The organism is Dyella monticola, from assembly GCF_003363155.1.
GTDB lineage: Bacteria > Pseudomonadota > Gammaproteobacteria > Xanthomonadales > Rhodanobacteraceae > Dyella_B > Dyella_B monticola.
This window is the reverse complement of sequence record NZ_QRBE01000007.1, coordinates 173015-230685: the sequence shown is the minus strand read 5'-3', so window position 1 is coordinate 230685 and position 57671 is coordinate 173015. Positions and strand designations below refer to the sequence as shown.

The 57671-nt window shown below is 58.6% G+C and carries 41 protein-coding genes and 2 tRNA genes (2 of these 43 running past the window's edge); 20 read left to right on the top strand and 23 right to left on the bottom strand.

Annotation, left to right across the window (positions count from 1 at the left end):
* The 7 genes from DWU98_RS13250 to tssJ (DWU98_RS13220) all read left to right on the top strand — a co-directional run.
* Positions 1 to 474 carry the end of a hypothetical protein gene (locus tag DWU98_RS13250; RefSeq protein ID WP_115496029.1) on the top strand. The gene continues 747 nt to the left of window position 1, outside the view, so the window shows 474 of its 1221 coding nt (coding positions 748–1221); its start codon lies beyond the left edge, outside the window; it ends in the stop codon at positions 472 to 474.
* Positions 475 to 593: 119 nt separating this feature from the next.
* A complete protein-coding gene (locus DWU98_RS13245; RefSeq protein ID WP_158545058.1) occupies positions 594 to 3887 on the top strand; it encodes an ImcF-related family protein in 3294 nt (1097 codons plus the stop codon).
* The gene (tssJ, locus tag DWU98_RS13240) at positions 3884 to 4402 is read left to right on the top strand and encodes a type VI secretion system lipoprotein TssJ (protein ID WP_115496027.1); all 519 of its coding nucleotides are present in this window, start codon (positions 3884 to 3886) and stop codon (positions 4400 to 4402) included. Before DWU98_RS13245 ends, tssJ (DWU98_RS13240) begins: the two co-directional genes overlap by 4 nt.
* Before the next feature lie 8 nt (positions 4403 to 4410).
* Complete coding sequence (gene tssA, locus DWU98_RS13235) at positions 4411 to 5865, top strand: type VI secretion system protein TssA (RefSeq protein WP_230474841.1); 1455 nt, start codon at positions 4411 to 4413, stop codon at positions 5863 to 5865.
* Positions 5866 to 6139: 274 nt separating this feature from the next.
* Positions 6140 to 7960 carry a type VI secretion system baseplate subunit TssF gene (tssF, locus tag DWU98_RS13230; protein WP_115496026.1) on the top strand — a complete coding sequence of 607 codons (1821 nt, stop codon included), beginning with the start codon at positions 6140 to 6142 and terminating at the stop codon, positions 7958 to 7960.
* A gap of 29 nt (positions 7961 to 7989) precedes the next feature.
* Positions 7990 to 8988 (top strand): type VI secretion system baseplate subunit TssG, encoded by a 999-nt coding sequence (gene tssG / locus DWU98_RS13225; protein ID WP_329955403.1) that lies wholly within the window; start codon positions 7990 to 7992, stop codon positions 8986 to 8988.
* Between the two features lie 24 nt (positions 8989 to 9012).
* On the top strand, positions 9013 to 9516 hold the full coding sequence (gene tssJ / locus DWU98_RS13220; protein WP_115496025.1) for a type VI secretion system lipoprotein TssJ: 504 nt from the start codon (positions 9013 to 9015) through the stop codon (positions 9514 to 9516).
* 188 nt (positions 9517 to 9704) lie between these two features.
* On the opposite strand, the gene DWU98_RS13215 is transcribed toward tssJ (DWU98_RS13220), so the two are convergent.
* Positions 9705 to 11654: an SUMF1/EgtB/PvdO family nonheme iron enzyme gene (locus DWU98_RS13215; protein ID WP_115496024.1), complete on the bottom strand. Its 1950-nt coding sequence runs from the start codon at positions 11652 to 11654 to the stop codon at positions 9705 to 9707.
* Positions 11655 to 11759: 105 nt separating this feature from the next.
* Here DWU98_RS13215 and rnd point away from each other — a divergent pair, with 105 nt between their 5' ends.
* From rnd to DWU98_RS13200, 3 genes are all read left to right on the top strand, one after another.
* Positions 11760 to 12875: a ribonuclease D gene (rnd, locus tag DWU98_RS13210; RefSeq protein WP_115496023.1), complete on the top strand. Its 1116-nt coding sequence runs from the start codon at positions 11760 to 11762 to the stop codon at positions 12873 to 12875.
* Positions 12876 to 12980: 105 nt separating this feature from the next.
* Positions 12981 to 13056, top strand: a tRNA-Ala gene (locus DWU98_RS13205).
* 501 nt (positions 13057 to 13557) lie between these two features.
* Positions 13558 to 14001 carry a hypothetical protein gene (locus DWU98_RS13200; RefSeq protein ID WP_230474840.1) on the top strand — a complete coding sequence of 148 codons (444 nt, stop codon included), beginning with the start codon at positions 13558 to 13560 and terminating at the stop codon, positions 13999 to 14001.
* A gap of 24 nt (positions 14002 to 14025) precedes the next feature.
* On the opposite strand, the gene DWU98_RS13195 is transcribed toward DWU98_RS13200, so the two are convergent.
* Entirely contained in the window at positions 14026 to 15627 is a 1602-nt protein-coding gene (locus tag DWU98_RS13195; protein ID WP_115496022.1) for an MASE1 domain-containing protein, read from the bottom strand.
* 382 nt (positions 15628 to 16009) lie between these two features.
* Between DWU98_RS13195 and recC the strand changes: the two genes are divergently transcribed.
* Genes recC through recD form a run of 3 tightly spaced genes read left to right on the top strand, consistent with a single transcriptional unit; the run spans position 16010 to position 25132 of the window.
* The gene (gene recC, locus DWU98_RS13190) at positions 16010 to 19495 is read left to right on the top strand and encodes an exodeoxyribonuclease V subunit gamma (protein WP_230474839.1); all 3486 of its coding nucleotides are present in this window, start codon (positions 16010 to 16012) and stop codon (positions 19493 to 19495) included.
* On the top strand, positions 19492 to 23148 hold the full coding sequence (gene recB / locus DWU98_RS13185; RefSeq protein WP_115496020.1) for an exodeoxyribonuclease V subunit beta: 3657 nt from the start codon (positions 19492 to 19494) through the stop codon (positions 23146 to 23148). The genes recC and recB overlap by 4 nt, the downstream gene beginning before the upstream one ends.
* Complete coding sequence (gene recD, locus DWU98_RS13180; protein ID WP_115496019.1) at positions 23138 to 25132, top strand: exodeoxyribonuclease V subunit alpha; 1995 nt, start codon at positions 23138 to 23140, stop codon at positions 25130 to 25132. Before recB ends, recD begins: the two co-directional genes overlap by 11 nt.
* Before the next feature lie 9 nt (positions 25133 to 25141).
* On the opposite strand, the gene DWU98_RS13175 is transcribed toward recD, so the two are convergent.
* The 5 genes from DWU98_RS13175 to pilV form a co-directional block, all read right to left on the bottom strand.
* Complete coding sequence (locus tag DWU98_RS13175) at positions 25142 to 25561, bottom strand: type IV pilin protein (RefSeq protein ID WP_158545057.1); 420 nt, start codon at positions 25559 to 25561, stop codon at positions 25142 to 25144.
* A gap of 13 nt (positions 25562 to 25574) precedes the next feature.
* Complete coding sequence (locus DWU98_RS13170; protein ID WP_158545056.1) at positions 25575 to 27617, bottom strand: pilus assembly protein; 2043 nt, start codon at positions 27615 to 27617, stop codon at positions 25575 to 25577.
* A 163-nt stretch (positions 27618 to 27780) separates the two neighbouring features.
* Positions 27781 to 28422 (bottom strand): pilus assembly PilX family protein, encoded by a 642-nt coding sequence (locus tag DWU98_RS13165; protein WP_115496017.1) that lies wholly within the window; start codon positions 28420 to 28422, stop codon positions 27781 to 27783.
* A 26-nt stretch (positions 28423 to 28448) separates the two neighbouring features.
* The gene (locus DWU98_RS13160) at positions 28449 to 29807 is read right to left on the bottom strand and encodes a PilW family protein (protein ID WP_268990241.1); all 1359 of its coding nucleotides are present in this window, start codon (positions 29805 to 29807) and stop codon (positions 28449 to 28451) included.
* The gene (gene pilV, locus DWU98_RS13155; RefSeq protein WP_115496016.1) at positions 29804 to 30316 is read right to left on the bottom strand and encodes a type IV pilus modification protein PilV; all 513 of its coding nucleotides are present in this window, start codon (positions 30314 to 30316) and stop codon (positions 29804 to 29806) included. Before pilV ends, DWU98_RS13160 begins: the two co-directional genes overlap by 4 nt.
* 145 nt (positions 30317 to 30461) lie before the next feature.
* Between pilV and DWU98_RS13150 the strand changes: the two genes are divergently transcribed.
* The 5 genes from DWU98_RS13150 (at position 30462) to DWU98_RS13130 (ending at position 36274) form a co-directional block, all read left to right on the top strand.
* Positions 30462 to 30537, top strand: a tRNA-Thr gene (locus DWU98_RS13150).
* A gap of 162 nt (positions 30538 to 30699) precedes the next feature.
* On the top strand, positions 30700 to 31917 hold the full coding sequence (locus DWU98_RS13145; protein WP_115496052.1) for a tyrosine-type recombinase/integrase: 1218 nt from the start codon (positions 30700 to 30702) through the stop codon (positions 31915 to 31917).
* A gap of 906 nt (positions 31918 to 32823) precedes the next feature.
* Positions 32824 to 33198: a DUF2513 domain-containing protein gene (locus DWU98_RS13140; protein ID WP_115496015.1), complete on the top strand. Its 375-nt coding sequence runs from the start codon at positions 32824 to 32826 to the stop codon at positions 33196 to 33198.
* Between the two features lie 5 nt (positions 33199 to 33203).
* Positions 33204 to 34175, top strand: coding sequence for a hypothetical protein (locus tag DWU98_RS13135; protein ID WP_115496014.1), 972 nt, complete (start codon positions 33204 to 33206; stop codon positions 34173 to 34175).
* A gap of 668 nt (positions 34176 to 34843) precedes the next feature.
* Positions 34844 to 36274, top strand: a complete 1431-nt coding sequence (locus DWU98_RS13130; RefSeq protein WP_115496013.1) for a hypothetical protein — start codon at positions 34844 to 34846, stop codon at positions 36272 to 36274.
* Positions 36275 to 36344: 70 nt separating this feature from the next.
* Here DWU98_RS13130 and DWU98_RS13125 read toward each other — a convergent pair whose 3' ends face one another.
* The 3 genes from DWU98_RS13125 to DWU98_RS13110 form a co-directional block, all read right to left on the bottom strand.
* Positions 36345 to 37757, bottom strand: a complete 1413-nt coding sequence (locus tag DWU98_RS13125) for a hypothetical protein (protein WP_147293320.1) — start codon at positions 37755 to 37757, stop codon at positions 36345 to 36347.
* On the bottom strand, positions 37745 to 38503 hold the full coding sequence (locus DWU98_RS13120) for a hypothetical protein (RefSeq protein ID WP_147293319.1): 759 nt from the start codon (positions 38501 to 38503) through the stop codon (positions 37745 to 37747). Before DWU98_RS13120 ends, DWU98_RS13125 begins: the two co-directional genes overlap by 13 nt.
* Positions 38504 to 38867: 364 nt before the next feature.
* Positions 38868 to 42065, bottom strand: coding sequence for a sensor histidine kinase (locus tag DWU98_RS13110; protein ID WP_158545054.1), 3198 nt, complete (start codon positions 42063 to 42065; stop codon positions 38868 to 38870).
* A gap of 170 nt (positions 42066 to 42235) precedes the next feature.
* Here DWU98_RS13110 and DWU98_RS13105 point away from each other — a divergent pair, with 170 nt between their 5' ends.
* On the top strand, positions 42236 to 44551 hold the full coding sequence (locus DWU98_RS13105) for a CoA transferase (protein WP_115496010.1): 2316 nt from the start codon (positions 42236 to 42238) through the stop codon (positions 44549 to 44551).
* Here the strand turns inward: DWU98_RS13105 and DWU98_RS13100 are convergent.
* Entirely contained in the window at positions 44548 to 45528 is a 981-nt protein-coding gene (locus DWU98_RS13100) for an AraC family transcriptional regulator (RefSeq protein WP_115496009.1), read from the bottom strand. The genes DWU98_RS13105 and DWU98_RS13100 overlap by 4 nt on opposite strands.
* A gap of 57 nt (positions 45529 to 45585) precedes the next feature.
* Between DWU98_RS13100 and DWU98_RS13095 the strand changes: the two genes are divergently transcribed.
* Positions 45586 to 46365: an alpha/beta hydrolase gene (locus DWU98_RS13095; RefSeq protein ID WP_115496008.1), complete on the top strand. Its 780-nt coding sequence runs from the start codon at positions 45586 to 45588 to the stop codon at positions 46363 to 46365.
* Positions 46366 to 46449: 84 nt separating this feature from the next.
* On the opposite strand, the gene DWU98_RS13090 is transcribed toward DWU98_RS13095, so the two are convergent.
* The 12 genes from DWU98_RS13090 to DWU98_RS13035 all read right to left on the bottom strand — a co-directional run.
* Complete coding sequence (locus DWU98_RS13090; protein ID WP_158545053.1) at positions 46450 to 47448, bottom strand: HlyD family secretion protein; 999 nt, start codon at positions 47446 to 47448, stop codon at positions 46450 to 46452.
* Between the two features lie 104 nt (positions 47449 to 47552).
* Complete coding sequence (locus tag DWU98_RS13085; RefSeq protein WP_115496006.1) at positions 47553 to 49157, bottom strand: MFS transporter; 1605 nt, start codon at positions 49155 to 49157, stop codon at positions 47553 to 47555.
* Positions 49158 to 49161: 4 nt separating this feature from the next.
* Positions 49162 to 49791 carry a hydrolase gene (locus tag DWU98_RS13080; RefSeq protein ID WP_115496005.1) on the bottom strand — a complete coding sequence of 210 codons (630 nt, stop codon included), beginning with the start codon at positions 49789 to 49791 and terminating at the stop codon, positions 49162 to 49164.
* Positions 49792 to 49852: 61 nt separating this feature from the next.
* Positions 49853 to 51271 (bottom strand): efflux transporter outer membrane subunit, encoded by a 1419-nt coding sequence (locus DWU98_RS13075; protein WP_115496050.1) that lies wholly within the window; start codon positions 51269 to 51271, stop codon positions 49853 to 49855.
* A 33-nt stretch (positions 51272 to 51304) separates the two neighbouring features.
* A complete protein-coding gene (locus tag DWU98_RS13070) occupies positions 51305 to 52708 on the bottom strand; it encodes an alginate export family protein (RefSeq protein WP_115496004.1) in 1404 nt (467 codons plus the stop codon).
* An 8-nt stretch (positions 52709 to 52716) separates the two neighbouring features.
* Entirely contained in the window at positions 52717 to 53211 is a 495-nt protein-coding gene (locus DWU98_RS13065) for an ester cyclase (RefSeq protein WP_158545052.1), read from the bottom strand.
* 67 nt (positions 53212 to 53278) lie between these two features.
* On the bottom strand, positions 53279 to 54199 hold the full coding sequence (locus DWU98_RS13060; RefSeq protein WP_115496002.1) for a glyoxalase: 921 nt from the start codon (positions 54197 to 54199) through the stop codon (positions 53279 to 53281).
* A 64-nt stretch (positions 54200 to 54263) separates the two neighbouring features.
* Positions 54264 to 54713 (bottom strand): DoxX family protein, encoded by a 450-nt coding sequence (locus tag DWU98_RS13055; RefSeq protein WP_115496001.1) that lies wholly within the window; start codon positions 54711 to 54713, stop codon positions 54264 to 54266.
* Between the two features lie 2 nt (positions 54714 to 54715).
* Complete coding sequence (locus DWU98_RS13050) at positions 54716 to 56590, bottom strand: amidohydrolase (RefSeq protein ID WP_115496000.1); 1875 nt, start codon at positions 56588 to 56590, stop codon at positions 54716 to 54718.
* Positions 56587 to 56865, bottom strand: coding sequence for a XapX domain-containing protein (locus DWU98_RS13045; protein ID WP_115495999.1), 279 nt, complete (start codon positions 56863 to 56865; stop codon positions 56587 to 56589). Before DWU98_RS13045 ends, DWU98_RS13050 begins: the two co-directional genes overlap by 4 nt.
* A 59-nt stretch (positions 56866 to 56924) precedes the next feature.
* Positions 56925 to 57578 (bottom strand): hydrolase, encoded by a 654-nt coding sequence (locus tag DWU98_RS13040; RefSeq protein ID WP_115495998.1) that lies wholly within the window; start codon positions 57576 to 57578, stop codon positions 56925 to 56927.
* Positions 57579 to 57626: 48 nt separating this feature from the next.
* Positions 57627 to 57671 carry the end of an alpha/beta fold hydrolase gene (locus DWU98_RS13035; protein ID WP_230474845.1) on the bottom strand. Its footprint extends 795 nt past the window's final position, so only the last 45 of its 840 coding nucleotides appear in the window; its start codon lies beyond the right edge, outside the window — the gene reads right to left on this strand; it ends in the stop codon at positions 57627 to 57629.

Genomic DNA, 57671 nt, shown 5'->3' with positions numbered 1-57671 from the left:
GTGCAATTGCACGAAAAGGCCGAGGCCGACAGCGCCGAGGCGGCCGTCGCTTTGTTGTTAGGGTGGGCACCTTTCACGGCGCGCGAGGGACTTACCCCGCAAGCGCTGCTCCATCGCCCAGTCGAAGACACCAGGAACAGCACGCACGAGACGCTTTCACAAGCGCTGCTGTGGGGCAACACGGATGCAACGAAGGTCGAAAGTCTTTGGCACGCGGGACTGGGAGAGGCGAAGCGATCGGCACTGACGCAAGCATCCTCCGATATGTCGCTTGCCGTTTCGCCTGCCGAAACGCTCGGCGGCACACACGATATCGACGTGGCCATGGGTCAGGCCGGCGTCGCTTCCGCGTGGCTGGCCCTCGCGCTCGCCGTCGAGCACGCATCGCATACTCAAACGCCGCAACTTGTAGCAAGTAGGCAGAACACACTTTGTGCGGCCGTCGTTCAGCCCGCCGCTGCATCACAGGAATAAAGGCCACACGGATGAGCACTCGAAGGCTTTCAGGATATTGGATCGTCGTACTTAGCATAACGGCGAGCTTAGCCATCGCTGCATGGTATCAAGGCACCGCACTGCACGTTTCTCGCGCCGTGCGCGTACTTGTCGTGCTGCTGATCGGCACGATCACCCTATCGTGTCGCGGCCCAGTGACGGCAGCATGGCGTCGGGCCGCGCGCTATGCCTCTCACCGCGACAGCGATCGCCACACCCGCGATGCAGCGGCACGAATCGGTGCATCGACAACATCCACCCGTATGGCTATCGCGCGGCAGGGGCACAACGAACTGGCTACGGCCTTGAAGGTTCGGCACGGTCGCCGTTGGCGCTATCGCCAGCCCTGGTTGCTGCTGACGGGCGAGGACACAACCATCACTTCGCTACTGCCGTCTCTCGCCGAAAACGGATACCTCATTACCGACGACGTCGTCGTGCTGCGCGAACCCCGCCCAATCGAAGAGCCCCCCGATGCGAGCTGGTTGCAGCAACTGGCGAGGTTGCGCCGTCGGCGACCGGTGGATGGCGTGGTGCTGGTGGTTCCGGTCGGTGCTGTGGGATCAGCGCGGGACGCTTCGCGCGATGCGCCCGCTTTCAGTGCAACACTGCAACGTATCGCCAGCACCTTGCATTGGTCCGCGCCAATCTACGTACTGCACGTCGGGGGTGTCCATCACGATCAATCGCCGGTGGTGGGGTGCGAGTGGGCGCATGTGGGGGACGCGGAGGTCGCGCAGGCGGATCTGTGGGCACTTCGCAATCAGTTGGCCGAGCAAGGCGTATGGGACATTGCGGACCATCCAGACGACATCGGCTATACCGCTGCCATCTCCCGGCTCCTTGATGTACGAAGCGCACCGCTAGCGAACTGGTTGGCCGCGCTCGCGGCACGCCGCCTGCTCTTGCGCGGCGCGTTCTTTGCGCCAGGTCAACCGAAAAAAGGTGAACGTCAACCGCTCCAACAGCTACCGATCTGGCCGCATCTTGGTGCCCTCGCACGGCGCGACCGTGGCCGCCGTGTGGGCTTTCATCCCATCACAGTCGTCTCGACGATGATCCTGGCGCTGATCGGTCTTTGGACGTGCGGCATGCTGATCTCGGGGTGGACCAATGCGAACGCGCTGCGTCAGTCACAGGTGGCGGTGCAGGCGTTGGATACCGGCCACGATGCCGCACGCATCCGCGCCTTGCTAGCCCTGCAGCAGCGCATCAGCCTTTACGAAGAACGCGCGCGGCACCACACACCGCTGTTCACGCGCTTTGGCCTCAACCACGATGGCGTCACGCTCGACATTCTGTGGCAACGTTATGCCCCGGCCGCGCGTTCCCTGTTGACGACACCTGCGCGGCTCGCCCTGGAAGCCTCGCTCAAAAACCTCGGACAAATGCGCGCCGATGCTCTGCAAAGCCACGACGCGCAACGACATGGGTACGATCAGCTCAAAACCTATCTGATGCTGGCAGACCCACAGCGCGTGGACGCACCGTTTCTGGCGACGCATATGACCGACGCGTTTCCGATGGTCACATCCATGCCGCCAGGCGAATGGCAAGATACTTCGCAGCGCCTGGCTGTCTTCTTTGCGAACCATCTGGCCACACACCCCGATTGGCGCATAACGCCCTCGGTGGCATTGATCACCACGGCGCGCGGTACGTTGATCAATCAGATTGGCCTGGCGAATGCCGATGACACGCTTTATCGCGCGGTCATGGACGGTGTACACGGTAAATATGCCGACGTCTCGCTGCCGGTGTTGTTAAACGGCACCGATGCGCAAGACTTGTTCTCTACCGCGGCGAGTGTACCGGGCCACTACACGCGCGCCGCGTGGGACGGCATGATCGCCGAGGCCATCGACAAGGCTGCGAGCGAGCGGCATGTGCAAAGCGATTGGGTGCTCACCGACGGCAATGCAGTCGCCGTTCCAGAAAGTGATCCGTCACGCGTCGACGATATCAAACGACGCCTTACCGCGCGCTACTTCGCCGAATACGCCGCGGCATGGCAGCACATGCTCAATAGCATTCAGTGGCAACCGGCGCCCAATCTCAACGCCGCTATCGATCAGCTCACACGCCTGACCGATGCGCAAACCTCGCCGCTCATCGCCTTGATGAAGTCGGTGCAAAGCCAGGCGCAAGCCGGCCGCCGGACGAAAGCTATTGGCGATGAACTGGTACACCGCGCGCAAAGCCTGATCGGCCGCAAGGATGAGGAACTCGCTAGCTCCTTCGCGAATCCGCTCGACGCTGCCTTCGGCCCGCTGCTCGCCTTGATGGGCGACAGCGGCGGCGCCACAGCACATGATGCGAATAGCACCGACAACACCGCCAGCTTGAATGGCGTGAGCCTGCAAAGTTACCTGACGTCCGCCACCACCATGCGTCTGAAACTGCAGCAGATCGGCAACAGCCCCGATGCGCAGACCATGGCGCGTGCCCTCGCGCAGGCCGTCTTTCAAGGCAAACTGTCGGACCTTGCCCAGGTGCGCGAGCAAGCAGCCCTGACCGCCGCGAGCCTCGGTTCGGCATGGTCGGGTTTTGGCGACGCCTTGTTTGCGCGGCCGCTCGATGGCGCATGGCAAACGATTCTGCAACCGGCCGCCGCCAGCTTGAACGAGCTGTGGCGCGCCAGCTTGGCGATGCCGTTCAACAGCGCTTTCGATGGGCGCTATCCATTTTACGACACGAACGCCGATGCGTCCTTCGCGGAATTGGGCCGGTACGTCAAACCTTCGACAGGATTGATCGCGCGCTTCCTTACCGTGGAGCTGGCAGGCGTACTCACGCAACAAGGTGATCAATGGGTACCCAATGGGCTTGCCCCGCAAACGCTGGCGTTCGACCCGACGTTCCTGGCGGCGATGCAGCAGATGTCGGTGCTTGGCGCACGTCTGTATGCGCAAGGTGACGCCGGCTACCACTTCGAAGTCATGCCGCAACCCACTCCAAACGTAACGCGCTCGCAGCTTACCGTCGACAAGCAACAGGTCGTGTATTTCAACCAGCAGGAAACTTGGTCGCCCATCGCCTGGCCCGGTGATGGGCTGAATGGCCACACAGCACTAACGTGGCAAACGCTGGATGCGGGCGTGCGGCAAGCATTCGATGAGACGGGCGATTGGGCGTTCCTGCGCCTGCTTGCCAAGGCCAAGGTGAAGCCGCTCGATAGCACACGCTATGAACTCACCTGGGTGCAGCCGGACGCCGAGCCGCTGCGCTATGTGCTACGCACGCACGTCGGTGATGGGCCGCTCGATCTATTGAAGCTACGCGGCTTCAAATTGCCCGAGCGTATTTTCATTTCCCAGGAACCTTCGAGCGTTGCGCGCAACAACGCCGGGCCATCTACCCTACCGCTGCCAATGGAACTGACAGCACCATGAGTACCTCGTTTGTTTTCAGGTCGCGCTGCGTAGCCTTCCCCATCGTTGCTACGTTGCTGACGGGATGCGGGGCGTGGCAAACCGTCAAGGACACCTCATCCCATACCGCGCAGGCGATTTTTATCGCCAAGGTCAAGCAGATGAACCTGGTTGTCGAAGGTCGCGCAGGACTCAACCATGATGAACGCGGCGCTTCCTTGCCGGTTGCCATACGCGTGTATCAATTGAAGGATGACAAAGCCTTCAACGCCGCGACGTATACGCAATTGCTGAGCCCCGCCGATTCTGTACTCAAATCCGATGTTGTGAATCAAACGGATATCGTGCTCGGCCCGAAGATGACCGTCACACTGAACAAACCCATGGCCGATGACGCTCACTATGTCTGCATCGTCGGGTTTTTCCGCGATCCGTCTGGTACAGGTTGGAAACAGGTCATTCCCAAATCGCAATGGAAGCACACCGATCCGGTGAGGATCAGTGTGATCGGCAACCGGATACAGATGGAGCACTAAGAAAGCCCATGCTGACGAATCTACTCAAATCGTTGTTTGGCAAAGGCGAGCCATCCGATCTCGCCCGTTCCGCGCTCGTCCAGTGGGAAGCATGGCTGCAACCCATCGATGCCGATTCGCCTGTCGGTGCCGATCCGGTTTACGACGATGATTTCCAAATCATCCGCGACGAAGTGACCAAGCTCACCGACGTCAACGAAGAGCTCATCGTTACTACCGCGGAGAAGCTTCTCAAGCATGCGGCCAAAGATGCGCGTGTTGCCGCCTATTACGTTTACGGTCGCATGCGTTGCGATGGCGCCAGGGGCGTGACAGAAGGCTTTGAGTTGCTCGCAGCGCTCGTCGACCGCTTCGGCGACACATTGCTGCCCGCACGCCTGGAAAGTCGCAAAGCCGCCATCGAGTGGCTGGCCGGGAGCACCTTTGCCAATCGGCTGGATCAGGTGCACGGCCTGACCGGCACGCTGTTGGAACGCACACTTTCGGCGATTGCGCTCATGACAGAACGCATCACGCAATGGTCCGAAACCGGTCGTCCGGACCTGGGCCCACTGTTCCGTCGTTTCGAAAGCCGCATCGAACTGCCCTTGCCTGCCGATGCGATGCCGACATCGGGCATCGCATCCACCGTACCAAAACCTTCCCACGCAGAAGCTGTTGCTTCGTCGCACGACCTCATCGAACGCGCTCGCCATATGGCGCAATTTCTGCGCGAGCAACCAGACGGGTACTTTGCCGCATGGCGCCTGATGCGCTGCATTCGTTGGGATACGCTGGCTGAGTTACCACCCCACGAAGCGAGCGGAAAAACCCGCCTGCCCGCGCCACGCACCGAACTGCGCTCCAACCTCAAGCGCCTTTTGCTGCAAAAGCATTGGCCGGAGTTGCTCGAACGCGTGGAGACCGCCTTTGTTGAAGGCGCCAACCACTTCTGGCTGGATCTGCAGTATTACGCCTTCGTTGCACAGGAACATGCCGGCGCTGAATACGCCGCCATTCGTGAAATAGCGGCTATGGATTGCGCCACGCTGCTGCAACGCCTGCCTGGGCTGGAACAGCTTTCCTATACGGACGGCTCGGCGTTTGCAGACAGCACCACACTTGAATGGATCGCCCGGCACACTGTGCCTTTCAACGCGCGCCATTCGCACGACACACTATCCAATATAGCTACGGAGGGCGATCATCACTGGGCCGACCTTGAAACCCAGGCATTGTCGATGGCTACACAGCAAGGCCTCGACGACGCCTTTGCATGGCTGCAAAGGCTTCCCGACCACGACACCGAACGGCAGCGCTTTCTTCGCCAGTTCGTCATGGCGCGCGTAGCCGAACGCCTCGACCGCGTGGACATTGCCATCCATCTTCTGAACATGCTCGACGCCACAGCGCAACAACATCACCTTGCGCATTGGGACCCGTCACTCGTGTTCGACGTCAAACAGCAGCTGATGCGCGCTTAAGGCACGCATGAACCGCAAGGATGTTGACAAAGCGTCACTAGCTCACCGTATCGACATCCTTCTGGGTGAACTCACCGGCATCGACCCAGCGCGCGCGGTGATGCTCAAGTAGTTTACCGATTATCTTTTTATCTCGACTCGGCCAATCACCTCATGCTTGTCGCGCCGCCGAAGACACGAGCCCAGCGGCTTCAAGAATGAACGACACCCGGTTCCGGCTGTCGCCTGGATAACGGTGCGGCCAGAAGAGATGCTTTAAAACAGACATTCCATCATGACAAGCCCTACCAAAGACAACGAAATCCTGCGCTATTACGAGGCGGAAATGCGCTACCTGCGCGAAGCCGGCAAAGAATTTTCCAAGGCGTTCCCGGACCGGGCCCATGCACTGGGCCTCGATCATCTGGGCGATCGCGATCCTCATGTCGAGCGTCTATTCGAAGGCTTTGCATTCCTGATGGGTCGCTTGCGCCACAAGCTCGATGATGAGCTGCCGGAACTGACCGAAGGCCTCGTCAGCATGTTGTGGCCACACTACCTGCGCATGGTGCCCTCCTTGTCGATTCTGGAGGTGCTGCCTGATGGCGGAACGCTGCAGCGCCATGAACGATTGGAATCGGGTCTTGAAGTGGTTTCCGACCCGATACGGGTCAGTACGACACCCGACGATGATGCCAAGATCGAGTGCGTCTATCGCACCACACAACCGGTCGATCTTTATCCTTTGCGTCTGACCGAAGCCCAGGCTTCCACGCGCGACGATGGGCGTTCTGTGCTGCGTTTCCGTTTTACGTTCGAACAACAAGCGCAACGCCCCCAACTCAGCGTGCCACGTCTGCGCCTGTATTTGCATGCAGACCGGCCCGTGGCGCTCACGTTGTACGCGGCGCTGACGGCCGACCCGCTGACCTTGCAGATTCGCATACCGGGTTATCCCGAAGATCGACCCGGTGCACCGCAAACGATGCCGAATTTGCGCCTGGAGGCCGCCGGCTTTGCGGCAGAGGAGCGGCTATGGCCCAAGGCAGACAATGCGTTCGGAGGCTATCAGCTGCTGCTGGAATACTTCACTTTCCCGGAGAAATTCATGTTCGTGGATCTTTTGGGTCTGGACATGCAGGCGATCCCGGAAGCTGCGCCCTACTTCGACATGGAAGTGGTACTACACAAACCCTACCCCGAGGATATGCGCTTTGCCGCCGACAACGTGCGGCTGCATTGCACGCCGATCATCAATCTGTTCGAACTGGAAGCCGATCCCATCACCACCAGGCAGTTCGATACCGATTTTCGCGTCTATGCGAACGAACGCCAGGGTGCACACGTGGATGTCTATGCAGTCGATGCGGTACAGGGCTTCGAGGTGGGCACCGGTCAGCGGTTCGAATACGCACCCTTCGCCGCGTTTCGCCATCGTGGCGGCATGTTGCGTCATGAAATGCCAGAGCGGTATTTCCACACACGCATGCGACGTGGCCCTTCCGGGCGCTTCGATACCTGGATCGTGCTCGGCGGTCACGCATGGGAGCAGCAAGCCACGTTACCGCGCGAAACGCTGTCGCTTTCGGTGACCGGCACAAACGGCCTATTGCCGCGCAAGGGATTGCGCGAGGCCACCATCACACGCATGCGCGGCGGCTTTACCAACGTGCGGGCGGTACGCAATCTGGTCGCGCCAACATTACCGGTCTATCCACCGACGGGCGATCGTTTTCATTGGCGTGTTCTGTCGCACCTGGCCCCCAATTATCTCTCACTGTTGGATGCACAGCTGTTGCGCGGCGCCTTGGCCTTATACGACTGGACCGAAGGCGAGCTCAATCGCCGCCGCATCAATGCCATCACCCAGGTACAGCACAGGGCCGTGCAAAAGCTGGTTAAGGGTGGATTGCTGCGCGGCGTGGAAATTGAGATCACGCTCGACAGCCATACGTTTGCTGGAGACGGTGACGTCGAACTCTTTGGTGGCATGCTAAATCGCTTTCTTGGGCTGCATGCAAACCTCAACCTGTTCACGCGTCTTGTCATTGTCGCTCAACCGATGGGGCATCGACTTGTCTGGCCAGACACCAAGAGCGAAGGGACGCCGCTGTGAACGCGCCGGACGAGCTTCGGGCATCCGACATGCCTTTGCTGTGGCCAGAGCTGCGTGCGCACGCCACACAGATGCATTTTTTTCGGTTTTGTGAGCTTCTTGAACGCAGCGCACCTCATTGCCCGACACTTGGTTCGACTGATTCACTGGCAGACGAGCCGATTCGCTTTCGCTCGCAGCTTCGCCTGGGATTTCCGGGGCGTGAAATCGAGGCGGTAGAAAATGATCCCGATGATCCGACCGCTCCTCCCACGGTGCGCACCGCGTTTCTTGGTCTGTATGGCGTGGATGCACGCATGCCATCTTATTTTGTCGACGAGATCGCGCAGCGGCGCGAAGGTGCCGAACCGCTGGCGGCGTTTCTGGATATCTTTCACCATCGCATTGTCACGCAGTACTTCCGCATCTGGCGCAAATACCATTATCCGGCAGGGTTCGAGCGCGATGGACGCGACCCCATCTCGACCTGCCTGTTGAGCTTGGCGGGCCTGGGTCTGGGCATGGCACAGATCGGCCAGCAGGTGGACCCGCGCAAGTTGCTGTCGATGCTGGGCCTGGTCAACCAGAAGACGCGTACGGCCGAAGGTTTGGCCGGCGTGCTACAGCACGCCGTGCCGAATGCGACGATCACCGTGAAAGAGTTTCATCCGATATGGGTAACGATCGATACCGCTGAACCCATGCCCCTCGGCGAACAGTGTGTGCTTGGCGGAGGCTTTTTTGATCGGAGCAACTGCGTAAACGTCGTTATCGCGCTTACGTCGTCTGATTCAGTGGCTGCTTTGATGCCTGGCATGTCCGCACATAAGGACATCATGGCGTTGCTGCGCTTTTATCTTGGTTACGAAGCACAAGCCATCATGGAGGCGGAGGTACCGCCTGCACTGATGCCTCCGCCCATACTGGAGCCCAATGCTGTAAATCTTGGTTACACGAGCATGCTGCCCTACGCTGAAGCAGCATGCGCGTCCCATGCCCCAATCCGGATACAGCTCGGAACATGGAACATTCCATCCCGTTTGTCCTGATGCAGCTAGACATAAGGATCATGCATGCGAAGTCTGCAACCTGCTCAATACGCCCTCCTCACACTCGCCACGCTTGGCATCACCGCTTGCGGTGCAGTCCAGACCATTCGCGATGGCACCGCAAGCACTGCGAAACGGGTATTCACCAGCCAGGTGCCAGTGATGGATCTGGATATTGTCAATCGCGCCGCCGATGAAAACCGCCCAGCGGTCGTGCGGGTTTATCAATTGAAAACATCAGAACGCTTCCAAGCACTTACCGATGCGCAATGGCTGACGCATGATGTGACAGCACTGAAACCCGACCTTCTCGCCACCCATAATCTGGTGCTGCCTGAGGGAGGCAGTGAAAGCGTTCATTCGCCTATGGATGAGCGAACGCTATACGTGGGTGTGGTTGCGCTGAGGCACGCGGATGAGGCAAGGCCCATGAAACTTCTTATTCCAAGGAAGCAGTGGGCAAACGTCCGAACCGTCGACGTTGAGATCGACGATAGCGCTGTGCATCTACATGCTCGTCAATCGTAGGTATCTGCTAGCCGTCGCGTGATTCGCTTTGCTCATCCTTCCGAAGCCGTCCTTTCGACAATCTCTTCGCTCCGCGCTCCGCCAGGCTTTCGCCCGAATGACGAATCTGTGGCGTGAACCCTACGGAAGCGCGAAGAGGAATGGGTAAATCCGCGCTTACTCACAGCGCGCACCCCATTCACGCGTCCTCAAAGCTCCCGCAAAATGCGAAAGCCCACACGCCCACTGCGGATACTGGCATCCGCACCTTGCCGATAAGCCGAATTGGCCTGCTCCGGCGAACTGCCCCACGAACCGCCACGCACCACGCGCGTGATGCAGCCAGGGTTGATCCACGCAGTACCATCTACCGGTGCGCGCACGTAGTTGTCGTGCCAGCAATCGGACATCCATTCGGATACGTTGCCATCCATGTCGTACAGGCCGAATGCGTTGGGCGCAAACGTCATGACCGGCGAAGGCCCCCAATAGCCATCCCCGTAATTGTAAAACGCGTGGCTCCAACGGCGGCCGCTGGGGGAGCGATCGAGCGAGCCGGTGAGGTTTTCCACCTTGCTCTTGGGTGTACCGTCTCCCCACCAATAGCGGCTCGTGCTGCCTGCGCGCAGCGCGTATTCGAATTCCGATTCACTGGGCAGGCGATACTTTTTGCCGGTGCGCTGGCTGAGCCATTGCACATAGGCGTTGGCGTCGTTCCAGGAAATGTTCACGACCGGCAGATTGTCCGTGGCGGGATGGCCGGCGTAATCATCCGCCCAGGTTGCGTTGGAGACGTCGCGCATGACACCCGTGCGTTCGTCGTAGACACTCGCACCGCCTTGCGTGACGGATTCGGGTTTGTAGCCACTCGCACGGACGAATTCACGGAACTGGCCCACGGTAATGTCGGTTTGCGACAGCGCAAAGCCCTTGCTGATGGTCACTTCGTGCTGCGGTGTTTGCGCGTCGGTGTGGCCCTGTTCGTTGTCGGGTGCGCCCATCATGAAGTTGCCGGTGGGGACCACCACCATCGTCGGCGACTGACCATTCATATCCACAAAACGGTCGGAGAACACCTGCCCGGGTTTGAAGCTTGCGTAAAGGCGTGCATTGGTCAGGCGCTGCTCGAATTCATCCAGGCCCGTGAGTTGCGGGCTTATCGATTGCGCTTGCCCCGCCAATTGTTTGGCGAGCGCGATGTTGCCTGCATCCAGGGCCGAACGTGCTTGCGCCAGAATGCCGGCGGCACGCTGTTGGCGGATCGCATCGATCTGACCGCTCACATCCTTCAATTGCGGGGAATCGGGCTGGATGGGTGTGGCCTCGGCAATCGCTTGCTGTGCACCGGTAAAATCGTTCTGCGCCACGGCGGCAAGTGCTCGGTCAAGCATGACGCGCTGCACCTGCAAGATGCCCTGTGCTGCCACGGCATTCTGCGGATCGAGCTGCTGCACCTGGCGATACAAGTCCAGCGCGTCGTTGCCTGCAGGCTTGTCTGCCTTGCCCTGCTGCAGCAACGAAGCGGCTTGCGCCAACATGGGCCGCACTTGCAGCAGCGTCTTCATGTTGGCTTCGAGCGGCGCAACGTCGGCGGCGGTGTTGGGCAACGCCTTGAGGCTGTCCAGCAAGGTGCCGGCGGATTCCGAATCGCCCACGGCGATGTCTTGCGTGATCTGCGCAATCAGATGCGTGCGCACCTGGTCCAGGCCTTGCGCGGCAGCACGGCTATCGGGTTTGAGTTTAAGCGCCTGTTGATACAACGCCGCTGCACTGCGCTGATCACCGACGACGCGCCCAGCCTGGAACGCCTTGTCCGCCCGCTCCACCAGATCTCTTACCTCGGGTGGATCGGCACTCATCTGCTCGGGCAGCGCCGCCGGTTTACGCGTAAGACGCGCCGCGATCACGGCGGTGGGCGCAAGCGTCAACGGCGGCCCGGCGTTGAGCTCATCCTGTTCGGAGGGCACCGCAGTCGGGGTGCGCACCGGTGCCGATGGCGCCGCGCGCCCCGCGCCAGGCGCGACGGGGTTGGCCACCTCTTCGGGGCTCACGTGAAAAAGCTCGGGAAAAAAATGGTAAGTGAGCCCAAAAGCGAGCACGAGCACGCCGAGCGCCCCACCCAATGCGCGCTGGCGTTGTACGGTTTCCTTGCTCGGCATGGTGGGCGTTCCGTGGCTGGCCTGCTATGGTTCGCTGCTTACCATATGGCACCACCGATGACGGAGCAATCGCGAATCGCAGCTTCGTACCCTGAAGGAACGCACATGCCCCTGCCCTCACCGCCACCCAAGGCGGACTGGATCGAACAACGCAGCGAATTTGAACAGTGGCTGTCCCCGCTGTCCTCCCATGCCGTGGTTGGACTCGACACCGAATTCATGCGTCGCAATACGTTCTATCCCCAGCTCGCGTTACTGCAATTGGGTGTGGACGCGCGCTATGCGTTGGTCGATCCGCTTGCGTTTGAGATCGGCCCTGCGCTTAAGCCGCTGGAAAGTGCCAACGTCATCACCGTCATGCACAGCGCCAGCGAGGACCTTGAGACCCTTTCGCCATGGCTGCCAGAAGGCCCGCGGGTGCTGTTCGACACGCAGATCGCTGCGGCTTTCGTGGGGATGGGCTTAGGGCTGAGCTATCGCGCGCTGGTGGCGGAATTGGTGGGTGTGGAGTTGGACAAGGGCGAAACGCGCTCAGATTGGCTACAGCGCCCGCTCACAGCGTCGCAATGCGAATACGCCACGCTCGATGTGGTCCATCTCCAAACCATCCATCAGCAACTGGCCGACCGCCTCGCGCAACGGGGCCGCACTGGCTGGCATGCGGAAGATTGCGAACGACTCAAGCGCAAAAGCTGCCCGCGCGAAGGCGACCCGCAACCGCAACTCGCCTACCGCGCCGCCGCCGAGTGGCCGGCCGCGCAGCAAGCGCTCCTGCGCCGCATGCTGCTATGGCGTGACACCACCGCCCGCCATCTCGACAAGCCACGCCCATGGTTGCTGGACGATGCGCTGGCGCTGAGCTTCGCCCAGCAGCCACCCAAAGATCTCGCCGAACTGGAACGGCGCAGCGCTGGTCAGCGGGCGCTGCGCTCGCCGCAACGTGTCGAACTGTTCGAACTGTTGCAACCTGCAGGAGGCACCGAAGAAATCGCCGACACCCTTCCCATTCCTCCCTACCCCCAAGGCAAGGCCAAGCAAGCACTCGCCGCCATGAAGCAAACCGTGGACACGCTGGCCGCTCAACTCGACCTGCCTCCAGGCCTGCTCTGCTCGCGTCGCGTATTGGAGGAATTCGTGGTCACCGCCCAATGGCCGGACTCCCTGGAGGGCTGGCGTCGCGAGGTGCTCCACGATGTCCTGGCCGGCCTTCTGCCGGCCTGAAAATACGGGCCAAGCGCGATCCGCCGTGGCTCGCCGTTCCATGGTGGGCGGCCGGCCAGGGCTTGGCTCGCCGCCGCCTCCGCTGCTACCATGTGCAGCTCGCGTGGGGCGGTAGCTCAGCTGGGAGAGCGCTGCGTTCGCAATGCAGAGGTCGGGAGTTCGATCCTCCTCCGCTCCACCATTCATTCCAGACGAACAGCGCTTCATGCCTCGCGGCGTAAGCGCTGTTTTGCTTTGGGTGAACCGACGGCGGCGCATCGTTGCGGCGAGCTCTTTGGCAAACGTTTCGCGCCATCTCGACTCGCGGGACCTCGCGGTTAACCGCAACACGAAACCCGTCATTCCTGCCAATACGGCAATGACAACAAAGAACGAATCAGGCAAGTCGGTGCTTTCGTCTTGCACGCGGAAAACCGACGTCGTTGCGCGCAAAGGACATAAGTCCGACTTTTTCGCACCCACCCGACCGCAAACTCTCGCGAAGGCGCTTTTACCCTTCCCAGCTCCTGGGGAGGCCGTGCACGTGGCCTCAAGGAAGGGCATTCACAGCCCCATCACGTACCCCTGTGGCTTGCTGAATAGCGTTCTTGTCCCCCACGCGGCGTCACCTTTCCAGCGCGGGGGCGGAGCTAGATTCCGGTGTACCTCAATCTCACTCATCATTAGAGCAAGGGGAACAATCATGCAAAAGTTGACTCGCGCCGCGCTCGGCATACTTCTGGCCGTAGGTTTACCCGTGCTGGCGACTGCCAGCGAACCCTCTGCAACAGGTCTTGGCCAAGCATGGCCGAATGCCGCGGATGTAAGCGCAAGCCCGAACTGGCATGTCTACGTATTTGTTTTGAACGGCGTCAAGTACATCCAGGTCAACGATCTCAATGGCAACGTCATCGGTGCTGTGGGCACGGCTGGCGGGCAATTCATTACGTTGCCGATTGGGAGGTTCGCTCAGTACGTTTCGACGCAGCCAACGCAGAGCAGCCGGGCGATCACGGTCTATCGCGACAATGCCACTGTGATAAGTGTTACGCCCACGAGCAACGGCATTGCGGCGCTGAATGCTGCCAGCACCAGCGATGATCCCTGCCAGGATCCGGAGCAATGCGGGAGTGGCGGCTCTCCTTGAGCGCGCCCCGGCCGACCGGCGTCGCTAGCCGCCGCCGGTCACGGGCTCCAGCAACAACGCGCTGATACGTCGGCCTTGCGCCGACGTATGCATTTTGGCCCGCCCTTCAAACGTGGCGGCACGATCTTGAATGGCGCGCAAACCCAGGCCGCTACTCGTCCGTGCAACGCCCGCCAAAAGCTCATCCCAATGGATATGCACCAGGCGAATCGGATCGGCGGCAAGACACACTCTGACCATGACACCACGGCGCCCATCGTGTTCGATGTATCGAATCTGGACACGAACGCCGCTCACGTCCCTTTTTGAACACGCATCCGTGATGGCTTCGCAGACGATGCGATAAATGGTCATGCGCAGCGCATTCGATAAGTGACTCAGCTGACCACGGACATCGCACGAATAAAGCAGCCCCGCATCGTTCAGCAGCCGCACCATCGCACCGTCGCGCAATGCGGTTGGCAACCCCCTTCCGGGTGCCGAAACGGGGTACAGGCTGTCCGCGAGCCGATGCAACTGCTCTTGCGCGGCCAACGCATGGCGCTGATAGCCACGGTCATCCACCGCCGGCTGCAAATGCCGCAGGCGACCTAACATCATCGTAAAACCCACCTGGATGGTTTCCCGCACTTGCTCCAGTGTTTGCGATGCCATGCGCAACTGCATTTCGCCGATGTAAACATTACGCTGCGCGAGCGCAAGCGCCATACGCACGTCGACCTGTTCCTGTTCGGCGCGGCGATCGAGCGCCGCAATGCGCGCACCCATCAGCAACATACTGGATATGGCAAAGGCGACGAGAATCTCCGCTTGAATCGTATGATGATCGTAGAGCGCCGGCATCAAGATCTTGATGGCACAGCTCGCAACCATGCCTCCCACTGCCGCGCCTTGCCAACCGTGACGAAACGCCAGCCACACGACCGGCAGGAACATGGCAATTTGCGCCAACTGCCGTGTTTCCGATGGAGCCGGAGCCAACATGCCAAGCCCGAGGAGAAACACCAGCACGGGTAAGCCGACGCAGGCACTTTCGAAAACCAGGCGACTACCGGCAATCCTGTCACGGATGCGGCGCCAGCCGCCTTCCTCGGATAGCTGCTGATGGATGACCAGAACCAGTGGCGTAACCGTAAGGACACCCAGGTAGTCACCGATGAAGCAGCGTGCGGCTAACGCGCCATAGTTCACCACGTAGTCCGCCGGCAAATGCATGATCCGGACCATCAGAACATCCCTGAGGGTGCCAATGAAACTCATCAACAGCGCGCAGCCAAGCAGCGCAGCAATGTTGACGACCGCCTTGCTGACGGGAGGCCATTGCTCACGGGCCCAATAGATGAGCGGCAACAGGAAGACACTGGGCGGTACGAGGTTGACCGCTGCCCACGGCGCGCCCCAATCGTCGAGGCACTCAAAACTGAGATAGATGAAATAACCCGACTCACCCACCAGCAGTGCAGGCCAATAACGGTACGGGGCGAGCAAGAAGACAGCGAGCCGCAAACCGTCAAGAATCATCCAATGCGACACCGACAGTACTCGAAACACCACCACGGCCAGCCCATACCCCAAGGCAATGGCGACATGGCGAAACCACGGTCTCTCCCAAAGTGCCTTCCCCATCGATCACCCCATATTATTCGAACGGCGCCCCACCCCGCATTGGACGTCCAAACGGCGCGATCATTGGATTGCAGGCGTGAAACCACAGTGAAGCGCGAGCCCTTCCTGGCGTGGAATCTTCGCCGTTGCGCACATCGCGCAGTCTGCGAGTGAATTTTTGCGATGCAGATCACAGGGATCGAAATCAGATTAAAGGTACGGCCTCACCCGCCGGCCCGTGCACGCCAGGGCAGCCGATCGGCGATTACGGCTAAAATCCCCGTCGCAAGCCGCGCGACCGGCATCAGGCAATCTGGCATCAAACACCTGCTCTTCGGGACGCCCTGAGTGATCGGAGCATCCCCAGGCACCAGTACATAACAACAAGGAAGCGCAGCCCGCCGTGAGTGCATCCAAGCATCAGCCTCACTTTCAACCCATCGAGCCCGGCCTGATGGTGATCCACGGCAATCGCCAGGAAGACTTGCGCGACCTGCTGGTGGCCTGGTTGCAACGTACCCCGCTGCAACCGTTGGAAAACGAAGTGATGCTGGTGCAAAGCAACGGCATCGCCCAATGGTTGAAGCTTGCCCTCGCCAGGCCCGTTCACGCCGACGGGCTGGGCATCTGCGCGGCGGTCGACATGCAATTGCCGGGCCGATTCCTGTGGACGGCCTATCGCGCCGTGCTAGGCGAGGACGCTGTACCCGCCACCTCCCCGTTCGACAAATCGCGCCTGGTATGGCGATTGCTGCGCCTGCTGCCGCAGCATATGGATGAGCCCGCTTTCGCCCCGTTGCGCGTGGTGCTCGGTGAAAGCGGCGATTGGCGGCGCCTGTACCGGCTCGCCATGCAGGTCGCCGACCTGTTCGATCAGTACCAGGTATTTCGCGCCGATTGGCTGCACGACTGGGAACATCGCAACGACGTGCTCCGCGACAGTGGGCGCAACCGCGTTATGGACCTGCCGCATGCTCAGCGCTGGCAACCCATACTGTGGCGACTCCTGCTTGATGATGTGCCCCCGGCACAACGGGACAGTCACCGTGCGGGCGTGCATCGGCGCTTCATGCAGCAGATGCCATCGGCAGACCTCGGCAGCACGCTGCCGCGCCGCATCGTCGTTTTCGGCGTCACCTCGCTGCCGCAACAAGTGCTGGAGGCGCTCGCGGCCATGGCGCGCGTCTGCCAGATCCTGTTGCTGGTGACCAATCCATGCCGGCATTACTGGGCGGACATCATCGAAGATCGTGAACTGCTGCTCACCGAACATCGCAGGCACCCGAACAAACCTGGATTGCCTTCGCAACCGCGGTACGAGGATTTGCATCTGCATGCGCATCCGTTATTAGCGGCCTGGGGAAAACAGGGTCGCGATTTCCTGCGCCAGCTCGATGCGTTTGACCAACCCGAGCGCTATCGCCAGCAGTTCAGTTCCATCAAGCGCAGCATCGATGTGTTCCAACCGTGTGGCAGCGACAGCCTCCTGCATCAGGTGCAGCAGGCTGTGCTCGATCTGGAACCGATACCCATCGACCGCACGCTGCGCAAACCGCTGCCGGATACAACCTCCCTGCATTGCCATGTGGCGCACAGCCCCCAGCGCGAGGTGGAAATTCTGCACGACCAGTTGCTCGCGCTGTTTGAGCACGCCGCGCGCGAAGGTCGCCCGCTGGCCCCACGCGACGTGATGGTGATGGTGCCGGACATCCGCACTTACGCCCCGCACGTGCAAGCCGTGTTTGGGCGCATCGCCAGCGATGATCCCCGCTACCTGCCCTACAGCGTGGCCGATCAGCCTGGGCGTGGCGCCTCGCCGCTGCTCACGGCGCTGGAACGTCTGCTTAGCTTGGAAGAATCGCGCTTTACCGCTAGCGACGTATTGGACTTGCTGGATGTACCATCGCTGCGTCGCCGCTTTGGCGTCGCCGAAGACAGCCTGCCCCTGCTGCGACGATGGATCGCAGAATCCGGCATCCGTTGGGGCTTGGACGGACAACAGAAGCAGGCACTCGGCGTACCGCCCGACGAAAAGAACAGCTGGCGCTTCGGCCTGCGTCGCATGCTGCTCGGGTACGCGACGGGTGACGGCCCTTCGCTGGGCACGATCGCGCCTTACGCAGAGATCGGCGGTCTCGATGCCGAGCTGTTGGGGCCGCTGAGTCAGCTGCTCGATATGCTCGGGCACTATTGGCGCGTGTTCGCCTCGCCCGCCACGCCGGTGCAATGGGGCGATCGCCTTCGCCGCCTGCTGCGCGATGGGTTCGACACCCGTAACGACGAAGCAGACGCCCTGCGCATCGATCGCCTGGACAGCGCGCTCGACACCTGGCTGGACGCCTGTCACGAGGCACGTTTCGCTCAACCGATACCCCTTTCCATCGTGCGCGAAGACTGGCTGCAAACCATCGACCAGAACCACTTGTCGCAACGCTTCATGGGCGGCGCAGTAAACTTTGGAACGCTGATGCCGATGCGCGCGATTCCTTTTCGCGTGGTGTGCCTGCTTGGCATGAACGATGAGGATTACCCGCGTCGCGTTTCTCCGCCCGATTTTGATCTGATGGCGGTGGCGGGCCACTACCGGCCTGGGGATCGTTCGCGACGGGATGATGACCGTTACATGTTCCTCGAGGCACTGCTTTCTGCGCGCGACGTGCTGCATATCAGCTGGGTCGGTCATAGCGTACGCGATAACAGTGAATTGCCTCCCTCGGTGCTGGTCGGCCAATTGCGTGATTATCTCGCTGCCGGATGGCATGGGCCGGATGCCGATGATGATGCTTCGTCACATAAGCACCTGCTGGACGCCATCACGACCGTGCATCCCTTGCAGCCGTTCAGTTCGCGCTACATCGATGGCGATCCGGCATCCGGGCTTTTTACTTATGCATCGGAATGGGCCCATGCGCATCGTCCTGCCGCTACGACAGATGCGACGCCGCTACGACCCTGGCAAGCGGAGCCTGTATTGGATATCGGCGCGTTGCAGCGTTTTCTCGCCCGGCCGGTTACCTGCTTTTACGCCGAACGACTGAAAGTCCGTTTCGAGGGTATCGACAGTGGCCTGGAGGATGAGGAGCCTTTCGCACTGAACAACCTCGAGCATTACACCGCTACGCAGGCATTGCTGGAAAGCGCGCTAAAAGCAGAACATGCAAGCACCCAGGCCGCTCTCGCCGATGCGGCCGCGCACCTTGAGCAACAAGGCCTGCTGCCCGCCGGCGGTTTCGGCGCGTTGGCGGTGGATGATATCGGCGATGATGCACAGCACATCCTGCGACGCTGGCGCGCTGCTACAGCGCGCTGGCCGCTTCCTGTGGCTGCGCGCGAGCTACACCACGTTCATCACGGCCTCAAGCTCGAAGGATGGCTCGATGACCTGCGAACGGGCGGTGACGGTACGCTCGTACGGTTGCTTCCCATGCCGGGCAAAGTGCGACAGAGCGGTGCGATCCAGTACCACAGGCTGGTGCAAGCGTGGGTGCTTCAACTGATGGCAAACGCGCAGGGCATTGCGTTCAGCAGCCGCTTCTTTGCACCGGATGACGCCGTCACTGTGCAGGCCGTCGATCGCGACGAAGCGACCGCACTTCTAAACGCGCTGCTGGATGCGTGGAAAGCCGGGATGCAGGCACCGCTCCCGATCGCCTGCCGTACCGCTTATGCATGGTTGCTTGCAGGCGAAAAGAAGACACCCTTCGAGGTGGCGCGCCTATGCTATGAAGGCAGTGATGCACCCGATGCACCACCGGGTGAGATGCGTCGCGAACCGTGCCTCGCGCGCACCTGGCGCAGCTTTTCCGCACTGCATGCCGATGGCTTCGAGCACTGGCTTTCGCTTTATCGTCCTTTGCTCGACGCAACCATGCCAGAAGCAGACGCATGATGACGACGGCCGCGCTCGACCCGCTATCCCTGCCACTGCACGATATTCGCTTGATCGAGGCAAGCGCCGGAACCGGCAAGACCTGGACGCTGGCCGCGCTGTATCTGCGGCTGGTGCTTGGGCATGGGGGGCAACCCGCGCAACTGCCGCGTCAGATTCTCGTGGTCACGTTCACCCGCGCCGCCACCGCAGAGCTGCGCGAGCGCATTCGCGATCGTCTTGCCGATGCCGCGGCAGCATTTCGAGGCCAGCACGACGCGGATGCATTTCTGCAACGCTTGATCGCCCACTACCCAGGCGCCGATGAGCGCTCCGCTGCTGCACGTCGACTGGAGCTGGCCGCCCAGTGGATGGATGAAGCGGCTATCCACACGATCCACGGCTGGGCGCAGCGCATGCTGGCGCAGCATGCGTTCGAAGGCAGCGAGTCGCCTGATGAGGTGGCCGACGAAAACGCGCGCCTGTCCGAAGCGGTACGCGACTATTGGCGACGCTTTTATGCACCGCTGGATGAAGCGGGAGCCGCCTGCGTCGCCACGCTATGGCGAACGCCGCAAGCACTGCAATACGCCATAAGCCCCCTGCTGCGCCAGGCCTTCTCCCGCATTCGCATACAGGGCCAGCCGCTGCCGAACGTGAATGACTTGGCGCAGGTGTTGCGACAGCGTCAGGCGCCACGACTCGACGCCGAGCAAACAGCCCGGGCACGCTGGCTGGCTGAGGTGGATGTGATCGAGCCGCTGCTGGTCGCCGCAGCTCAGTCCAAATTATTGGACAACCGCAGCTTCAAACCCGCCACCGTACAAAGCGACATGGTGGCACTGCGCGAATGGGCGCACGGCGCATCGTCGAACAGCGATCTGCTCAAGCGTTATACGCAAGAGAAAATCACCGCCGCCACCGGCAAAGGCAAGACACCGCCGCAACACGCCGCCTTCGCTGCTATCCAGACACTGCTGGAAGTCTGGAACGCGGAACCACCGCTCAAGCCCTTATTGCTTTCCCATGCCATCCCGCGCATCGCCGAGCATATCGACCGCATCCGTGACCGTCAGGCCAAGCCGGGTTTCGACGATATGCTGCGTCAACTCGACGAAGCCTTGACCGGCCCGCATGGTACGCCGCTTACCGATACGCTCGCTGCCCACTATCCGGTCGCCCTGATCGATGAATTTCAGGACACCGATCCACTGCAATGGCGCATCTTCCAGCGTATCTACGCAGATCGCGCTGGCACGGCATTGTTACTGATCGGTGATCCGAAGCAAGCCATCTACGGCTTTCGCGGCGCGGATATCCACACCTATCTTGCGGCACGCGATCAGGCGCAATCGCCCACCTGGACACTGACTACCAATTACCGCTCCACCCCACCGCTGGTCGACGCCGTGAACCGCGTGTTCGAGCATGCCGACCAATGGCCGCTCGGTGCATTCGCGTTTGGACACGATGAGCACGGCCTTGCCTTCCAACCCGCCCATGCCGCCGGCAACACGCAGAGCCTTCGCTATGACGGCGAACCGATCGCGGCCTTGCATCTGCAGGTATTCCCAAGCGAAAAACCCATGAATATGGGCGCTTATCGGGACATCGCCAGCGCCCATGCCGCGGCCCAAATCGTTGACCTGCTGCAGGCCGCGCAAGCCGGGCGCTGTGTTTTTCGCGACGCGGCGGGCGCGTCGACGCCGCTGCGGCCAAGCGATATCGCCGTGCTTGTGCGTGATCGAAAAGAAGCCGCCTGCATGCGCTCCGCACTATGGCAACGCCGCGTGGCAAGCGTTTATCTATCGGAGCGGGACTCCATCTACGCCACCGAACAAGCCGCCGATGTGTTGCTTTGGCTCAAGGCATGCGCACTGCCCGCCTCCGACCGTGCCATGCGCGCCGCACTTGCCAGCGCGACCATGGAGCGCAGCCTGGCGGAGCTGGATCGCCTCAATCATGACGAAGCCTACTGGGAATGGTGCGGCGAACAGTTCCGTGCACTGCAAACGCTGTGGCAACGTCATGGCGTGCTAGCCATGTTGCATAACCTGCTGCATGCTTTCGACCTGCCCGCGCGTCTGCTCGCCAAGCCAACCGGCGAGCGCGTGCTGACCAACCTGCAGCACCTGGCCGAATTGCTTCAGCACGCCGCTGCCAACCTCGATGGCGAATACGCGCTGATCCGCTATCTCACCGCGCAAATGGTGCGTGCGGATGAAGGCAACGCGCAGACCACCGAAGAACAAGTGGTTCGACTGGAAAGCGAGGCAGACCTCGTAAAAGTCATCACCATCCACAAATCCAAGGGCCTGCAATATCCGCTGGTGATACTACCCTTCGTATGCCGCTGTCAGGATGCGAGCAAAGACAGCGCATCACCCTGGCATGACGATCACGGGCAGGTGTGGATCGATCTTCTGCCGGATGACGACGTACAAAGTCGGATGCAACGCGAGCGCATGCAGGAAGACTTGCGCTTGCTCTATGTCGCCCTCACCCGCGCTGAGCATGCGTGCTGGCTCGGCGTTGCATGTGTTACGGAAGGGCAAAGCCGTGCGTCGCGCTTGCATCGCGCCGCGTTGGGTTACGTACTTGCCGGTGGAGAGCCGATCGAGCCTGACGATCTTTTGCCCCGTCTCCAAGCGCTGCGTGGCGATTCGCCTCACATCCACGTTCACGTGGCAACCGAACCGGCGAGCATGCAAAGCTACCATCCGCAACGCCACGCGCGGCACCGACGGCAAGCACGGCAGTACACCCTGTTTCCGCCCGAACCCTGGTGGATAGCCAGCTACAGCGCACTCACCCACAGTGACGGCGAACCGACGCGGCAAGCCGTGCCGGAAACTGCCAACCAAGACGTGCTCACCGAAGCGGCCCGCGACGACAGCGATTGGACAGCCAGCGACACCAACTACGGCATGCACGCTTTTCCGCGCGGCGCCGAACCCGGTACGTTTTTGCACGACCTGCTCGAATGGGTGGCCGAGGCGGGTTTCGCACACATCGCCCATGATTCCGCGACACTCGAGCAGCAAATCGCGCGCCGCTGTCAGCGGCGTGGCTGGCAAGCGTGGATTTCGCCGCTCAGGCAGTGGCTGCCATCGCTGCTGCACACACCGTTGGCGTTACCCGACGGCGGCACGCTGAAGCTGGCCGAGCTCACGGATCGCACGCGTTATCAAGCGGAACTGGAATTCTGGTTTGAAGCCCATCGCGTGGATGCGCAACAGCTCGATCAGCTGGTCACACGGCACACGCTGGAAGGATTGCCTCGACCTACGCTGCCGTCCAACCGCATCCATGGCATGTTCAAAGGATTTATCGACCTGATCATGGAGCAACACGGCCGCTATTACGTGGTCGACTACAAATCCAACTGGCTCGGCGATAACACCGCCGCTTATACGCCGCTCGCCATGCGCGAGGCCACGCTGCAATCCCGCTACGACCTTCAATACGCCCTTTACACGCTGGCCCTGCATCGCCTGCTCCGCGCGCGATTGCCCGGCTACGACTATGAACGGCATATCGGCGGCGTTCTCTACCTCTACCTGCGCGGCGTGGATCAGGCGGGACACGGCGTGCATGCCGAACGATTACCGCTTGCCCTCATCGAGGCCATGGACCGCATGTTCGCGCACGGGGTCTCTGCGCATGTCGCGTGATGCCATGCTGGCGATGCTCGCCGACGCCGCGGCACGACGCGTGCTGCGCACGCTGGACCTCGCTTTTGCGCGCTTCTTTGCCGAATGCGATCCGCAGGCGACGCCATCTTTGCTATTGCTGGCCGCGCTGGTCAGTCGGCAATTGGGCGATGGCCATCCCTGTCTCGATTTGCATGCATTGGAAACCTTGGCGACAGAACAGGTATGGCCGGGGGCCTGGCTGGAAACACTCGCCATCGCATCGGTACCCGATTCCCCGTTGGTTGCGGGCCCCGATGGCTTGCCCGCCGCGGCTCCGCTAGTCCTGGATGGCCATCGCCTGTACCTGCGTCGCTACTGGCTGTACGAATGCCGCGTCGCTGAAGGCATCAGCGCTCGCCTCAGCGGCAGCATGCTGCCAGCCGCCGCCATGCACGACGAATTGCAGCGTCTGTTTCCTCCTTCGCCGGACGACGTGCATTGGCCGCGCATTGCCTGCGCACTTGCTGCACGGAGTGCTTTCAGCATCATCACGGGCGGCCCCGGCACCGGCAAAACCACTACGGTGGTACGCCTGCTTGGCCTGCTGCAAACCTTGCAGCTTCGCCAAAACGCCACGCCACTGCGCATCCGGCTGGCGGCACCCACAGGCAAGGCCGCGGCGAGATTGAACGCATCCATTGCACGGCAAATGGCGCTGCTCGATGTCGAAGAAAGGGTGCGTGCTGCCATTCCTTCCACTGTCGAGACGCTTCATCGTCTGCTTGGCGCCCGCCCGGACAGTCGGCGCTATGCGTATGATCGCCAACGTCCATTGCACATCGATGTGCTGGTGATTGATGAGGCATCCATGGTCGATCTGGAGATGATGGCTGCCGTACTGGATGCGTTGCCGCCACATGCGCGACTGATTCTGATCGGCGACAAGGATCAGCTCTCCTCCGTGGAAGCGGGGGCGGTTCTGGGTGATCTGGGTCGCCGTGCCGATGAGGCGCATTACAGTGCCGCCACTTCGCAATGGCTGCACACAGCCAGTGGCGACGACGTATCGGCGTTCGTGCACGACGATGCACAACCGCTCGATCAACACATCGCCATGCTGCGTAGCAGTCATCGATTCGACGCAAGCAGTGGCATCGGCCAATTGGCCGGCGCGGTAAACGCCGGTAACACAGCCAGCGTGCACGCGCTATTGGATGTGCCATCCGGCGATATGACCTGGATCTCTCCCGATGCCAACGCGCTCGCATCCCTAGCGGTAAACGGGCATTGCGAGCAGTTCGCCTTCACTCAGCCGGAGGAAACGCCGCACGGTTTCAGGACCTACCTTACCTTGCTGCGTCAACAGCGCCCACCGCGCGGTGCGGACGATGCGCATTACCGCCTCTGGGCCCATGCGGTACTGGACGCATTCAATCGTTTTCAGGTGTTGTGTGCCGTGCGCCGGGGCCCGTTTGGCACGGAGCGCTTGAATCGCGATATCGCCGCCATCTTGCTCGCCGCGGGGCTGATCGATACCGATCGCGGGTGGTACGAAGGTCGACCGGTCATGATGACCCGCAATGATTACAGCCTCGGCCTGATGAATGGCGACGTGGGTGTCACCTTGCGCATGCGCGGTGCCGATGGCGAGCTTCGCTTGTATGTGGCATTTCCGATGACGCGCGGATCATCCTTCAATGCGCCTCTCGATGAGGATGCGCAGGTGCGTTGCGTGCTGCCCTCGCGTCTTGATGATGTGGAAACGGTCTTTGCGATGACGGTGCATAAATCGCAAGGCTCCGAATTCGAGCATACGGCGCTGGTATTGCCCGATGATGCGCCAGCCGTCCTTACTCGCGAGCTGCTCTACACCGGCATCACTCGCGCCCGGCGTTGGCTGAGCCTGATCGGCACGCGAGCGGTGATAGATCACGCACTCTCACAGCAGACGCGCCGCTATTCGGGCTTGGCGGCGCGGCTTCTTGCGCTCACCCCCTCGGCGCTTCAGAAAGCGCGCAAGTGAAGGCAGGATCTACCAACAACGCCCATTCGCGTTAGCCGCAACATCCGCCTTATCGGGTCTCGTGTAGCCGGCATGATCGATGGAAAGATTGCCGCACGCATCGTTGGCCTGCTGATGAATCGGCATGGCTGTCACAACAAAATCTTGACCGTCGTCGCCGTCAACGCTGAGCGCCACTTCATAGTAACCGTGTGGCGACAGCGCAGGATTCACATAACCGAGGTCGGCAAGGTCGGCCGTGTAGCGATTGTGTGCGGCGTACCATCGCTCCTGGGCCTGGGCGATGGCGGCCAACGCCTGATGTGCATCCGTGCGACGGGAACGAAACGCGTAGCGCGTATAACTTTGCGCAGCCAGGGCGGCCAAGATGGCGACGATCGCCACGACAGTGATCACCTCCATCAATGTGAATCCATGCGAACGATCCATGTTGCCTTCCTTTTTATGTTCCATCCGTCAGCAGCGACCAGGAACGGCGACGCCACAGCGAGCCATCGAGGGAGATCGGGATACGCAAATCACCCGTTCCGCCTTTCAATCTCAAGCTCGGCAACATCACGCTGCCGCCACCCACGCGCATCATCATCGGCAAAGTGCCGGTCGATAGCGGTGGATGCTCGACGCGTGCGCCCGCATGTGATGCGCCACCGAAAGTCAGTAAAGATTTTGCACCACCCGTCGTTGCATCGAGCGCCATGAATGCACCCTCTGATTCGTCGCCATCGGGAATCAAGGTGGTGACGAGCACCGTATTGGTGTTGAACAACGCACCGGGAGTGACCACCACGCGTTCGCCAGCATGGATGTCCAGATCAATGCGCCATCCGCCTGCCGTTGCCGGTACGTCATGGGCACTGACGTCACGGACCGTGGTGACGGCACCGGATGCATCGCTGACCGTTGCTTCGCTGAGTGTTTGTTGTTGCAAGCTGTCTCGCGTGGCGATGGCGGAACCATCCGCACTGTTGAACTCGTCGCGTATGCCGTAGATCGATTGCATGACGGTTGTCGTCTTATCGCCCTCGCCCAGGTACCTACCGGTTCCGAACACAACCATGAACCGGCCCGTCGCTGGATCGGGAAAGAGCCGCGGCATGGTCGTGATGGGTTGGGTACCCTGATCAGTCGGGCGGTACATCAGCGTGACGTTCCAATGCGCCGGATCAGGCGCGGACAGATCGAAACGCCAGAGATTGCCGGCGAGATCCCCGGCGAACGCCACGTCATCAATCTGGTCATTGTCGTAATCACCGAGTACAGGCGTGGAGAGTCCGTAACTGGTTACGCCGTCGATGGAGGTAGGCGTCTTGAGCTCGCTGATCACCGCACCGGTTTGGGCGTCGAGCACGAACAGCGCGCTATAGCCGTCCGGCGATGTGCCACCTATCTGTTTGCAATGCAGCGGCTTATCCGGCTTGCTGCAATCGGCGAAGTAGCCGCTTGGCATCAGTACGGCCCACCGGCCATTCGCCAAGCGGGCGATCGCCGACTGCCCAAAGGTGTAGCCGATATCCGCCGGATTGTAAGCAGTACCTGCCTGCGAGATGCCAACCGGTGCGTCAGCATCCAATTCCCAAAGCACCGTACGCTCTGGAAATGCCTCGCTCGCTTCATCGGGGTGCGTGATGTCGAGTGCGTACACGCCACGCCCACCCAGCCCGAGGCCACCCACCAGCAGGGTATGCCACTCATGCCACCCCCGTTCGCCAAAGAAAACATCGCGCGTGACCGGCGTGCTATCGACGGTTGGTTGAAACAGAAAATCATGCGCGCGCGTGAGCGCACCGAGATAGCCATATACGGCACGCGGTACAAAGGCCCACCCCTCCTTACCCGCAGCGACGCCACCGTCATACGCGGTGCACTGCCCGTTCGGATCTTGCGCCGTGCAGATTGGAACGGGTGCGCGCAAGGCGTGCAACATGCCGTCGTTGGCGGCCATATAAACCATCGGCGAGCGGCTGACTTGAGCTTGCGCGAATTGCGAGTAACGCTGAGCGTCAACGGCCATCTCCGGTGCGGTCACGGCATTGCCATGGCTCGGCCAGACATTACTGTAATGCGCCGTGGGCGCACCCACGTAAACGGCCTGCGCGTGCACGATGGCACCCAGAAGACTGCCGCGAGCATGCATGGAACCATCAAGCTCGTGACTGCGCACGCCGCGGAGGTAATCCACGCGTGCCGAAACTAAATCTGCATTGTTTTCCGAGGTCGGCCAGCGCAAGCCACACATTTCGCTGCTATCGAAATCCGCCCTAGGTTCAAAAGCGATGCCTGACACCGCACCCGTAGCATCGCGGTGTGCGGTGAGAATCGTTCGACCTGCAGGCGGCGTGATAACCGAATCGGTCAGCAACGCGCCAGCGTCCCACACGATACCCGCGGTGCTGCCGTCTGCGCGCAATGCGAAGGCTTTCAACGCGCCGGACCAATCGGCCGGATCGTAGCCACCCTCGAATGCAAGCGAGCCGTTGGTCAACATGCCGCCATTCACCCCCAACACAGCTAAAGACGGCACCGCTTGTGAGCGATCGAGCGGCAGAGGGCTCAACTCCACGAGGCCTGGCAACGTCGCTGCTAAAGCGCATGCCGGCGTCGCAATGACTATCAGGACACCGAACACCCATGCGGCAAAGCGTCGTAATTCAAAGATTGCCGGGCGCATCGAAAGTACTCTGCATCACTGTCACTACGTCACCTCGGCCACCGGTTGCGCGTGCGGTAACGCGGTAGATATGCATGTCGATTTGATTGCCGCTATCCGGACCGGTATTGCCCGATTCATGCAGGCCACCCACACCCGGCGGGCGCTCGCTGCCCAAGTCCTCGATGATGTACACGGGGTCTTTCGCAAGCGCTGCCGTTGGGTTCGCATTGCCCGTGTAGCCGCGTCGCGCGGGACCTTGGTAGGTCACACCGATGCCCGTAATCCAGCCCGAGGCGGCTCGAAATCGGTTGACGGCACCGTTGGATGCGTACAGCCCACTGTACGCGCGGTAGACAACGCAGCCATCATTGGAGATGACCTCCTCCGAACAATGAAGGCGCGCATCAGGCTGGGCCGCTATCGACCACAAGCGATACTCGGCACCGCGCAAAGCGGTTTCCGCACTCAGCCGCGCCTGCTGCGCGTTGCGCAGGCTGCCGGCGATGCGCTCCTGCAGCCTCGCGTGCTGAGAGGCAACGACGGCAAGCATGCTCATTAACACTAGAAACACCAGTGCCACCAGCAAGACAAAGCCTCGTTGATGATGCTTGCGACAACGCGCGTAACGGTACACATGCATACTCGCATCCTTGCCATCGTGTCGTACTAGGGGTTGGTATTGCGCACAGCCACCACTGCCGTGAACTCACGCCGCAACATGGAGGGTGGAAACCCTTGCTGCAAAGGTGTCACTTTTCGGCCGGTCGCCGTAGGAGATTCAGGCGTGAAGATGCCATCGGCCGCATAGCTGTACACCAGCTCACCTGACTTGAGGGCGTTGAGTGGCTGCTGTCCATCCATGAGCAAATCAATCTCGATCAAGCTGACCGAACGCCATAAGCAGCCATGATCATTGCTGCCACGGATCGGCAAGGGTACTGCCGGGCAATCCGCGCGTGAGCTGTTGTCCACCTGCGCGGCCGTGTAGTAGCGCACGGTGCCATCGGGCCATTGCACGCCGTATTTGAAATCCAGGCGCTCTACGCCGCGCACGAGTTCGTCAGTGCGACCATCCTGCGCCGATGCCATGCCTTGGCCGCCATTGATCCTGCGTACTAATGCGCCGGTGGTGTGCCCTTGGCCATCGCCGTTGTTCACTACTCTCAGGAAGTAGGTGACCGTTCGAAGGTCTCGGCTCACACTGAACACTCGCGGTGCAACCATGTTCTGAAAAACCCGAGGCTGTGCGAAGTTGCTGCCGGTGGACGTGGCTTGACCGTTATTCAGGCCCGATACGGTGAAGATCTGTGCGCTGCTGCAATCTGCCAGCATCGCCAATGGATCGTTGCCCTTTTCGAGGGTCTTCAGGGTCACCTCGTTTCCAGAAGGGCTCAACGCGATGCTGATCGAACCATCCGCATGTTGTGTCAGGGTGCTTCCACCGCCGCCATCTGCCGCGATGCGCCAGCCGCCTGCGGGATTGAGATAACGCACGGTGATCACCGAGGCACCGATCACGCGGCTATCGACAGCCTTGCCCATGGCCGGGATGCTGAAACCCTCAGCGCTGCGTTTGTCACTGGGGTCGATCGGGGCGCAACTATCGGGCATGCAATCGTAACCGCGCATCGCGAGAAACGATGGCAGCGAATACGGTTCACCCGGCGCCTGCGGATACGCCCCGCCCCATGGCGTCGTCACATCGCTCAAGGCATGCAACAACACAGCCGGGTCACTGGCGTAAACAGTAGGTGCCCGCCACTCATCCAGATAGGGACCTGCGGCACCGGCATGCGCATGGCCGCCCGTATTCATGCAGTACTGGGCGCCGGCCATGGCGAGATCGTTCTTGATCTGCGTGATCGCGAAACGCCCTTCTTCCTGCAGCCGGGCCAACTGTTCTTGCGCCTGGCGACTGTCGGCGGTGGATCTAAACACCGCCATGATGCCTGCGCTCACCAACACGCCCAGCGCCATCGCAATCATCAGCTCCACCAGCGACAACCCTCGACACCGCCGCCTCATGGCTGAAATTCCCATGCGAACGTCTGTGGCAATGGCTTGGCGTCGACCACCTGTCGCTCAATCCAGGTAATTGTCATCGTGCAATTGCCGCCATAGGGCGGTCGCAACAGAATCTGCTCGCGAGTGGGCACGTGCGACAAGCCGGCGGCCGTGCATTCGATGCGTGCCGTTGCACGCGGCGGCAGAAACGTTTTTAGCTGACTGCTCCATTGCTGACGATCATGCAGCGCAAGTTGGCGGGGCGCGCAGCCGCCTGAGCAATCCTGCGCGCTCGCGTCCGGAAACGTTCCGTTGTAATCACCGTTCCATACGCCAGGCAGATTGGCCTGCATCCGCTCGACCATATTCTGCGCGATGAACGTAACCTGCGTACGCAGATACGCCGACTGGTCCGAGCGCGCGGCCATCGCCATCAAGCCGGCCGCGCCAAGCAGACCGATGCTGAAGACCAGCACTGCAACGAGGATTTCGATCAGCGTGACGCCCCGCTGATATCCCGCAAACGCCATCGCAACGATCCCTGTTGAACCCACCGCACTTTGAGTGCACAGCCTCCCACGCGCCAGTCGGCCACCGCCCCGTCGTGCAGTCCGAATTCTGCCCAGCCTCCAAAGCTTGCAGGCCGCGAACGCGCCCCTTAAACTAAGCGGCTCCGCCGGAATAGCTCAGTTGGTAGAGCGGCGCATTCGTAATGCGTAGGTCGTAGGTTCGATTCCTATTTCCGGCACCAGATCGTGGTCCAAGCAAGTCCAATTAAGGCCAGAAACCTCACAAAAATAAGGTTCTGGCCTTTTTTGTTGTCCAGTATCATCCAGTCCCATCCATTGAAATCTACCGGCTAGAGACGGTAACTTTGACGGTAACCCAGCTACTGTCAGCCACAGTTACCGTCATGGCCCTTACCGACACAGCCATCCGCAAAGCCAAGCCCACTGATAAGCCGCAAAAGCTCTCCGATGGCCTCGGCCTGTACCTACTACTGAACCCGAACGGTTCGCGGTGGTGGCGCTTCGACTATCGATTCGACAGCAAGCGCAAGACGCTCAGCATGGGCACCTACCCCGAGACCGGCCTAGCCAGCGCACGTGAGAAGCGCGACTTGGCCCGTGGGCAACTGCAGTCGGGTATCGATCCCGGCACGCATCGCAAGGCCACAAAAGCTGCCGGCGAGGAACGCGCTACCAACAGCTTCTCGGTGATCGCAGAGGAATGGCTCGCGAAGCAACAGAATATGTCTCCTGCGACCCTAGAAAAGGCTCGCTGGACTTTGGATAGCTTGGTTAATCCCTGGATCGGCAACCGCCCGATTTCCGAAATTGACGCTCCGGAGATGCTTAAGCTGTTGCGGCGGATCGAAGAGCGCGGCGCTCATGAGACAGCCCATCGTACTAAGCAACGTTGCGGCCAGATATTCCGATATGCCATCGCAACTGGGCGCGCCAGACACGACCCCACCGCCGACCTGAGGGGTGCTCTAACACCTGCAAAGGTCAAGCATCGCGCGGCAATCACTGATCCAAGCAAGGTTGGCGAGCTACTCCGTGCGATCGACGGCTATACCGGCAGTTTCGTGGTGCGTTCCGCCCTCAAGCTGGCGCCTTTGCTGTTCGTGCGCCCTGGCGAGCTAAGGCAAGCGGAGTGGACGGAGTTCGATCTGGACGCAGCCGAATGGCGTATTCCTGCACGCAAGATGAAGATGCGGGAGCTGCATATTGTGCCCCTCCCCGATCAGGCAGTAGCAATCCTGCACGAACTGCATCCGCTCACCGGTCGAGGTCAATTTGTCTTCCCGGGCGAGCGGAGCCGCCAGCGCCCGATGTCAGACGCCGCCGTAAATGCCGCCCTACGACGCATGGGTTTCGACAAGGACACGATGACCGGCCACGGGTTCCGCGCCATGGCATCGACCCAACTCAATGAAATGGGCTGGTCACCAGACGTGATCGAGCGCCAACTGGCGCATGCCGAACGAAACAAGGTCCGCGCCGCCTACAACCGAGCCCAATACCTGGCCGAACGCAGGAAGATGATGCTGGTGTGGGCAGACTACTTAGAGACGCTCAAAGTCGGCGGCAATGTCGTGGCGATCCACAAAAAGAAAGCTGGCTAGGTGACAACACTTCGGATCGAATTGCCGCAATGGCCCAGCCCCCAATCGTTTGGTGTGATGCCCAATCAACCCTCCCAATGAACTAAATCAGGTCTTACGCAGAACCAAGCGAAACATTGCTTTCGCAATGCGAAGGCCGAGAGTTCAATCCTCCTCCGCCCCACCACTTTTTCTCCATGAATACAGTGCTTTACGGCGAAATTAGTAAGGCACAGCATTGCTCAATTTGGCACAACTTGGCTCCTCGGTTGTGCCAAATTTGTGCCAAGTAGATCCTTACATAGCTCACCTGTGCCGCCTACCAGGTTGATTTCGCTTTTTACTACGCGCTTCTGCGCACCAAAAAGTTGTGATAACGCTTTCTGTGTCAGCGGTTTAGTGCGCGCCTGTACGCTGATCTATGAAAGGGAGTCGCGCAATCAACCTGGTTGACCTCGGGACCACCACGCAATGGGCGGTGGGGGTGCAATCTCTGATGCACACCTTGTGGGTGTGCGGGAGTGCACCCGTGTCATCCTACGATCAAGATCTACGCCTTCTCGTGGTTGAAGATCTCGCCGCGATTCTCGGGCGAGCTGTTAGCAGCATCAGTAGTGATGTATCGCGCTGTCCTCACTCCTTGCCGCCACTGATCCGTATCCCCGGCACTCGCCGATTGTTATGGCGAAGACAAGATGTGGAGGCTTAGTTGGCTGGCCTAGTCGTTCAACCAACATTACCCCCTCACCTACAGGTAGACGGCGCGGCCGTCCTCGTAAAATCCGCAGTTGAGGAACCCGGTGTAATCACTAAAAGCCGAGGCCGTGGCACTAGGTGTGCAGAGCAAACCTAGTGCTAAATTGGCGTCTCCATACCACGACCACGTCGCCGCCACCTAAACCGACTCAACTATTGGAGACACGGACGATGCGTCGCAATGACGATCTCATCAGAAAGTTGATGCTGGATTTGGAAAATGCCAACGAACACGTTACTGACAAGCATTTGGTCGACGGCTTTGGTCGGAATGAAGTTGCCTATCACTTAGCCTTGATCGTGAAATCAGGTTACGCAGAGGGTAAAACGCTATATGGGAATGCCAGCACAGATACCACGATCCCAAGCGCCGTGGTCGTCATCCGGCTCACGCCAAGTGGCCACGATTTCATTAGTACAGTTAGGGATCCCAAGATCTGGAGTAAGGTCAAAGAACGTGCAGCAAGCGTAGCCGGTGGGGTCACCCTAGAAATCCTCAAGCAGCTGGGTTCTGCCGTCCTAAAGCAGCATCTCGGCCTACCCTAGCGCCTATGTTCGAACATCCAAATTTTGAGCGCTTCGCGTTTGAAGAAATCCCATTGGACCGGGATCTCATTCTTATGGCCGAGGCATGGATGCATACTTACGAGCAGGAGTGGCTAAAGCATTTTCGCGGGGAGGATGCCGATCTGTACTCCGGATATGTGAGTTACGTTGCCGCACGATCTGTCAATGAAAGCTGGTTGGAGCTTTCGTGGTATCCGAACATTTTCGATCGATTTCACGAAATATCGGTTTTCCTGCCGAAGACCGCATTTGTTGCCTGCATAGGAAGTTGGCGCTACGACGAAGACCCCCATATTTTCGTTCGCACGGAATGGATCACAGAACTCCATGAACGGCCATTAGCCGCATTTGCGATCGTCGATGCGATCGGAGTGAAGGATCTTCTGAGATCTGGACGGCTTTCAAGCGATTCGTTACGCCAACTGCGCGACCGGATAGATGATATTGCTGATCGACATGCAGGGTTTGCTTTCATTTCGTTTGCGGACAGCCTTTTAGTAAAGCAGATTTGGTCAGTCGGCCACGTGGATAGCAACATCAAGTACACCTATTCACCGGAAGCATTGCTCCCAGTAGTTTCGGAACTACGCAACGCATTCCTTAAAACTCTCGGGGTATCAACCTACGCAGTGATGACGCAAGGCATCAATGCATATGATGGAGAGGCATCACTGCACACGTCTGCGAAAGGAAATCACGTCTCTCTAGACACCCTTGGACTTCCGTTTGCACAACTCATGTCAATTGAAGAAGCTGCCCGGAAAGCTATTCAATTGAAGATGCATTCGCCTTCCGAACTGTATTTAGATGTAACGTTCTTTCGATCCCTCAGAATGAAGCATGCGTTCGATAAAAAGAAGTTACCCACCTATGCGTATCAGTCCCCGATGACGAAATCCTTCAAGAGCCAATACGTCACGACTTCGATCGACGAAATCTTAAGCAATCTCAAATGATTTCATGTTTGATTATCCTGTAGATGCCCCCAAAGACAATCCGGTCGCTCTATGGCGCCTCCAATGGCTGCTACTAGGAGAGGCGGAATCAGCGTTAGGTCCACGTGATCACTCAAAACAAATATACCAACCAATTATCAGTAATCGCGGACCGCTAATCATAAACACACCAAACCTCGACGGCGCGTTCGTGGAGCTCAGTGCCAATGCTGGTGGGTATTGGCCTACTGCAATTTATGAAATGGCTCATGAGACCGTACACCTACTCAATCCTGTCGTCGGTGCCACCAACTGGTTTGAGGAAGGTATAGCAGTGCATTTTTCATTGCACGCTCAGTCAATTTTCACCAAGACACGCCCCCAATCTCCGACGCTTGCTTCGTATCAAAGGGCGCTACAACTAGTGCGCTCAATTCCTGGAGACTCCTTCCTTGCCGCAAAGATCGTTAGGGCTACGGCCGGCGCTCTAAGTTCAGCCACTCCAGGGGCACTTATAACGGCTTGCCCCACCATTGATAGAACATTGGCTGAGTTGTTATGCGAAGAGTGCATTCCGCGCTGAAACCTGACGATTCAATTTTGCAAATGCACCGTTAGTAGCCGCAAATTTTTAGCATGGAACGCACGATTTCGACTCATAACAGAAAAACTAGGCATTTGGATGGCCAATGACACACGAAGAGAATAAATCGAAATTCCCCGGACTCTGGTGTCGAGCCATGGCGCTACCGAGCTTGGCTGACCTCAATGCGAACTTAGTCTCTGGCTGGGCGAGTCAGATGGGACTAAAAGTGCTCGAAGTTTCAGAGCGCGATGTCGGCCTCTTCCGACTCACTCCCGCGGTCGTGCTTAACTCAGATCAAGGCGTCGCGTATTTTCCCAAGATCCCCGCAACCGGCAATCCGCAGTGGATGGCCAATAAAGCACGGCTGGACTACGTTGCCGGGCTTTGGGAGAAAGTAGAATGGTTTGCGCCCCTCTGGGTTCCGCAGGGAAAAGTCAACGAACTACTAAAGGCAATCGAGCATCGCCCCAAGGAAGATTCACTTCGACAGTTTGAATATCACACCTCAACGATCTACACGCTGCCATTCCAGGCTGTATGCGTCGCCCAGCTCATACCTCGCTCTCGAACGCTATCGGTATTCGCCCCCCTTGCGCGCGAAGCTTACCTTGCCTTTTACACTGGACATAGGGCCTCCAGCATTGCTGCGCTGATTCCCGTCATGGAGGGCGCAGTCAGTCGCATTTCAAGCGAATCCTCGGAATTACCGGTTCTACAGCAGGTGGACAAAATCATCGACCGCGCATGCATGCTAGCGGCCCGACTGCATTTTGGTGACGTTTGGATTCCGTCCGAGTACCGCGATAAAGATTACTTGTACGTGCAGGACGAACGCGTTTTCGCCTTTCAAACGTTCCGACGCTGGCTTAAGAAGTCGTTCTTTCGCCATACCGGCGAATACGACGGCATCACTTGGCTGAACCGCCATCTATTTGCGCACGGCGCATCAGTCGATTGGCAAAGGTCCTCAAATTTTTCGCGTCTGGTGGTGGCTCTCACCACTCTTGGCGTGATCGAATCATGGCACGATGAATCCAATCAAGTATCACTTTTCTTTCCGGAGATGAATGACGACGGCCGGCTTCTATGGGAGCAGTCACTACTACATGGCCAGGTTCAAATGCTTATCAAGCTGGCTGAGCAGAAGAACTATCGCGACCACGGACAACTTGTGCCAAAAATGCCAACCGACAATGGAGTCCTGCTCCGAAAGGCAGCGCTTGCACAAGAATGCATCAACGATTTGGTACGACCGCTAAGGAATGCGGGCTGGAGCGTCGAAGTTGGTGAGCCGAACGATGAGGCGCTCTACGTAAAGGTCGTTGCCTCATGCGGGGAAGAGCAATTGCGGGTTGTTCTTTTGTATTCGTGCGCAACGGACAATAAGTTATACCGAGAGCTTGCCCAAGAAGCGGATGCGATCCTCTACGTCGGCTCCCCGCTCAGCCAGCATCAGTTCGCACACGGCGTCGAAGTGCACGTTGGCCCGGTGGCCGGATGGCAGCCACCTGTGCCCCGCAGCAAAGTTCGCTGATTTCATAGTCCGACCGTCATTGAGTTTGCTGCCTGTATTTCATCAAGCACTAAAGGGACGCTTAATCCGTCTATACCAACGAAGGATCCTGATCGAACAGCTCCTTGTTTTCTCGAATCTTGCGTTGAAGCTCTGCGAAGAGTTGGTTGGCATTTGACAAGGGATAGGTTTTATTCAACAAATCGGCGATGTTATCTCGCGCGACAAAACCGACCTGGTATTCGGCCGCCGAGCGACGTTCAACTGCTGACTCCTGGGCCGTCAACGGCGCCGCAATGACACATTCGACTGGAACCCCCGAATGCCCACACGCTGCCAATCTCTCACGTACGTCATTCCGCCTCTTAAGAAGCTTGGAAAGCTTATCCGGGCCAAATGGTCCGACCGTGCATTCCACGACTACAAAACCCGCGTCGCACACAAAGATCCCGTCCGGCGCTTTTGAGTCACCAAATCGCCGGTCCAAATGCTGTACTCCAAAGCCGAGCAACCATCCCAAAGTTTGGACAGCAAATTCGAATTCGTGTTGCTTCGGTCCTTGTTGATCCGCAGGTGGCGCAAGCCAGTTGCGTAACCTATCTAAGCTTTCGTCGTATATCTCATAAGCCGCGCGGCGTGGGTTCTGGGGATGACCCTTGTCCATAACCACAGTTTGATGTTGAGCGCGGCCATCGTAGGTAGTGAAACACTGAACCACATCACCCGGATCGACGGGTGTCATCGACGTTCCCAACCACAAATCACCCTCCTCTTTCCAAGTGAATTGAGTCGGTTGGAATACACCGCGACGGATGGGGCGGTTCGTTCCTATCATCCGATACCCAACAGTGCAAAGAATTCTGTCCAGACCCTTCATCAGTGCGACGTGAAGATGAAGATAGCCGTCGCGAATTTCGGAACGCTGATCTGTCCAAGCCACTTGCAGGGCCACAACGTCCACCACCGCGTTGAGACTTAAGCTACCAAGTCGATAGTCCGTGCAGAGATCTTGGAGAGACACATATGGAGGGTCTGCTGCACGCAAAAGCCAATCAGTCACCAAGCCAAACGACGCCTGATGCATTGCGCCTACAAGTTTGCAACGGGGCTGTCGAGCAGAGCTATTGGGAAGCATGCCTTCCGGGTCATCGATTTTTATCTCAGTCAGTGAATATCCTGGCCCCGGTGCCATGCGTATCTTGTGACCCTCGACTTCAATCACTCCGGCCACCAAATTCGCGCAGAAATCGATAACAGCCTCCTTACCACCCTGAATTTCGAGGTAGCCGGCCGTAAAATTCTCAAATGATATGGAGCGGTGGCAATAGGGAAACAGATCATCCATGCTGTTCATAGTGAGCGCCCCCTTTATCAAAGCGACGCCTAAGTTTTGGCGCACTATTAGATAGCTAAAAAAGCATCTGCCAACGTTACCTGCAGACGCATCAACCCATGCCATGAATTGATCGACCGCACCTGAACCGCTCGACATCATGTGCGACATATATTCCACCCCTGGTGGTTATAGGAAGCGAACGCCTTGGGAGCGTTTGGAAATACCGCTCTGAGAAGCACATCGAATTCGGCGGAAGCTTGAAAGAGCGACCCGCGGAGGTGCGCCACCTGGATGGCGGCTAGAAAGCTGAGCGCTGCCATGGTGCGAATGATCGCCCCCTCGGACAAGGGCAAAGGACAGTAAATAACAGAAGCATCCATCAGGTACCGACGAACGACTAGGTTACCTCCATGCACGGCACCGTGAAGATCATTTGTTATCAGCGCTACGGCCTCAGCGAATTCTTTGCTCACTGGATCACCTACACGACCGTACTGCCTAGCTAGTTCATCGGCTACTAGTCTGGTTAACTCGTCGAAAGTAAGCTTGCGCTTCTTTCCATCAGTGCGATTAGGAACCAACACACTCGGCGGCACATCGCTTTCAAAGAACGCATGCACCGCAGCATCATCCGCCAGCGTTGGCGCCGCAAAATACACTGCCCTCGTGAAGCGCTCCAGTTGGGGACGCAACATCGCCTCCGCAGCGCCTCCATATTGAATGGGGTCCATTGTGAGAAGGCGGGTAGCTGCCGCCCCCATATCGATCGCCGACTTCAGCAATGGCAGCACGATCAACATACGCTCGGTGCAGTCGTTGAACGCGTACCGGGTCAGTTCCTCTGTAAGTTTTTCAATAAATACGTTGGCGTCGACCGCCAATGCTTTCGTCCGTTCGACTTCGAATTCCCACATGCTCCTGCCTCCTATCGCATGCCTGGAGCTCATCTCGATCTCCCTCAGCATCCCCCCGTTAAATCAGCTCAGCAAGGATTCTATGCGGCCTCAGAGGCTTCCGAAAAATGACCCTGTGTGCACCGCACTTGACGAACAAAAATCAAAATCGCTGAAAGAGCTCAAAGCGTATGTCTGTTTGTATGTTTAAAGCTTATACAAACAAACAAAGACTATAGGGTCTTGCAAGTGCCTGATGAATCATTTTTTTCGGGGTTTTAGGTGAATGTTTATGGGAGCGAAGCCACTGCCTTAGGCTATTGGAAATTCGCAGATCGTTCGACCGCCCCATGTGAGCGGTTGAAAGGCCTTTCGGTCACCGCGCTTAGCGCTTGCCGTTGTAAGCCACCTGCGCAGGGATCCACAGCGATACTTCTGTTCCCTGTCCCTCGACCGATTTGATGGTCAGTTCGGCACCAATGGACGATGCGCGTTCGTGCATGCCTACCACTCCCCATCGATTGGCGATCTGCGATGAATGCTTGGCATCGGCTTTAAATCCCTGCCCATTGTCCTGCACACAGATGGACAGCCCTTTCATGCCGTGATCCACCTTGACGCGAATGTCGTTCGCGTGCGCATGTTTGAATGCATTGAGCAGCGCTTCACGGGCAATTAAAAATGCTTCCTCACCCACCACCGGTTCAATGATTTGATCGCCATCGTTACTGCTGACGCCGAACTTCGCTGGATAGTCAAGCGCACATTGCTCGGCAAATTCTCTAATTCGGTTAACGAGTGCGCTGGAAACTTCCACGCCCAATCGCAAATCACGCAATCGTTGACGGCCTTCGACCAAAATCTCCTCACCACGCTCAAGCGCGTTTTCAATCGAGATGGAGACCGGATGCTCCGTTGGTAATTGAGAGGCTGCAGCGTGAACGCGAAGAATCAACCCATGCACCCCTTGAAGCAACGTGTCATGGAGATCGCGCGCGATGCGCTCTCGTTCCTGATGACGTGCTTGAATGCGCATCCGAACCCGGTCGTTGGATCGGCGCACGTAGGCGAGAACCCATAGCGTCGCTGCGACCAACGCCACGAGGATGCACGCGAGCCGAAACGCTAGCGTCTGAAAGAAAGCGGGAGCAATGGAAAACGATAATGTGGCAGGTTGCACACTCGACACACCGTCTTCGTTGATCGCCATCACTTCGAAGAGATAATCACCGGGCCCCAGGTTGGTGTAGAACGCCGAGCGCCGGTTGCCTGCATCTTGCCAGCCCTTATCGACCCCCTTGAGCTGATAGCGAAAATGCACGCGATCTGGTCGGGTCATGGCGGTTGCGGTGTAATCAATGCTCAAGCTTCGGGTCAACTTGGGAAGCGAGATGGCCGAACTCGCTAGATATCGAGTATCGCCCACTTGCAGCGCTTGGACTGTCGCGTAAGGTGGAAATTGATCGCGCCGAATATGCTTGGGGTCAATCCACGCGACACCAAACAGCGTTGCCACCCAGATCCGGCCATCATGGCTCTGCGCCAACGTAAGTGTGGGACGAAGCGTCGCTGGTAGTCCTCGCTTCACACCGTCCTCTTCGTCAAACCGCTCAAAGGGAACCGCGTAATCGGGATGCTCGCTGACACGAGCTATATCGGACGCATCGATGCGATACACCCCTTTCTGCGAATTCAACCAAACTTCGCCGCTTGGTGTTTCGACAACACCAGAAATACTTCCAAAGTCCTCCCCGTCCTTACCGTGGAGCATGTAAAAGCGGCCCTGTTGCAAAAACGCGGCCCCTTTATCACCCGCGGCCCAAACCCGAGAGCCTACGACGAACAAGGCCATCGGGTTACCGACGGCCAGACCATCCTTCGCGCCGAATTGTTTGGCCTTATTGTTTTCAAGCACTGCAACGCGGTTATCCGGATACGTCAACCAAAGACGATGCTGCTCATCCTCAAGCAAACGTATCGCAGGGCCATTGGGTAAGTCGTGACGTCCACCGTCGGCCACCCAATTTCCGTTCTGGTATTCAAAAAGACCCACACGCGCAAGCGACACCCAAATTCCGGATGCTGCATCACCCGTGATGCCTTGACAGTTGATCCCCAAGGGCTCGCCTCCGGTGGGAAGCGGCCAGGTCGTCACGCGCTCGCCCGCCACACCGTAGACAGAATCTTTGCCCACCATCCACAAGGTCGATCCGTCGTCGTGCATACAGAAGATGGACGATGTGGGAGAGTGAACCGTTGTGACGCTCGGATTCGCCAACGTGAGCCCATGTTCGACGCTCCCAATCCACATACCGCCTGCACGATTAGGTTCCAAGACGGGCCAATGAGGATCTCCCACGGTCGGAAGTGACGTGAACTTCGTGCGGCTCAACTTGATCAGTCCGTTCGACGCCGTTGCCCAAATGTTGTTTTCGCGATCCACCAAAAATTGGAAGAGTCCGAAGGAGACGTCCGTATAAACGGGCAGCAACTCTCGGGTGGGCGCTCGCCCACTTGGCGTGTCGATCCATCGAATTCGACCAAACCCTTTACCGGGATCTTCAAACCAAAGTGCGCCGGAGGAGTCCGTCAGCGTGGGCGAATCGGAATAATCCGGACCTAATGGCAACCCTTCGCCAAAGGGAAGGCTAAACGGGATGGACAAGGCTTCATCCCGATTGGCGGGCACAAAGCGCGACGTCGAGGGATGCATAGCAAATGCGCCATGTTCGGTGGTGACCCATAGCGCGCCGTTTCGCATTCCCATCCACCCAGGAGGCGAACCGTCGTAACCCGCACTCGAACCCACCTTCTTCCAATGATCTCCCGACAGAACCAGAAGGGTGTGAGGCCCCGCTGCATACAACTGGTTATCTGGCCCACGTGCGATGGAAAAAAACGCGCTGGGTTCAAGATTTCGCGTATCGAAGTAGTCGATGTGATCCTGATGAAGACGGCTGACCCCACCGAAGTCCAACGCGATCCATAGATCACCCGTAGTGTCCGCAAATAACGCAGAGACACCCGGCGTTCGAAGCGCTTGCGTGTAGTGATTATCAAAGTTCGCACCGTCGAAACGGATCAGACCGTCAATGGTGCCCATCCAAATAAACCCATCGGTGGTCTGCGCCATCGCCGTGACGAAGGTTTTGGGCGCGCCATCCCGAAATGTCCACGTTGTGGGATAGAACTGAGAAATGTCGACGTTAAACAGCGAGGCATTGGGGTCTTTTGCAGGTGCCTGCACCGTGTAAAGCGAATACCGGAACTGCAAAGAAGGAGGCGATGTCAGCAGTTTTACGTCGCTACTGGAAGAAGCAAGCGCCGGTGCCGTCGCACTGGCTGCGGCTGGAGCGTGAGCTTGTGCCTGTATAGAACGGGGTTGTCCAAGGCCTACAAATAGGAAAGCGATGAACCACGCGACGATCGCGCGGAGCCTGGAGATACTGCCGGATACCCTGTTCCATCTCACCGGCATGATCGGCTCCAAAACCCACGGGTTATACAGCGCCAGACAGCGGTAAAAGTTTACGCCAATCCAGCCGCTGTCATGGCCGTTTTGGGCCAGTTTTTCGGCGTTCAAGGCCCTAAAAAGTGGCATGAACCCGTTAACGGCGATGTACTGGATACCCCTGTAAGCCCACACCGCAGGCCGGCGGATCTGCAAACTTTTCAGGCGTCCTGAGCATGGGAGCCGGCTGATTGGGACGATACGCTGAAATCGTATCAGGACGATCCCTTCGCAGAGCTCCCATGAGTCAATCTCCTTTCGCGCATTTGCGCGTGCAACAGCAAAGCACCACCCTCGCCGGTCGCCTTGCAGGGCTTCTCCTCGCCGACCAAGGTGCGGAGGTCTACGCCTCCGACTATCCCGCAAATGCACACGAAGGCATCGATGAATACTTAGATCGTGGCAAGACATTGTTGCCAGTCGCAGCGCTTGAAAAATTGGTCGATGCCGATATCGTCATCATCGATGGAGATCGACTTCCGTCGCTTCATCTCAATCAAATTACGCTGGGGTTCACGGCCGTCGCACCCGGCGAACACGACATTGATGTGCCAGACAACGCCAGCGATGACCTTCTGAATGCATTGCTTGGTTTTTATACCGACCTGGGCATTACCAGCCGACTTTTGGGCCCCGTTGTCACCTACACGCCTCTTCCCTTGTGCTCGATTTATGCCGCTGTGCTTGGCGCTTGTGCGGTTTCTGCAGCGCTGGTTCACCGACAGAAAGCGGGGGTGGGCACCGCGATCGTTGTCCCTCGTCTGGCAGCAGGGCTTTCGGCCATTGGTGTGTTGGCCATGAAGCTCGATGGTCTCAAATCCCACTTGGTGCCACCCCAACTATTGGGCCTCCCTCCAGAGATCATTGCCGCGCTTCCCGATGCGCGAAAAACCGAAGATGGCATGCTTCGGTTGCTCAACGAACTCAACCCAACCGCAGGTTGTTATCGGACCTCCGACGGCAAGTTGGTCATGCCCGTCACGACGGTCAATCGACGCCTGGCTCAGGCCATGCTGGCCGTGTTGAACCTCGAAGATCGTGCCGAAGACGCTGGCTTCCTCAATGTCACGCCTTATGACCCGTCAAACGTCGAATACGCCGATCACAACCTGGCGTTGCCACAAGCCATCCGAAACGATTTGAATGTGCAGTTAGCACAATGGATGACCGAAACGTTCGCGACGCGAACCGCTGACGATTGGGAATGCGCCTTTGCGAAGGCGCATGTTCCTTTCGGAACCGTCAACACGTTTTCGGAATGGATGGCATCGGACTGGGCGCGCGCGAGTGCGTTGGTGACCACACCCCTCCATCTCACTGCGCCTCAAATTGGGCGCTCGGTGTTTCTCGATTCTGCACGCCCCTACCCACCCTTGAACGCGCCCAACCGAACGGACGTTGCACCCTACTTTAATAGCCGTCTTGAGCGAAGCGCGCTTGAACTGGTGGGGATCGGCAAGCCATTGGACGGCTATGCCGTGCTGGACCTTGCCAATGTCATCGCGGGTCCAGCATGTGGACGTCTCCTCGCCGAATTAGGTGCGCGCGTCACGAAGGTGGACACCACGCGCCCCGACCATCAACCCGTCGTTACGGTGGGCTGGGGCGCCGAAGCAAATCAAGGCAAGGACAGCATTTTGTTGGATGCAAAGACGCCATCCGGACGCGAAGTGCTCCACCAACTGATCACCTGCGCAGACATCGTGGTGATGAATGAAACCGACGAAGGTGTTCGGCGCTTAGGACTGACGCGTGAGGTCGTGGCTTCGCTTAACCCACGTGCGGTGGTGGTGCAAATCAGTGCGTTCAAAGGTGAGCAACCCAGCGAATGGGATGATCGCCCCGGTTACGACCCGCTACTGCAAGCCATCACCGGAATCATGAGCCGATTTGGCACCTCCAACTTGCCACTGCTTCATGGCATCGCATCGTGCGTGGATTACCTCACCGGTTATTTGGGCGCGTTCGCTGCATTGGCCGCATTGCAAGCGCGCGAGCGACGTGGCGAACAACGCGGGGATTGGGCCGAGACGTCGTTGGCCGCCGGCGCAGCGCTGATCCAGATGCCTTTTCAATGGCAACCGCCAGCACCTTCTGCAACGGGACCGAGGGCGACCGGCCCGCATGATCGAGCGACCCTCCGACAAGTGCGTGATGGGTGGGTCTTCATCGAAGTCGATGAAGGGGCTATTCCCGACACCAACGAATTAAATGTGCAAGAAGCCATCGCGTTTGCAAAATACAGTGGCGCCCGCGCCGTGCCCGTGCGATCCATCGCTGAATTGCGGACGATATTTCTGGCAAAGCCCAGTGCGACGATTCGATTTCGTTCCACCACGAGGCAAGGTTTACAGACAACGTTGCTGGTGCCCACGTGGTTCCAATTTGACGGCGCACCGTTACCTGCACCCTTCAAGCCAGGCCGACCGGGAGCGGACGCAGAGACCATCCTGGCGAAATTGGGGTATAGCCAACGCGATATCCATCGCATGAAGGCAGAGGGTGCGGTGGGTGAAACAGACTGGATGCATCTGGAGCATCACGCAGTGCGCAATTAGGGCGACCCAATTTTTCGCCACTGCGTCGGAGACACGCCGTAGCGTCCTTTGAATGCACGACTGAACGCCGCTTCGGATGCGTAGCCCACGCGCTCGGCAATTTCTCCGACTGATGCGCGTCCGTAACGCAAGAATTCAGCGGCACGATCCATCCGCCATGTGCCCAGGTAATTCAGCGGGGTCTGTCCAACGACGCGCAAGAATCGCTCTGAAAAGGCCGAGCGCGAAAGATTGGCGCGCTCGGCCAACTCCACAACGCTCCACGGTTTTTCAGGTGCGGCATGCATCGCGGCCATGACATGACCAATACGGGGATCCAGCGCGCTGGATAACCATCCGCGTCCAACTTCGCCATCTGCAGCCCACGTGCGCAAAAACTGCACGAAGATCACATCCAAGAGCCGTGAAATCATGGCCGCCCCGCCAGGACGAGGATGAAGCGCTTCGTCCAGGATGAAATGACAACTGAGTTCTAGCCACTCAAACGGTCGATCTCGCAACCCTTTCACGACGGTCACGGGCGGGAGCACCGACAGCAATCGGGATGCGAGCACGCCGTCAAATCCAAAATCACCACACATCCAAGTCACGTCACCCTGACCCAGGGTCAGACGCTCGCGATCGTAGTGCTCACGCGCAAGGTCCATGACATGCACGGACCGCACGCCTGAACCGTCCGAGACAGTGTGGCCATTTCCACGCAGCATGACCAAGTCGCCTTGTTCGGCGTGGACCGGTGTATGACCACCACTTGCGCTAATCGTGACGGCACCGCTTCGAATGATGTGCAGGTAGTGACGCCCCTGGGGGAAGCTCACGGAGAAAGGCGCCGACAACGCACACGTAAAGACCGTGTTGCCACGAATACGGATCAGTTCCAGCACATCCGAAAACGGATCGTTGTCAATCGCAAACGGATCGTGGGCCTGATCAAGCGGCACCGGTGTATCTGCAAAGAAATCGCGTTTTTCCGTCATACGAACTCTGGAGGCGTCTCAATACGATGAAGTCAATCTCAACGTGGAGCAGTTGCAATGCCTAAGCCGATCCTGTTGATCCATGGCGCATGGGTCACGACCGCGAGCTGGTCTGCCTTTCGCACCTATTTCGAGCAAAACGGCCAGACTGAGGTGATCGTTCCACCATGGCCATTCATGGATAAATCCGTCGCGGAATTGCGCCGCAATCCAGACCCGCGTGCCGCCAAACTGACGATCAAAGCATTGGTTGATCACTACGATCAGATCATTCGCAAGTTACCAGAACCCCCCATCCTGATCGGTCACTCTTTTGGGGGACTGATTGTCCAAATGCTGCTGGATCGAGGCTTAGGCGCGGCAGGCGTTGCGGTAGATGCGGGCCCTCCGCGCGGAGTGCTTCCCAGCCTCACCGCAATCCGTTCTGCCCTTCCCGTGCTCAGTGCTTGGCTGGGATGGACGCGCATCCTCACGATGTCGTTTAAGAGCTTCGCGACGACGTTTGCCAATACGTTGCCAGAGCCACAGATGCGACCGGCTTACGATCAGCACATCGTTCCTGCACCCGGTCGCATTTACTTCCAAGCGGCTTTGGGGATTGGCAATGGCGTTAAATTCAAAAATCCTGCACGCCCGCCACTCTTGCTGATTGCTGCAACGAAAGACAAAACCAGCACGCCGTCCATGGTGCGGGCGATGTATGGCAAACATAAGCGCGCACCCAGCCGCACAGACATCTTGGAGTTTGAGAATCGCAGCCACTGGCTCATTGCCGAAAAAGGCAGCGAGGAGATTGCGCAAGCCATCTTGCAGTGGGTATTGGTCAACGCGCGTTAACGCCCCCTGGGCTACTGATACGACGTAGCCTTCAATCGCTTCACGCCGAGACGCCCTGTTTCTGTGTGATTAGTTAACGATCGCTTACTGTCCGAAAGGTGGCTTGTGAACGACCACACGTGCGATCACCGACATCCCTGGCGACAGTGCTGCGATTCCACGAGCCGGGTTTAGCACAATCTTGACTGGAACGCGCTGCACAACCTTCACGAAATTGCCGGTTGCATTTTCAGGAGGCAGCAACGCGAAGTTCGAACCCGTGCCACGCTGGATGCTATCCACATGTCCATGGAACACGACCCCCGGCAACGCATCAACGCGAACGACGGCAGCTTGTCCGGGCCGAATGCGCCCAAGCTGCGTCTCCTTGACGTTGGCGATGACAAAGACTTCCCTGGGCACCGCCGAAAAAAGACTCTGACCCGGCTGCACATAATTGCCGACTTGCACGCTGCGATTGGCGACCGTGCCATCTGCAGTCGCGTAGATGCGCGTGTAGGAGAGATTGAGCCGTGCTTGATCCAACGCGGCCTGCTTGGCCGCGATGGCGGCATCCGCCTGAACCACTTGGCTCTCCAAGACTGTGACGTGCGCCTTAGCCGCGGCGAGTGCGGCGGTGTCGTGTTCCACCGTTGCACGCCGCTGCCCAACGTCTGAGGTAGCCAGCTGCAGCCGCTCCTTCGTATCCGAACCGCTTTGCGAGAGGGCGCGGTATCGAATCAATTGCTCATTCGCAAACGTCAGTGTTGCGTGGTCGCCATCCAGCGCCGCCTGAGCTGCCGCCACCTGATGGTGCTGTTCGCCGATCTGCGCTGCCAAATTCAATTTGAACGCCCTGGCGGACGCCAAATCGGCCGCTGCGTTGTAGACGGCGACTTGGTAGTCGCGCGGATCCAGCTCCACAAGCAGCTGCCCCTTTAAAAAAGCCGTGTTGTCGCTGACGTGCAGTGCGGTGACATAGGCGGGCACCTTGGGAACCACCGTCACCGTGTCGGCCTCAACGTAAGCATCATCCGTTGACACGATAAAAATCCGGGGAATGTAAATACAGAGCGCGATGATGAGCAGAACGATGATCAGCACGAAGATGCCCTGGCGCTTCGTGATCGAAGGGGATGCGGATACTGGTGCGGGCTTGGGCGCCTGAGGTGCCGTAGGCTGACCCGCAGGCGGATTGACTTGATCGCTCATTTCTTCGCTACCGGAGAGGGTGGCATCAGAGGCACCACGCACAACGCGGCCACACCAATGGCCGCCATGAAATAAAACACGTCGGCGTAGGCAAGTGTGGACGCTTGCGTTGCACCGACTTCGCTTAATATCTTCACGGCCATCGCCTTGGCGTCAATCGGCGACGTGCCACCTCGCCCAATGATTTGCCCCGCAACACGATCCACCCACGCCACCAAAGGCCCATGCGTGGCATGAAGGTGCTCATAGAGCCGTGATGAATGCAGCGTCTCGCGTTGATGAAGCACGATAGACACCACGGTTACACCCAACGACGTGCCAAGCTGGCGGAACGTCATGTAGATGGACACGGCATCGAGCTGACTTTCCGCCTCAACCTTGCCCACCGTGCCGCTGCCAATGCTCGATAACATCGGGGCCAGACAAAAGGCATACATCACCAAGGGAACCGCGTAGTAAATCTCCGGCGTGCCCGAAGTGATCAGACGTGCAAACACCAGCATTGACAGCACCAGCATGGTGAACGCAAACGCGATCGTTTTTCGTTGGCCGAACTTGGCAATTCCGGTGACGACAAACGGTCGGATCGCAGCCGCCGTGAGTGCGTAGACACACATGAGGCGACCGGCATCGCTCGCGCTCAATCGGTTGGGATCCACCCCGCGAAGGTATTCGGGCAGTGCATACAAACTACCCGACAAAATGGTGCCTGCAAAAATTCCCAAGAATGTCGCCGAGAGCACCGGACGCGTGCGGATCAGATGCAAACGCAAGAGCGGATGCCGATTGTGCTCACTGGTCTCCCAACAGATGAAAAGCAAGAGTGCGACCACCGCGATCCACGCCAACCAATGGATGGCGGGCGATTCAAACCAACCATCGATCTCGCCACGGCTCAACATCACCTGCAACGCAATAACCGCAATGCCAATGAGAGTGATGCCCAACTTATCGACATTGACCACGCGCGAATCCGACGAGGGCGGCACGTCTGGGTAATGGCGTCGCAAAACCACAATCGCAGCAATGGCAAAAAGCACGTTCGGAAGGAAAATCAGACGCCACGAGACGTGGTCGGTTATAAAACCGGCATAAAGCAGCCCGACCGTCGTGGCCAGGTAAAGCATCACCGACACACGCATGAGTGAGGCGCTTCGATGCTGGCGATCTACCAGCATATAAATGCTAGCTCGCCACCACATGGTGAGCCCTGAACCCGCGAAGCCTTCGATGGCGCGCCAAAACAACAGGGTTTCGAACGTCGAGCTCAATGAGCTCCCAACGGAGGCGATCGCAAACAGGACGACGGAACCAATGATGTAGCGGCGATGGCGCAAATGCGCAGCCAACCAAATGGACAACGGCACCCCGAAGAACATCGTCGAACTGTAAGTCGTGAGAATCCAACTGGCCTGATCACGTGAGATGCCGAAAGACCCGGCCATATCCGGCAAGACCAAGTTCACGCCATCAAAGGTGTAGAACTCAACCGCCGTCGCCAAGCCCAGCCCAAAGAGCAGCATTTTGGCGTCCGACAATGAAAGCGGACGCCGAGCGCTTTGCGCAGAGGGATGGGTGACGTTGGCGGAGATCTCGGTCATGCGATCACGTCGGATGGATCATGTCGCGCGAATAGGCCAAGCCAATGCCGTAACCACCGGCATGTGATTCAACAATGCCACGTGCGCCATCGTAGGTATCGTGACGCGTCCAATCGCGTTGGAGTTCGAGCAGCACCTGGATCCACGATGTGAGGGTGATGCCCGCCGCTTCCATACGACGCAGCGCCAAGTCGTGACTAGTGGGGGTCAACCCGCCGCATGCATCGCCGATCACCCAGACATCAAAGCCATCGGCCTTGGCGGACAACGCACAGAACGATACACAGGCTTCGGTCAATAACCCGGAAATCAGGAGCCGCTTGCGACCCGTTGCGATGACCGCCTGGCGCGATGCATCGTCCTCCCACGCATTCATGTTGCGCCGTTCAATGGATTTGACGTTGGGAATGACGTGTTGGATCGCGGGCATCATCGGTCCGCTATACACCTTGCTCGCCGAGGTAAAGGCCACAATCGGCACCTTGAATACATCTGCAGTGCGCGCGACCGCAACACTGTTGTCCAGGAGCACCTGGCGATCCGAAGATCCGACGCCGAAAGCCAGGCCCGCTTGCTGGTCAATTAAGAGCAGCGCGCAGTCCGCTGGAGTGAGCAAAGATATTGTGTTGGACATCGGTATCTCCTCGTAATAAACGGATGAAACTCACCCAATGACGCCCTAGCCGTTCAGGGCGTCATTCTTCACCCCCCATGGCCCTGTAAAAAAAGATGGCCGAACGTAACGCGTTCACTTGCGCGTTCACGGCATCATCTTGTGCGGCGAGCAACTGCCGTTCGGTATCCAACACATCGGTCAGTGAAATGGAACCGGCTTCGTAAGCGCGCTCGCTGGATGCATTCGCTCGCTGCAGCGAGACCGTTTCAGCGTTGAGTTCGTCCGATTGCGTGGCGTATTGCGCCTGCGCGGTAAGGGCATCTTCGACTTCTTCGGTCGCGCGCAACGCAGTCTGGCGGTAACGTGCCAGCGCTTCGGCATAAGCGCCTTTCGCGTCGTTGACTTCGGCATCCACACGTCCGAAGTCGAACAATCGCCAACGCAAGCCTGCCAGCAACTGCGGCTGAAACGACGCCGCAGAGATGAGTTCGTCCGAGCCTAAGCTTTCGAAACCGAGCAACGCCCCCAAAGAAATGTGCGGGTAATAGTCGGAGATTGCGACACCGATGCGCGCGTTCGACGCGGTCAAATGGCGCTCAGCGGCCACGATGTCCGGTCGGTTTCGCAGCAGTTGCTCAGGCTGCACACTGACATTGACCGTCGGAATGCTCGGGATCGGGCTACCGGTTTGGAGTTCAGCGGCATACGTGCCTGGTTGAGCCCCCATCAACACGTCCAAGCGATTGAGCTGTGCTTGCAATGCGATCTGCAAAGGCGGCACGGTCGCCTTGGCTTGATCGACCAACGCCTTCGTTCGATCCAGTTCACGATCAGACGATGCGCCGTATTGATTGCGCTGTTGGATCAAATACAACAGGTGGGTATCCACATCGATCTGACGCTGTGCAATCCGAAGCCGCTCTTGATTGCCGCGAATTTGCACATACGCATCCACCGCATCGGCGGTGACCGATATGCGTGTGCCCAGGTGATTGGCTTCGGCCGCTTGTGCTTCGGCGGTGGCCGCCTCTTCACCGCGACGCAATCCGCCGAACAAATCCGCTTCCCAACTGGCGCCGATCCCTTCGTCGTAAAGCACGTCGTTGCGTTGATAACCGGGCTGGACGCTGGCCAGCTCGCCGATGGGACTGCGCAGGGACTGACGCTCAGCATCTGCGGAGAGCCCAAGTTCTCCCGAGGGAAGACGCTTCGCACCCGCGGCTTGGGCGGCGGCCTGAGCTTGCGATACGCGCGCCAAGGCAGCCGCAAGATCCAGATTTTGATGACGCACCCGATCCACGATGCGATCCAGCTCAGGATCGTGAAAACCTCGCCACCAGGCATCCAGTGGCAACGGTGCAGACGCATTCGCCGATGCACTCGTCGCATTTGAAATGCGTTTCAAGTTGAGATCAGGCGTCTTGTAGTCCGGCCCAACGTCAACGCAGCCCACTACCAGCAACGTCAACGAGAGCGCGATCGGCTTTCGCAGCGGCATCCATAGCGATCGCGTCACACCCGTGGTCATCCGTCACCAACCCCAGCGCAATTCGACACCCAAGTAATCCGAATCCTGCCCGCCCGCGCGGCGAAGTGCGGGCGCCACAAAATAGCGATCCACTTCGAGCGCGAACGCCAGACTACGCGTAGCGTTCCAGTTCACCTGCAACTGCCCGTAATTGGTGCTGTGCTTGCCAGGCTCACCCGCAGTGCCGGGGACGGGAATGTCAGGCTGGGCATAAATCGCGTCGCTCGTCGTTTCGCGCCACAGCATCCCAAAGGAGGCAATCACCTTCACCTTATCAAATGGCGATACTGTGAGCGAAGGCTTGAAGTGGATGAAATTGGTATAACCGGTGTAACCGGACAATGTCACGTAATAGCCGTTTGGAAACAGTGGGTTAAACGTGCCGACGGTATTGCCGCTCAAATTATGCGTGCCCGAGGCCGCGTCCAGCTGCAAGCCAAACCGAGGCGTCCAGGCCACATCGGTAAGCGTAAAACCGCTCAACGAACCAAACGCCCACGCGTCCACATTCTTACTGCCGATGCTACCTCCCTGCTTCATTCCCTCGATATCCCAATCGAAGACCTTGATGTTGCCGAAATAGTGGACATCCACGCTCTGCCGTTCTTCGTTCCCCGATGCGGCCAGAAAGTTGACGTTGTCTTGCCTGAAATCCGAGAAACTCACACTGAGTTGACTATCGGCCGTCATACGCCGTTGCGCGCGCACGCCGCTAAACGTCAAATGACGATTGCTGTAATCGTCCCAATCGGTTTGATTGCGATATTGAACCGGTTGGCTGGCGAAACCCGTAACTCGCCACAGCCCCGTCTCGTAATCCGCCCACACTGCGTCATACGCCTGGCGAACATTCGGACCATCACGAACGGAAACGAAACGTTGCAGGTCAAACGCAATCTCCTGACGACCTGCCCGCACCTTCAACTCACCCTGTCCCAGCTTCTTGTGCCAATCAAAAAAGGCAAGCCGCAGATCCAGCTTATTGGCATCCACGGGCGAGGGATTTTGCAGCCAAGGCGCTAGCGCATTTTCAATTTGAACAAATATTCGTGTGTTGTCGGTAATGTGAGCATCTGCGTGCACTTCCAGACGATGCAGCAGATAGTCCTGGCGTTTGCCACCGACCGTGCCAAAAAGCGCAGGGTCGATGCTGACAAAGCGCTCGCGCAGCGTGACACCGAATGACAAGTAACGCTTCGGATCATTCTTGGAAAACGGAATGTATTTGAGAGCGTCCCCGAACTCGCGCGGAACGCGTGGATCCGCGAGCACCGACCAGTCTTCCTGCCATCGATAAAAATCAATAGTGGGGCGAACGGGAACGGGGGTGTCATCCGTCGTTTGGGCGTAGCTCCGGCCCGCGGTGACGCCTACAAGGATCAACACTAACCCGCAGCGTGCCCACATGAGTTTCCTTAGACCTTTGGCGCGATGCCGAGCTGCCGATCGACTGTCAGCTGATCCCAGTAGATGGCGACATGCGTGATTTTGTGATCTGGACCGTATTGGATAACCATAACTCCGGGATGGTCGAAGGTGCGCCCGTTCCCAGGTGTCACCTTCCCTGTCGACGGGTCGATAAATGGCCCAGACCATGTGCCCGTCACACGCTCAATGGATACCGCCGTTGAACCGTCCACAACGGCTTGCTTCACATCGACGTGGAAGTTCGGATACGCGCGAAAGATCATGCCAAAGAACGCACGCGTGCCCGCGTAATCCAAAGGCTTCGGGTTTTCGGGCTGATCGATGGCGACATCCGGCGAGAACATCGCCATCACTTTGTTGATGTCGTGGCTGTTCCACGTTTGTGCCCAATGATCGACGTCTGCGTGGGTGGCAACGGAACCCGCCGCCATCACCGGCATGGACAATAGCGATGCAACGAGCGTGACGACACCTTTGCTCACGACCGATCTCCTGATGGCATGACATCGATAAAGCGCAGTCATACGCGATAGGACTGCGCATCGTTGTTTATGGTTTTGCGCTGGCGTGAATTTCCGCGATATAGCCGCCGGGGAATTGAACCAACGCCGCGTTTCGCCCATCTGCAGTGTAAGGACCCGTCAACACCTGCACGCCTGCGGCCTTGCCCTTTGCCAGCGTGCTAGCAAGATCCGCTACTTCATATCCGGTCATCTCATGACCGTAGGGAAATGGCAGGTGCCCATCGGTGACGAGCACGACGATCTTGCCGTAGCCGGACTCGATACGAATGCGACGAAACGTATCTGAGGGGCGACCAATCTCTGCGCCCGAAGCATGCGCGTCATCCGAAACGACTTTGCCATGCGAGAACGTGACGAAGCTATGCACGAAGGCGTCCGCTGCATCCGGGGACACGTAAACACGATTTTCCGGAACGGTCTGCAGCGGTTTGTAGTTGGGTGCTGTGGTGTGCCAATAAAGCTGCATGTTGACGCCACCGGGCCATTGGATCACCGCATCTCGGCCGATAGGATCGGGAAAGGTGCTGACCACAACGTTCGCACCCGCGGTGCGCGCCGCCGCAACCGCTGCATCCATATCGGTCACCAGATATCCCGTGCGCTCTGCGCCAAAGGGCCATGGAACAGGCGTCTTAAAACCGAAGACCGACAAGGTGCCTGCGGGCGTCAGCACAAGTTGCGACATCGTTTTGCTAGGTGTCGGCGTTACGGTAAACACGCCCTGTTTGGACGTCGTGCCACCGAACGTCGCTTGAAGACTGCTCACAAAGCGATTGAAGTCTCCCGGTGCCACGTAGACATGGGTCGTATCGTATTGCGGCCCAACGGAAAAGCCAGCTGCAGCTGGATCCTGAGCGGCCACGGTGGCTGCGGGTAGGAAGAAAAGACCGCCCACTGTGAAGGTGAACAGCAAGGCGGAAAGTTTTAATGACAAGAAGGTGCGCATGCCAAGCTCCTTGGATCGAAATCAAACAACGCGGACAAAAGAAACGCGGGAGGATTGAAGACGGTTATCGATCGTGAGCTTTCACCTCATGGCAATGTAACGCCGCAAACACCATGCCTGCAATCAACGAGATGTGCTCAAGAAAATCGTTCATTTCGGCAAAGCGTGCTGGTCCTTGCAATGTCCAAAACGCATGGGCCATATAGGTGACGACCGCTGTAAACACACCCAATGCGCCCGCACCCAACCATGCAAAGCGGTTAAAGATGATGGCAAGCGATCCACCCAGCTGTGTGATCAGCAGAAGCCCATACAAAATCCATGACGGAGGTAGACCGAGACCTTGGATTTCAGTGAGTGCCGCATGCGGATGAAAAAGCTTGTCGATGCCACTCCACCAGAAGGGCAACGTCAGGCACAAGCGCGCCAGGTAAACCGTAAAGCGCGCTTCAAGGATCCGCACAATCAGTGCAGGCGTATCGTCATGAATAGCAGGCTTCGCTGCAGTCGCCATCGCTATACCGCCCAGCACGAGCAACCGAGCGCACCCCAAAACGACTTGAGGTCCGATTCGGAAATGGGAAGATTGGCGCCCCAGGCCTTTGCATGCTCGTGTCCGTGCATGGAGCACCCTCCGCAGTCGCACGCATGCGCCTGCATCGCCGCCGGCTGAAATTCCTTCCACGCACCATAGCCACCATACGTGCGGACCGGCGACCATTCGGGCATGGCCGGGGGCACCGATGTCTCATCGAACTCGCGAAAGCCGTTGGCGCCATACACCACCTTGCCACCGACGATCGTGAGATCCGAGGTAATGTCGGCGATTTCGTTCTCGGAACATGCAAAGTAGTCGCAGCTCGGAACAATCAAATCGGCCAACTGCCCCACTTTGATTTGCCCCTTATTACCCTCCTCATTGGAGAACCATGTGACATAGTGGGTCCACATGCGCAACGCGGTTTCGCGATCCAGACAATTGCTTTGTGGATAGATGCGCAGGCCGCCGACGGTGCGACCGGTCACCAGCCACGACAACGACACCCATGGGTTGTAAGACGCCACACGCGTTGCATCCGTGCCAGCAGAAACATGCACGCCCTTGTCCAGCATGCGCGCAACCGGCGGTGTGGCCGCGGCCGCGGCTGCTCCATAGCGTTCGACAAAATACTCGCCTTGATACGCCATGCGATGTTGCACAGCGATACCGCCACCCAACGCAGCGATACGATCCATGGAACGTTCGGAGATCGTTTCCGCGTGATCGAAGAACCAATTCAATCCTTTGAGAGGGATATCGCGATTGACCCGTTCAAACACATTGAGTGCGCGATTGATCGTCTCATCGTAAGTGGCGTGCAATCGCCATGGCCAGCGGTTCTCGGCGAGGATGCGCACCACATCTTCCAGGTCCCCTTCCATCGATGGCGGCATGTCGGGGCGCGGTTGGCGGAAATCTTCAAAGTCCGCGGCTGAGAAAACCAGCATCTCGCCGGCACCGTTGTGACGGAAATAATCGTCACCTTGCTTATATTTCGACGTCTTCGTCCAATGGAGAAAGTCTTCCTTCTCGCCTTTGGGTTTCTGTGTAAAGAGGTTGTAGGCCAGTCGGATCGTCAAATGACCGTCGTCTGAAAGACGACGGATGACTTCGTAATCTTCCGGGTAATTCTGAAATCCGCCGCCGGCATCAATCGCGCCCGTCACGCCCAAACGATTCAAGTCACGCATGAAGTGACGCGTCGAATTGAGCTGGTAGTCGAACGGAAGTTTGGGTCCCTTGGCGAGCGTCGCATACAAGATCGCCGCATTCGGTTTGGCCAAAAGCAATCCGGTCGGATTGCCGGCACTGTCACGCTCGATTTGGCCACCGGGCGGCTCCGGCGTTTCCTTGGTGTAACCCACTGCGCGTAGCGCCGCTGCGTTAAGAATGGCGCGATCGTAAAGGTGCAACAGGAAGACCGGTGTGTCGGGTGCAGCCGCATTCAATTCAGCAATGGTCGGCAGTCGCTTTTCGGCGAACTGGTGTTCGGTAAAACCGCCGACCACGCGCACCCATTGCGGTGAAGGCGTGATGGCGACTTGGCGGCGCAACATCTCCATAGCGTCGGCCAGCGAGCGCACACCATCCCAGCGAAGCTCCATATTGAAGTTCAAACCGCCGCGAATGATGTGAAGATGGTTATCGATCAAGCCAGGCAGGGCCGAGCGCCCTTTGAGGTCGATAACCCGTGCACCTTTTGCGTTTGGAAGGATGTCACTGTCGCGACCCACCGCAACAAATCGGCCATCTGCGATGGCAACCGCAGTGGCCGTGGGATTGGACTTATCAAGTGTGGTGAAACGTCCACCACAAAGCACGAGTTGGGGAGAGGAGGACGGAGCGCTCATGATTTTTCCTGCGTCTCGTTAGGCGGCGCATTAGGAAGCTTGCCGCACGGAAGTTCACCGAACACGTGGGGCTTGACCTGCTGCCCCATCCACGCTGATGTGGTTGTCGGTTTGCTCATGACTTGTTTGACGAGCGGTGGGATTTGTTCACCGATCAAAATACCGAGCAAGCCGACCAGCGCCACCACAGGTGGCGCCGGCGATCGCACATGAACTAAGCTGTAAATCACTCCCACCAGGAGGCCTGCAGCGAGCGAAAGCAAATACGGCTTCATGCAAACTCCTTAGGAACGATCAAGCCTCGGCAATGTAGGGATCGACATTGACGATCGCATCAACCGCCCTGAGCGTGGAACATGGTCTTGGCGTAAATCAAACCCAGGCCATAGCTTCCGCCGTAGATCTTCGCGATGCCAGTGGTGCTTTCATAGGTCTCCGTGCGGGCCCAGTCGCGCTGGAGTTCAAGCAGGTATTGCAACGACGTCATCGGACGTGCACCGGCTTGGACCATACGATCCATCGCGCGGTTGTGCGCCTCCGCGGAGACATCACCGCATGCATCGGCAACCACATAGACTTCAAAGCCCTGCTCAATCGCAGACAAGGTTGGACCTACAATACACACGGAAGTCCACAGCCCACCCAACACCAAACGTTTCTTACCAATTGCATTGACCTGTTTGATAACGGCCTCGTCTTCCCACGTGTTCATCGACGTGCGGTCCAGCAACGCTTGCCCCTGGAAGGCATCGGTGATCTCGTGAAACATAGGCCCCGAGAAACTCTTTTCGGCAACCGTGGTAAGAATCGCCGGCACCTTGAAGCTCGCCGCGGCCCGCGAGATCAATCCTGCGTTATTGCGCAAGGTGATGGCGTCAATGGAGTGCGTCGCAAACGACATCTGCGACTGGTAATCGATCAAAATGAGCGCGTGATCCTTAGGCGTCAGCAGCTGTGAACCCGGTGTAGCTTTAGCAGTGATAGTCATGGCGGCATCTCATAAACAGGGGGAAGGTCGATGTGGGAAAGCGGCCAATTAGCCTTTGATGAAAGCGAGCAGATCCGCATTGATGACGTCCGC

Excerpts from the sequence above, each read along its gene's own strand:
- DWU98_RS13170 (WP_158545056.1), bottom strand. The coding sequence starts at position 27,617 with ATGTTGACCAACGGCTCGCTTGCATTCGAGGGTGGCTACGATCCGGCC.
- DWU98_RS13135 (WP_115496014.1), top strand. The coding sequence starts at position 33,204 with ATGTTCGAACATCCAAATTTTGAGCGCTTCGCGTTTGAAGAAATCCCA.
- DWU98_RS13120 (WP_147293319.1), bottom strand. The coding sequence starts at position 38,503 with ATGTGGGAATTCGAAGTCGAACGGACGAAAGCATTGGCGGTCGACGCC.
- DWU98_RS13100 (WP_115496009.1), bottom strand. The coding sequence starts at position 45,528 with ATGACGGAAAAACGCGATTTCTTTGCAGATACACCGGTGCCGCTTGAT.
- tssG (WP_329955403.1), top strand. The coding sequence starts at position 7,990 with ATGCCTTTGCTGTGGCCAGAGCTGCGTGCGCACGCCACACAGATGCAT.
- DWU98_RS13055 (WP_115496001.1), bottom strand. The coding sequence starts at position 54,713 with ATGGCGACTGCAGCGAAGCCTGCTATTCATGACGATACGCCTGCACTG.
- DWU98_RS13175 (WP_158545057.1), bottom strand. The coding sequence starts at position 25,561 with ATGGATCGTTCGCATGGATTCACATTGATGGAGGTGATCACTGTCGTG.
- DWU98_RS13080 (WP_115496005.1), bottom strand. The coding sequence starts at position 49,791 with ATGTCCAACACAATATCTTTGCTCACTCCAGCGGACTGCGCGCTGCTC.
- DWU98_RS13145 (WP_115496052.1), top strand. The coding sequence starts at position 30,700 with ATGGCCCTTACCGACACAGCCATCCGCAAAGCCAAGCCCACTGATAAG.
- DWU98_RS13195 (WP_115496022.1), bottom strand. The coding sequence starts at position 15,627 with ATGGGGAAGGCACTTTGGGAGAGACCGTGGTTTCGCCATGTCGCCATT.
- DWU98_RS13095 (WP_115496008.1), top strand. The coding sequence starts at position 45,586 with ATGCCTAAGCCGATCCTGTTGATCCATGGCGCATGGGTCACGACCGCG.
- tssA (WP_230474841.1), top strand. The coding sequence starts at position 4,411 with ATGCTGACGAATCTACTCAAATCGTTGTTTGGCAAAGGCGAGCCATCC.
- DWU98_RS13070 (WP_115496004.1), bottom strand. The coding sequence starts at position 52,708 with ATGTGGGCACGCTGCGGGTTAGTGTTGATCCTTGTAGGCGTCACCGCG.
- DWU98_RS13130 (WP_115496013.1), top strand. The coding sequence starts at position 34,844 with ATGACACACGAAGAGAATAAATCGAAATTCCCCGGACTCTGGTGTCGA.
- DWU98_RS13050 (WP_115496000.1), bottom strand. The coding sequence starts at position 56,590 with ATGAGCGCTCCGTCCTCCTCTCCCCAACTCGTGCTTTGTGGTGGACGT.
- DWU98_RS13165 (WP_115496017.1), bottom strand. The coding sequence starts at position 28,422 with ATGCATGTGTACCGTTACGCGCGTTGTCGCAAGCATCATCAACGAGGC.
- tssF (WP_115496026.1), top strand. The coding sequence starts at position 6,140 with ATGACAAGCCCTACCAAAGACAACGAAATCCTGCGCTATTACGAGGCG.
- tssJ (WP_115496027.1), top strand. The coding sequence starts at position 3,884 with ATGAGTACCTCGTTTGTTTTCAGGTCGCGCTGCGTAGCCTTCCCCATC.
- DWU98_RS13075 (WP_115496050.1), bottom strand. The coding sequence starts at position 51,271 with ATGCCGCTGCGAAAGCCGATCGCGCTCTCGTTGACGTTGCTGGTAGTG.
- DWU98_RS13125 (WP_147293320.1), bottom strand. The coding sequence starts at position 37,757 with ATGTCGCACATGATGTCGAGCGGTTCAGGTGCGGTCGATCAATTCATG.
- DWU98_RS13215 (WP_115496024.1), bottom strand. The coding sequence starts at position 11,654 with ATGCCGAGCAAGGAAACCGTACAACGCCAGCGCGCATTGGGTGGGGCG.
- DWU98_RS13085 (WP_115496006.1), bottom strand. The coding sequence starts at position 49,157 with ATGACCGAGATCTCCGCCAACGTCACCCATCCCTCTGCGCAAAGCGCT.
- DWU98_RS13140 (WP_115496015.1), top strand. The coding sequence starts at position 32,824 with ATGCGTCGCAATGACGATCTCATCAGAAAGTTGATGCTGGATTTGGAA.
- recB (WP_115496020.1), top strand. The coding sequence starts at position 19,492 with ATGATGACGACGGCCGCGCTCGACCCGCTATCCCTGCCACTGCACGAT.
- pilV (WP_115496016.1), bottom strand. The coding sequence starts at position 30,316 with ATGGCGTTTGCGGGATATCAGCGGGGCGTCACGCTGATCGAAATCCTC.
- tssJ (WP_115496025.1), top strand. The coding sequence starts at position 9,013 with ATGCGAAGTCTGCAACCTGCTCAATACGCCCTCCTCACACTCGCCACG.
- DWU98_RS13160 (WP_268990241.1), bottom strand. The coding sequence starts at position 29,807 with ATGAGGCGGCGGTGTCGAGGGTTGTCGCTGGTGGAGCTGATGATTGCG.
- recD (WP_115496019.1), top strand. The coding sequence starts at position 23,138 with ATGTCGCGTGATGCCATGCTGGCGATGCTCGCCGACGCCGCGGCACGA.
- DWU98_RS13045 (WP_115495999.1), bottom strand. The coding sequence starts at position 56,865 with ATGAAGCCGTATTTGCTTTCGCTCGCTGCAGGCCTCCTGGTGGGAGTG.
- DWU98_RS13105 (WP_115496010.1), top strand. The coding sequence starts at position 42,236 with ATGAGTCAATCTCCTTTCGCGCATTTGCGCGTGCAACAGCAAAGCACC.
- DWU98_RS13040 (WP_115495998.1), bottom strand. The coding sequence starts at position 57,578 with ATGACTATCACTGCTAAAGCTACACCGGGTTCACAGCTGCTGACGCCT.
- DWU98_RS13060 (WP_115496002.1), bottom strand. The coding sequence starts at position 54,199 with ATGCGCACCTTCTTGTCATTAAAACTTTCCGCCTTGCTGTTCACCTTC.
- rnd (WP_115496023.1), top strand. The coding sequence starts at position 11,760 with ATGCCCCTGCCCTCACCGCCACCCAAGGCGGACTGGATCGAACAACGC.
- DWU98_RS13200 (WP_230474840.1), top strand. The coding sequence starts at position 13,558 with ATGCAAAAGTTGACTCGCGCCGCGCTCGGCATACTTCTGGCCGTAGGT.